This window comes from Hydrogenophilus thermoluteolus (assembly GCF_003574215.1).
GTDB lineage: Bacteria > Pseudomonadota > Gammaproteobacteria > Burkholderiales > Rhodocyclaceae > Hydrogenophilus > Hydrogenophilus thermoluteolus.
Genome location: NZ_AP018558.1, coordinates 169,598 through 215,000 on the forward strand (window position 1 = coordinate 169,598; position 45,403 = coordinate 215,000).

The 45,403-nt window shown below is 62.4% G+C and carries 43 protein-coding genes (2 of these 43 cut by a window edge); 22 read left to right on the forward strand and 21 right to left on the reverse strand.

Translation table 11 applies throughout. The features are described 5' to 3' along the window. The 3 genes from HPTL_RS11415 to HPTL_RS00780 all read right to left on the reverse strand — a co-directional run. Positions 1–674 carry the 5' portion of a putative bifunctional diguanylate cyclase/phosphodiesterase gene (locus tag HPTL_RS11415; RefSeq protein WP_119334266.1) on the reverse strand. 1,888 nt of this gene lie to the left of the window's left edge, so only the first 674 of its 2,562 coding nucleotides appear in the window; it begins with the start codon at positions 672–674; its stop codon lies beyond the left edge, outside the window. After that, on the reverse strand, positions 671–1,630 hold the full coding sequence (locus HPTL_RS00775) for an ABC transporter substrate-binding protein (RefSeq protein WP_170141230.1): 960 nt from the start codon (positions 1,628–1,630) through the stop codon (positions 671–673). Before HPTL_RS00775 ends, HPTL_RS11415 begins: the two co-directional genes overlap by 4 nt. Before the next feature lie 88 nt (positions 1,631–1,718). Then, a complete protein-coding gene (locus tag HPTL_RS00780; protein WP_119334268.1) occupies positions 1,719–2,957 on the reverse strand; it encodes an exo-beta-N-acetylmuramidase NamZ family protein in 1,239 nt (412 codons plus the stop codon). A gap of 225 nt (positions 2,958–3,182) precedes the next feature. Here HPTL_RS00780 and HPTL_RS00785 point away from each other — a divergent pair, with 225 nt between their 5' ends. Continuing rightward, on the forward strand, positions 3,183–4,772 hold the full coding sequence (locus HPTL_RS00785; protein WP_119334269.1) for a peptide chain release factor 3: 1,590 nt from the start codon (positions 3,183–3,185) through the stop codon (positions 4,770–4,772). Between the two features lie 131 nt (positions 4,773–4,903). Here HPTL_RS00785 and HPTL_RS00790 read toward each other — a convergent pair whose 3' ends face one another. The 5 genes from HPTL_RS00790 to HPTL_RS00810 all read right to left on the reverse strand — a co-directional run bounded on the left by HPTL_RS00790 (position 4,904) and on the right by HPTL_RS00810 (position 9,602). Next, positions 4,904–6,100: an ABC transporter substrate-binding protein gene (locus HPTL_RS00790; RefSeq protein ID WP_119334270.1), complete on the reverse strand. Its 1,197-nt coding sequence runs from the start codon at positions 6,098–6,100 to the stop codon at positions 4,904–4,906. Positions 6,101–6,242: 142 nt separating this feature from the next. Beyond that, a complete protein-coding gene (locus HPTL_RS00795) occupies positions 6,243–7,184 on the reverse strand; it encodes a branched-chain amino acid ABC transporter permease (RefSeq protein ID WP_119334271.1) in 942 nt (313 codons plus the stop codon). Position 7,185: 1 nt separating this feature from the next. After that, positions 7,186–8,058: a branched-chain amino acid ABC transporter permease gene (locus tag HPTL_RS00800; protein WP_119334272.1), complete on the reverse strand. Its 873-nt coding sequence runs from the start codon at positions 8,056–8,058 to the stop codon at positions 7,186–7,188. Between the two features lie 18 nt (positions 8,059–8,076). Further along, positions 8,077–8,784, reverse strand: coding sequence for an ABC transporter ATP-binding protein (locus HPTL_RS00805; RefSeq protein ID WP_119334273.1), 708 nt, complete (start codon positions 8,782–8,784; stop codon positions 8,077–8,079). After that, positions 8,781–9,602 (reverse strand): ATP-binding cassette domain-containing protein, encoded by an 822-nt coding sequence (locus HPTL_RS00810; protein WP_119336008.1) that lies wholly within the window; start codon positions 9,600–9,602, stop codon positions 8,781–8,783. The genes HPTL_RS00805 and HPTL_RS00810 overlap by 4 nt, the downstream gene beginning before the upstream one ends. 162 nt (positions 9,603–9,764) lie before the next feature. Between HPTL_RS00810 and HPTL_RS00815 the strand changes: the two genes are divergently transcribed. Next, positions 9,765–10,217: a PACE efflux transporter gene (locus HPTL_RS00815; protein WP_119334274.1), complete on the forward strand. Its 453-nt coding sequence runs from the start codon at positions 9,765–9,767 to the stop codon at positions 10,215–10,217. Between the two features lie 65 nt (positions 10,218–10,282). Next, positions 10,283–11,344 carry a UDP-N-acetylmuramate dehydrogenase gene (gene murB / locus HPTL_RS00820; RefSeq protein ID WP_119334275.1) on the forward strand — a complete coding sequence of 354 codons (1,062 nt, stop codon included), beginning with the start codon at positions 10,283–10,285 and terminating at the stop codon, positions 11,342–11,344. A 56-nt stretch (positions 11,345–11,400) separates the two neighbouring features. Here the strand turns inward: murB and HPTL_RS00825 are convergent, their stop codons facing one another. The 3 genes from HPTL_RS00825 to HPTL_RS00835 all read right to left on the reverse strand — a co-directional run bounded on the left by HPTL_RS00825 (position 11,401) and on the right by HPTL_RS00835 (position 13,398). Further along, positions 11,401–12,411 carry an Rpn family recombination-promoting nuclease/putative transposase gene (locus tag HPTL_RS00825; protein ID WP_119334276.1) on the reverse strand — a complete coding sequence of 337 codons (1,011 nt, stop codon included), beginning with the start codon at positions 12,409–12,411 and terminating at the stop codon, positions 11,401–11,403. 18 nt (positions 12,412–12,429) lie between these two features. Next, positions 12,430–12,765: a DUF1840 domain-containing protein gene (locus HPTL_RS00830; protein WP_197713723.1), complete on the reverse strand. Its 336-nt coding sequence runs from the start codon at positions 12,763–12,765 to the stop codon at positions 12,430–12,432. Positions 12,766–12,834: 69 nt separating this feature from the next. Next, positions 12,835–13,398: a hypoxanthine-guanine phosphoribosyltransferase gene (locus HPTL_RS00835; RefSeq protein ID WP_119334277.1), complete on the reverse strand. Its 564-nt coding sequence runs from the start codon at positions 13,396–13,398 to the stop codon at positions 12,835–12,837. 94 nt (positions 13,399–13,492) lie between these two features. On the opposite strand from HPTL_RS00835, the gene pyrE reads away from it, so the two are divergent. From pyrE to HPTL_RS00865, 6 genes are all read left to right on the forward strand, one after another. Further along, the gene (gene pyrE, locus HPTL_RS00840) at positions 13,493–14,131 is read left to right on the forward strand and encodes an orotate phosphoribosyltransferase (protein WP_119334278.1); all 639 of its coding nucleotides are present in this window, start codon (positions 13,493–13,495) and stop codon (positions 14,129–14,131) included. After that, a complete protein-coding gene (locus tag HPTL_RS00845) occupies positions 14,121–14,732 on the forward strand; it encodes a response regulator (protein ID WP_119334279.1) in 612 nt (203 codons plus the stop codon). Before pyrE ends, HPTL_RS00845 begins: the two co-directional genes overlap by 11 nt. Further along, positions 14,729–15,856, forward strand: a complete 1,128-nt coding sequence (locus tag HPTL_RS00850; RefSeq protein WP_119334280.1) for an ATP-binding protein — start codon at positions 14,729–14,731, stop codon at positions 15,854–15,856. The genes HPTL_RS00845 and HPTL_RS00850 overlap by 4 nt, the downstream gene beginning before the upstream one ends. Before the next feature lie 38 nt (positions 15,857–15,894). Beyond that, entirely contained in the window at positions 15,895–16,551 is a 657-nt protein-coding gene (locus tag HPTL_RS00855; protein ID WP_119334281.1) for a prepilin-type N-terminal cleavage/methylation domain-containing protein, read from the forward strand. A 65-nt stretch (positions 16,552–16,616) separates the two neighbouring features. After that, positions 16,617–18,233 carry a hypothetical protein gene (locus tag HPTL_RS00860; protein WP_119334282.1) on the forward strand — a complete coding sequence of 539 codons (1,617 nt, stop codon included), beginning with the start codon at positions 16,617–16,619 and terminating at the stop codon, positions 18,231–18,233. After that, the gene (locus HPTL_RS00865; RefSeq protein WP_119334283.1) at positions 18,206–18,973 is read left to right on the forward strand and encodes a prepilin-type N-terminal cleavage/methylation domain-containing protein; all 768 of its coding nucleotides are present in this window, start codon (positions 18,206–18,208) and stop codon (positions 18,971–18,973) included. Before HPTL_RS00860 ends, HPTL_RS00865 begins: the two co-directional genes overlap by 28 nt. Positions 18,974–19,048: 75 nt before the next feature. Here HPTL_RS00865 and HPTL_RS00870 read toward each other — a convergent pair whose 3' ends face one another. The 9 genes from HPTL_RS00870 to HPTL_RS00910 all read right to left on the reverse strand — a co-directional run bounded on the left by HPTL_RS00870 (position 19,049) and on the right by HPTL_RS00910 (position 33,252). Further along, on the reverse strand, positions 19,049–19,477 hold the full coding sequence (locus tag HPTL_RS00870; RefSeq protein WP_119334284.1) for a hypothetical protein: 429 nt from the start codon (positions 19,475–19,477) through the stop codon (positions 19,049–19,051). Next, on the reverse strand, positions 19,474–20,112 hold the full coding sequence (locus tag HPTL_RS00875; protein WP_119334285.1) for a hypothetical protein: 639 nt from the start codon (positions 20,110–20,112) through the stop codon (positions 19,474–19,476). Before HPTL_RS00875 ends, HPTL_RS00870 begins: the two co-directional genes overlap by 4 nt. After that, on the reverse strand, positions 20,109–21,584 hold the full coding sequence (locus HPTL_RS00880; protein ID WP_119334286.1) for a hypothetical protein: 1,476 nt from the start codon (positions 21,582–21,584) through the stop codon (positions 20,109–20,111). Before HPTL_RS00880 ends, HPTL_RS00875 begins: the two co-directional genes overlap by 4 nt. Beyond that, positions 21,585–22,781: a type II secretion system F family protein gene (locus HPTL_RS00885; RefSeq protein ID WP_119334287.1), complete on the reverse strand. Its 1,197-nt coding sequence runs from the start codon at positions 22,779–22,781 to the stop codon at positions 21,585–21,587. Next, positions 22,778–24,487 (reverse strand): GspE/PulE family protein, encoded by a 1,710-nt coding sequence (locus HPTL_RS00890; RefSeq protein ID WP_119334288.1) that lies wholly within the window; start codon positions 24,485–24,487, stop codon positions 22,778–22,780. The genes HPTL_RS00885 and HPTL_RS00890 overlap by 4 nt, the downstream gene beginning before the upstream one ends. Continuing rightward, positions 24,484–25,824, reverse strand: a complete 1,341-nt coding sequence (locus HPTL_RS00895; protein ID WP_119334289.1) for a tetratricopeptide repeat protein — start codon at positions 25,822–25,824, stop codon at positions 24,484–24,486. Before HPTL_RS00895 ends, HPTL_RS00890 begins: the two co-directional genes overlap by 4 nt. After that, positions 25,821–27,653, reverse strand: coding sequence for a type II secretion system protein GspD (locus HPTL_RS00900; protein WP_119334290.1), 1,833 nt, complete (start codon positions 27,651–27,653; stop codon positions 25,821–25,823). The genes HPTL_RS00895 and HPTL_RS00900 overlap by 4 nt, the downstream gene beginning before the upstream one ends. Before the next feature lie 3 nt (positions 27,654–27,656). Then, positions 27,657–29,294, reverse strand: coding sequence for an ExeA family protein (locus HPTL_RS00905; protein ID WP_170141231.1), 1,638 nt, complete (start codon positions 29,292–29,294; stop codon positions 27,657–27,659). Between the two features lie 61 nt (positions 29,295–29,355). After that, a complete protein-coding gene (locus tag HPTL_RS00910; RefSeq protein ID WP_119334292.1) occupies positions 29,356–33,252 on the reverse strand; it encodes a DUF3683 domain-containing protein in 3,897 nt (1,298 codons plus the stop codon). Between the two features lie 229 nt (positions 33,253–33,481). On the opposite strand from HPTL_RS00910, the gene ahpC reads away from it, so the two are divergent. The 12 genes from ahpC (at position 33,482) to ccmI (ending at position 44,028) form a co-directional block, all read left to right on the forward strand. Continuing rightward, a complete protein-coding gene (gene ahpC, locus HPTL_RS00915; RefSeq protein ID WP_119334293.1) occupies positions 33,482–34,045 on the forward strand; it encodes an alkyl hydroperoxide reductase subunit C in 564 nt (187 codons plus the stop codon). A gap of 180 nt (positions 34,046–34,225) precedes the next feature. Beyond that, positions 34,226–35,803, forward strand: a complete 1,578-nt coding sequence (gene ahpF, locus HPTL_RS00920; protein ID WP_119334294.1) for an alkyl hydroperoxide reductase subunit F — start codon at positions 34,226–34,228, stop codon at positions 35,801–35,803. Positions 35,804–35,836: 33 nt separating this feature from the next. Further along, the gene (gene cfa, locus HPTL_RS00925; RefSeq protein ID WP_119334295.1) at positions 35,837–36,967 is read left to right on the forward strand and encodes a cyclopropane fatty acyl phospholipid synthase; all 1,131 of its coding nucleotides are present in this window, start codon (positions 35,837–35,839) and stop codon (positions 36,965–36,967) included. Positions 36,968–37,071: 104 nt separating this feature from the next. After that, positions 37,072–37,722: a cytochrome c biogenesis heme-transporting ATPase CcmA gene (gene ccmA / locus HPTL_RS00930; RefSeq protein ID WP_119334296.1), complete on the forward strand. Its 651-nt coding sequence runs from the start codon at positions 37,072–37,074 to the stop codon at positions 37,720–37,722. Further along, positions 37,719–38,387, forward strand: a complete 669-nt coding sequence (gene ccmB / locus HPTL_RS00935; protein ID WP_119334297.1) for a heme exporter protein CcmB — start codon at positions 37,719–37,721, stop codon at positions 38,385–38,387. The genes ccmA and ccmB overlap by 4 nt, the downstream gene beginning before the upstream one ends. A 10-nt stretch (positions 38,388–38,397) precedes the next feature. Further along, complete coding sequence (gene ccmC, locus HPTL_RS00940) at positions 38,398–39,210, forward strand: heme ABC transporter permease CcmC (RefSeq protein ID WP_231999994.1); 813 nt, start codon at positions 38,398–38,400, stop codon at positions 39,208–39,210. Positions 39,211–39,214: 4 nt separating this feature from the next. After that, positions 39,215–39,421: a heme exporter protein CcmD gene (ccmD, locus tag HPTL_RS00945; RefSeq protein ID WP_119334298.1), complete on the forward strand. Its 207-nt coding sequence runs from the start codon at positions 39,215–39,217 to the stop codon at positions 39,419–39,421. Then, positions 39,418–39,864, forward strand: coding sequence for a cytochrome c maturation protein CcmE (ccmE, locus tag HPTL_RS00950; protein WP_119334299.1), 447 nt, complete (start codon positions 39,418–39,420; stop codon positions 39,862–39,864). Before ccmD ends, ccmE begins: the two co-directional genes overlap by 4 nt. Positions 39,865–39,868: 4 nt before the next feature. Continuing rightward, positions 39,869–41,851, forward strand: a complete 1,983-nt coding sequence (locus HPTL_RS00955) for a heme lyase CcmF/NrfE family subunit (protein ID WP_119334300.1) — start codon at positions 39,869–39,871, stop codon at positions 41,849–41,851. An 85-nt stretch (positions 41,852–41,936) separates the two neighbouring features. Next, the gene (locus HPTL_RS00960) at positions 41,937–42,527 is read left to right on the forward strand and encodes a DsbE family thiol:disulfide interchange protein (protein WP_119334301.1); all 591 of its coding nucleotides are present in this window, start codon (positions 41,937–41,939) and stop codon (positions 42,525–42,527) included. After that, positions 42,524–43,111 (forward strand): cytochrome c-type biogenesis protein, encoded by a 588-nt coding sequence (locus tag HPTL_RS00965; protein WP_119334302.1) that lies wholly within the window; start codon positions 42,524–42,526, stop codon positions 43,109–43,111. Before HPTL_RS00960 ends, HPTL_RS00965 begins: the two co-directional genes overlap by 4 nt. Further along, positions 43,108–44,028 (forward strand): c-type cytochrome biogenesis protein CcmI, encoded by a 921-nt coding sequence (ccmI, locus tag HPTL_RS00970; RefSeq protein WP_170141232.1) that lies wholly within the window; start codon positions 43,108–43,110, stop codon positions 44,026–44,028. Before HPTL_RS00965 ends, ccmI begins: the two co-directional genes overlap by 4 nt. Positions 44,029–44,057: 29 nt before the next feature. On the opposite strand, the gene HPTL_RS00975 is transcribed toward ccmI, so the two are convergent. Further along, positions 44,058–45,314, reverse strand: coding sequence for a YihY family inner membrane protein (locus HPTL_RS00975; protein WP_119334304.1), 1,257 nt, complete (start codon positions 45,312–45,314; stop codon positions 44,058–44,060). An 87-nt stretch (positions 45,315–45,401) separates the two neighbouring features. Here HPTL_RS00975 and HPTL_RS00980 point away from each other — a divergent pair, with 87 nt between their 5' ends. Then, positions 45,402–45,403: a 2-nt sliver of a methyl-accepting chemotaxis protein gene (locus tag HPTL_RS00980; RefSeq protein ID WP_119334305.1), read on the forward strand. Its footprint extends 2,026 nt past the window's final position; only 2 of the gene's 2,028 nt are visible here; its start codon straddles the right edge of the window (only 2 of its three bases are visible, at positions 45,402–45,403); its stop codon lies beyond the right edge, outside the window.

Sequence of the window (45,403 nt, forward strand, 5' to 3'; positions counted from 1 at the left end):
GCAAGCGCGTGCGTGAGCTGCTTGAGTGGGATAAGGATCCGGCGCTGCGCCCAAACGCCGGTGGCGGCGAAAAGGAGTAAGAACGCGAACAGGAGCGGCATCCCTTCCGCTAGGGCGGTGTTGCGTGCGGCAACCGTGCGGGGCGTGAGGTCGTACCACAACACGACGGTGCCCTCTCCCGTTGCTGGTTTACTGGTAGGCGGTAATGCCCAACGGGCGAACGCAGCCAACTGGTGATCGCCGTTACGGACGATCCAGAAAGGCGCGGTTTGGGTGCGAAACCGTTGCCACAATGCGGCAAGCTGAGGGGTTTGCCGGGTGAAGGCATGGCCCGCCCAGCGGGGATCATGGGCAACGAGAATCGTTCCCGCACCATCGAGAATCGCTGCCGTTCGGTATCCGACGTGCGTCAAGTGCCGTTGCAGCTCCTGGCGGAGCAGATCGTGTTGTCCTGGCCAGAGGGTTTCCGCCAAACGAACGATTTGCGCCAACTCGTCGAGCAGGTACGCTTCGCCTTCTTCTCGAGCCTTTGCAGCAGCAAACCAGAATACCCAGCCCACCCAGAGGGCGACGCTGACCACCAACACCACGAACTGCACGAGCGCTGCTTCCCATTGGGCGCTCAGGCGTTGCCGCGGTGTCGTGGTGGAAGGGGGGGTCTGTTCGAGCATCATCTGGGGCTTTCGGTACAGGGGGGAAGCACCGCAACAGAGGTGGGCAGTGGCGGTTGTTCCGGCGGGAGTGGGAACCCGGCCGCGGTCAAGATCGACCACAAGGCGGCTTGCTCGGTGCGCAAACCGGTGCGGAGCTTTTCTTGGTTCGCGGCGCAATCGAGCAGACGGATTCCAGAAAAGAGGGCAGGAACGGCGTCGGGGGCAACCCCCAGGTAGGGAGCGAGCGCCTGCGCGGTTTCGTCGGGATGGTGGCGCCAGGCGTTCAGCGCCGAAAACCACTCAGAAATCAATATCTTGAGTGATGCCGCGGCAGAATCGAGTACGTCACTGCGCGCCACGATTACGTCGAGAATCAGCGGCGGCAGGCGGCTCGAATCGATGAGCGGGACGGCGCCCAACGCGCGGAGTTGGCTCGCGAACGGTTCGAAGGTGACCGCGGCGTCGATCTGCCCTGCTTGCCACGCGGCAACCTGATCGGATACCGGAATCGCCACCGTATTCTCCCACGAAAGCGGTAGGCCCAGCGCCTGACGCGCCAATGCGTAGGTGATGGCGCCCAAACCGGTGTGCGCCACTGCAATGCGTGCCGAGGCGAAGCGCTCCGGCGTGGTGAATCCTTCCCGGACGAGCACCATGTCGGCGCCGTGGGAGACGTCGAGCAACCCGATCACCGTGAGCGGGGTGCCGAGTGCCGCTTCGCGCAGCGCCAGGTCGAGCGTAAGCAGCGCCACATCAGCGCGGTGAAAGCGGAGGAGGAACGTGGTTTCCGCGTCGCCTGCGGTCGGGATCCAGCGGATCGCAGCATTGTCTGCGACGCGCCAGCGCAACAGGTCGCAAGCAGGAAAAGACCATGTTGCCACTTTCAACGGTGGCGTGGGCGCGCAACTGGTAATGAGCGGCACGAGCGCCAGGGCGGTGCTGTGACGTAGGAACGCACGGCGTGAAACTCTGAACAACGAAGTGCTCCGCACAACTCTATCCATAATTCTATTCCCGACACACGCTGTGTCAATTGCTGCAGCTGCGCGGTCACCACCGAGTGGCTCAACCGCTGCGATGCTGCCATGCGCTCCTTGCGGTATGCCACTGGGCTACGTCGGCTGCAGCGAGCGCGTCGAGATCGGCAGGGGTGGCGCTTGGGTCCTCGACCCATTCGCGCAGCCGCGGTCCGCCGTTGATGAGGTCGATCGCCAACCGTTCGGTTTCGAATTCGTACGCAAAGGCACGCCATAGCGGCGCGTCGGGCCAGAGGCGACGGATCGCTTTGAACGCGAGCGCAACGAGCCGCCACGGACGGAAGTGCGCTGGGTCGAAAACGGGCGGTTCGGTGTGGATCATCACGCCGCCGCATCGCTCGCCAGCGTGTTTGTGAAAGGTGGGCTCGAACCAGATCGGGCGCAGGACGCAGCCAGCGAGCCATTCGGGCGCGAGCCGCGCCATTTCGGCAAGCAGCCGCTCCGGATCGAGCCACGGCGCGCCAAAACATTCGAGCGGTCGCGTCGTGCCCCGTCCTTCCGAGAGGGTGGTGCCTTCGACCATCACCGTGCCCGGGTAGCAGCGCGCCATCCACGGCGTGGGGGCGTTGGGGCTGGGTGGGATCCAGACGTGGGTCACAAGCGGCCAGCCGTAGCCGGGCGCGGCGTCCGGGTCCCACCCCGCCAGCGCGACGACCGTGAGTGGCAGGTCGAGCGCCCGGGTGGCGACGAACCAATGCGCCGCTTCGCCCAACGTGAGGCCGTGGCGCATCGGGCAACTGCCTGCTGCGACGAAGCTCTCCCACCCCGGTTCGGAGCAGAGGCCTTCGACCCAGCGGCCGATGGGGTTGGGGCGGTCGAGCACCCACACTTCCAGCCCAACCGCCGCGGCAGCTTCGAGCACGTAGCGTAGCGTAGTGAGGTAGGTATAGACGCGACAGCCGACGTCTTGCAGGTCGACGAGCAAGAGGTCGCCGTGCGCGAGCTGTTCCGGGGTGGGTTTGAGCCGTTCGCCGTAGAGGCTGAACGCGGGGATGCCCAGGTGCGGGTCGATTTCGTCGGCGGAGAAGACCATGTTGTCTTGCTTGTCGCCGCGCACCCCGTGCTGCGGGCCGAAGAGGGCAGTCAGGCGCGCCCCGACCGTGGGGAGCCATTGGGCGAGCGCGGTCGCGGCATGGGTGAGCGGCGGAAACGGTGCAGCCGGTCCCGTCACCGCGGCGGGGTGGGTCAGCAGCATCACCCGCCGCCCCGAAAGGCGCTGCGCCCATTCGGGTTCGGTGACGAGACGGTCGAGGCCGGTCCGCACCATCGGGTCAACGCGCCAGCCAGAGCGCCAATGCACCGTGCGCTTCAGAGCGCTGCGTGATGCTGCGTGTGGTGGGGTTAAGGCGGTTTTCGGCGGCAAAGAACATAGGGGTTCCAGCGAGAATCTGTTACCAACGGGTGTGGCGCTGCATCGTAGCAAATCGCCCATGCTTTGGCAACGCGCGCCCAGGCAACAGGTAGAATCGCGCTTTTACCGTGGGAACGCACGATGGAACCGTTTGCGCGCGAAATTGCCCGCCGTCGTACCTTTGCGATCATCGCCCACCCGGACGCCGGGAAGACGACGCTCACCGAAAAGCTGCTGCTCTTTGGGGGTGCGATCCAGATCGCCGGTGCGATCAAGGCGCGAAAAGCAGCCCGGCACGCGACGTCGGACTGGATGGCGGTCGAGCAGCAGCGCGGGATTTCGGTGACCACGTCGGTAATGCAGTTCGAATACGAAGACTGCGTCTTCAACCTGTTGGACACCCCGGGGCACCAGGACTTTTCCGAAGATACCTACCGTGTGCTCACCGCGGTGGATGCTGCGGTGATGGTGATCGACGCCGCCAAGGGGGTCGAGGCGCAGACGATCAAACTGCTTGAAGTGTGCCGGTTGCGCAATACCCCGATCATCACCTTCATCAACAAGCTCGACCGCGAGGTGCGCGACGGCTTCGATTTGATCGCCGAGATCGAAGATATTTTGCAGATCTCTTGTGCGCCGGTCACCTGGCCGATGGGGATGGGCAAGCATTTCCGCGGTGTCTTTCATCTTTTGGAAGACCGTATGTTCTGTTTTGCGCCGGGAACGGAACGGCGGGTCGAATTGGAGACGATCGTCGGCTTACACAATCCGCTCCTGGATGAACGTTTCCCGGACGAAGTGACGAAATTGCGCGAAGACGTGGCGTTGGCGCGCGAGGCGTTGCCGCCGTTTGCGCTCGGGGAGTTCCTCACGGGGCGTCAAACCCCAGTCTTTTTCGGCTCCGCGGTCAATAATTTCGGCGTGCAGGACGTGCTCGACGCGTTGGCGGCGTGGGCTCCGCCGCCGCAGCCGCGCGACGCCGGTGCGCGCACCGTTCACCCGAACGAGCCCAAATTCACCGGTTTCGTCTTCAAGATCCAAGCGAACCTCGACCCGAAACACCGCGACCGCATGGCGTTCTTGCGCGTCTGCTCCGGACGCTACACCAACGGCATGAAGGCGTTCCATACTCGGTTGGGACGGGAGATGCGGCTGGCGAACGCGGTGACGTTCCTGGCGAATCGCCGCAACGTAGAAGAGGAGGCCTATCCGGGGGACATCATCGGTATTCCCAACCATGGGCAGTTGCAGATCGGCGACACGCTCACCGAAGGAGAGCTGCTGCAATTCACCGGGATCCCCTACTTTGCGCCGGAGCTCTTCCGCGCCGCGCGGCTCAAAGACCCGCTGCGCGCGAAGCAGCTCCACAAAGGGCTCAAAGAGTTGGGCGAAGAGGGGGCGATCCAGGTCTTCGAACGCGAAGGGGGGCAGTTGATCCTGGGCGCGGTGGGTGCGTTGCAGTTCGAGATCGTTGCCGAGCGGCTCAAGACCGAATATCAGGTGGAAGCGCTCTTCGAGCCGGTGGAGATTTACACCGTCCGTTGGCTCCTTTTTCCCGACGACGCAACGAAAAACCGGTTCGTGCGCGAACAGGCGCTGCGCTTGGGGCGCGACGTCGATGGCAACCTGGTCTATCTGGCGCCGAGTCGCTACAACCTGGAGCTGACTCAGGAAAAATATCCTGAGGTGGAATTCCGCGCGACGCGCGAGCATCGGCAGGTGTTCGCGTAACGCTGCAGCAAATCGGCCACCAAAGCGGCCGTTAAAAATCGCCGCAAAAAACCGCCCCGAGGGGCGGTCGCGCAGCACGGTTGGGAGGGTCGCACACGGCACGCGTTGCCGTGGCGACGACCAACACGCGCTTATTTCATCTTCTGCACTTCTTTGTAGGTACCCCCTTCGACCTTGAAGAAGGCGTAGCTGCCCGGAACATCCCCTTTGGCGTCGAATTCGTGGTCGCCCGAAGCCCCTTTGTAGTCGATCTCTTTGCCTTCGGCAAGGAGCTGCTTCGCTTTTTCCCATTCGCCCGGATAGATTCGCTCACCCGGAGCGGTGGCGACCGCACGCAGCGCTTGCGGCAGTTTCGCTTTGTCCCCTTTTGCCGCTTCGAGCGCCAGCGCAACGAGCGCCGCGGCGTCGTAGCTCGTGGCGGCAAAGGTGGCGTTCGGATCGAGACCCGCTTTGCGCGCCGCTTCGGCGAATTTTTCGAACGCCGCGCCCGCTTCGCCCACCGGTGCGGAGACGAAGAAGTGCTTCAGGTTGGCTTCGCCGAGCGTCTTGATGAGGTTTTCGTCGCGCATCCCGTCGGCACCGACGAACTGCTTGAAGAAGCCGTTTTCGATCGCTTGCCGCAGGATCGTCATCCCCGACGCGTTGCCATAGTCGAAGAGCACCAAGGTATCGGCGCCCCCTTTGGCGAGTTCGGCGAGGTCGGAACGGTACGACGCTTTCTTGTCTTCGTGGCCGCGGAATTGGGTGATGGTGCCCCCTTTGGCTTCGAATTCGGCTTTGAACGCTTCGGCCAGACCCTTGCCGTAGTCGTTGTTGATGTAGGCGACCGCTACCTTCTTCACCCCGCGCTCGAGGAGCGTACGCGCAAGCGCCCGCCCTTGGAAGTCGTCCGATGGCACCGTGCGGAAGACCAGGTCTTTGTCGTCGAGGTCGGTGATCTTGGGCGAGGTGGCAGAGGACGAAACGACCAGTACGCCCGCGGGGATGGTGACCGAGTTCACCGCGGCAAGGAGCTCGCCGGAGCAGGCGGGGCCAACTGCGGCGTCGGCGCCGAAGACGTTCACCGCTTTGGTCGCGGCGTCGGTGGCCACTTGCGGGTTGCAACCGCTGTCGAACTCCTGGTAGGTGATCTTGCCGATCGCAAGCCCCGCGGCGTTGGCCTGATCGAGGGCCAATTTCATCGACGCGATCATCGCCGGCGCCATCCCGGCGATCGGGCCGGTGATCCCGCCCATGAGCGCGACCTTGGCTTCGGCAAACGCGGCGCTCGAAGTTGCGATGAGCCCCGCGGCAGCGAGTGAAGCAACGAGTTGGGAACGGTATGTCATGGTGTGGTCCTCCTTGTGACGTGGAAAAACGCAAACAGCCGTATGATTGTAACAGCGATCGCGGGTGCTGCATCTTCGCTGCCTTGGCGTGGTCGCCCCCAACGCGCCATCGCCGTTCGCAGGCGCTCCCTACGCGTCGCTCTCAACTCGAACGCCGCACGTGGGTGCCCTCCGGCAAGAGCCCTTCGGGGCGCCAGCGCAACACCAGTTGCAGCATCAAGCCGATCACGAAGACACGGATATATTTCGCCTGGGTAGCGATCTCCGCAGGCAGGCGGTCGGTGAGGAGTTCGGAGCTCGACCAGATCACCCAGATGATCACCGCGCCCAGGATCGCGCCACGGTTGTTGCCCGACCCGCCCAGGATCAGCATGATCCAGACCAGAAAGGTCACCATCATCGGGTCGATCGCCTCGGGCGTGATCGCGCGCATGAAGTGGACATAGACGGCACCTGCGAGCCCCATGATCGCGGCGCCCAGGATGAAGGCTTCGAGCCGCCGCGCCTCGACGTTTTTCCCCATCGCAGCGGCTGCGTGTTCGTTTTCGCGGATCGCGCGCATCATCCGGCCCCACGGCGCGGCGAGTTGCCGTTCCAACGCCCAGTAGATCATCACCACCATCGCCCAGGTGAGCGCCAGATAAGCGAGTTGCGACCATTCGTAGGGCAGGTCGCCGAAGGGGCGGGGAATGCCGGTGATGCCGCGCACGCCGCCAGAAAGCAGATCTTCGGTGCGCAGCACCAAGCGGATGATCTCTGCAACCCCGATGGTGGCGATTGCCAAGTAGTCCGAACGGAACCGCAGGGTCACCTTGCCGATGGGCCACGCGATGAGCGCAGCGGCGACCATCGCAGCGATCCAGCCGACGACCGTGGGCAGTTCCCAGCCCATGATGCGGTCGGGAACCGGCGGGGCGGTAAAGAGTGCCGACAGGTACGCGCCGACCGCGAAAAAGCCCGCCACCCCGGCGTTGAAGAGCCCGGCGTACCCCCACTGGACGTTGAGGCCGAGGGAGAGGAGCGCGTAGATGCCGATCAGCACCCCCATGAAGATCGCGTAATTGAGCAGTCCCAGTGTATCCATCTCAGAGCACCTTCCCTTTGAAGATCCCTTGCGGACGAACCAAGAGGATCAGGATGAGGATCACGAACGCGGTGGCCATTTTGTATTGGCTGGGGAGCACCAGTACCGAAAGTTCTTCGACCAACCCGATCACGAGACCACCTACCACGGCACCTTCGACGCGCCCGACGCCCCCCAGGATCGCGGCGGCGAACATCGCCAAAAGTGCCGACCAACCCATCATCGTGTTGAGTTCGGTGTTGATGCCCAGGAAAAACCCGGCTGCGGCGGCAAGCGCGCCTGCGATCACCCAGGTGAGGCGGGTCACCGCTTCGTTGTTCACGCCACAGAGGCGCGCCAGTTCCGGGTTGTCCGACATCGCGCGCATCGCTTTCCCCCAACGGGTATAACGCAGGAACGCCATCAGGAAGAGCACGAGCCCGGTCGCGGTGGCAAAGGTGATCAGTTCGCGGGAGCGTAGCATCAATCCGCCGTACGATTCGGCGCGCACGATTCCCGTCGAATAGACCTGTGGATCGACGCCCCAGACCACTTGGACGACGGAGCGCAGCATCAGCGCGACCCCCAGCGAGGCCATCACCGTGAGGATCTTGGGCCGGGTTTCGAGGTGACGATAGAAAACGCGGTCGAGTACCACCGCGACGAGCGCGGTGATCGCCATCGCAAAGGGAAGCGCGACCCACGGCGAGAGCGCGAACGACCCCACCAGCCCCAATGCGACGTAAGCGCCCAACGTGGCCATGTCGCCGTGGGCGAAGTGGGCGTAGCGCAAGATACCGAAGATCAGGGTGATCCCGATCGCACCCAACGCGTAGATGCTCCCCGAGATCAACCCGGGGATCACGTAGAAATTGATCAGTTCCAATCCACTCATGCGCGTAATCCCTTTGTTTTATCCGCCCAAGAACATCTGGGCGATCTCCGGGTCGTTGAGGAGTTCTTGACCGGTCCCTTCGTGGCGGTTGCTCCCAGTGGCGAGCACGTAGCCGCGATCGCAGAACGCCAATGCCTGCTTCGCGTGCTGTTCGACCAGTAGGATCGCCACGCCGGTGTCGCGCACGTCGCGGCAGATCTGAAAGATCTGTTCCATGTATTTCGGCGACAATCCTGCAGTGGGTTCGTCAAGCAGCAGCAGCCGCGGGTTGAGCATCAACGCGCGTCCCATCGCCACCATCTGGCGCTGCCCGCCAGAGAGGCTCCCAGCGAGCGCGTTGCGTTTCGCTTTGAGGTCGGGGAAGAGCGTATAGATGCGCTCGAACGCTTCCGCTTTGACCGATTTCGCGAGGAACGCCCCCATCTCCAGGTTTTCGTGTACGGTCATTTCGGCAAAGACGTTCTTGACCTGCGGAACGTAGGAGATACCGCGGCGCACGATCGCGTCCGGTTTCCAACCGGTGATCTCTTCCCCTTCGAAGAGGATCGCGCCGTCGCGGATCTTCACCAGACCGAAGACCGCTTTCATTGCGGTGGATTTCCCCGCGCCGTTCGGCCCGACGATCACCACGATCTCTTTCGGGTTTACGGTAAGAGAGACGCCGTGGAGAATGTCGGCGTCACCATAGCCACCACGCACCTGATGCATCACGAGGACCGGGTTCATGCGTTCCCCTCCTCGATCTCGAGTTCTTCAATCTCGGCGATCGCCGCTTCGACTTCGGGATGAACGGTTTCACCCAGATAGGCTTCGAGCACCCGCGGGTCGTTGCGCACTGTTGCGAAATCCCCTTCGATCAACACCTTGCCTTCGGCCATACAGATGACCGGATCGCACAGTTTTTCGATCATCTCCATGTCGTGTTCGATCAGGATGAAGGTGTAGTTCCATTCGCGGTTGAGGATCTGGATCTTCTCTTCCAGCTTACGCAGGAGCGTGCGGTTCACTCCGGCCGCGGGTTCGTCGAGGAGCACGAGCTTGGCGTTGGTCATCATCGTCCGCCCCAGCTCCAGCAATTTCTTCTGCCCACCGGAGAGGTTGCCTGCGCGTTCGTTCATCACGTGGGTGAGTTCCAAGAACGCCAGCACGTCGATCGCTTTTTGCCGCACTTCGGCTTCGGTACGCGCCACTTCCCCTGGGGTGAACCAGTTCGCCCACAGTTGTTCGCCCGGTTGCTTCGGCGGGACGACCATGAGGTTCTCCAGCACGGTGAGGCGGGGGAATTCATGCGGGATTTGGAACGTGCGCACCAACCCGCGGTGAAAGCGTTCGTCGGTCCGCAGCCGGGTGATCTCTTCACCGTCGAAGCGGATGCGGCCCGCGGTGGGCTGATAGGCACCGGCGATCACGTTGAAGAGGGTCGTTTTGCCTGCCCCGTTGGGGCCGATGAGGCCGGTGATCGTGCCCGGTTCGACTTTGAGCGAGACGCCGTCGACGGCACGAAAGCCGCCAAACGCCATCACGAGGTTTTCCAATTCCAGCAGCGCCATGGTTCGTTCTCGCTTCGCCACTACCGGGGCAATGTTATCGCGCGCGCAGCAACGATGCGAGTGGGGTTTACCCGATAAGCGGCCGCAAACGGCATCGAAACACGTGGTTGGGCGGCGTTCGGCTACAATCGCGAGCTAGACTCAGTTGAGGATGGGATGGTGATGACGGGTGTAGCGCTGCGTTCGTGGCGCGAGCGTTGGTTACAAGTCGGGCTCTTCGAACTGGGTGGTCTCCTTTTGATCACGCCGGTCTATCGCTGGGTCACTGGCGAAGGGTGGGGCGAATCGGTCGGGCTTCTGGTCTTGCTCTCCCTGATCGCCACCATCTGGCAGGCGGTCTTCAACACGGTATTCGACCGGTGTGAAGCGCGCTGGGCGCGACGACCCGCACATCTGCGCCCGTGGCGGTGGCGTGCGGTGCATGCGCTCGGTTTCGAGGTGACGCTCTTTCTGATCACCTGGCCGGTGATCGTGCTCTGGACCGGGTGGACGTGGTGGGCTGCGGCGGTCGCGGACTTGGGGCTTGCGCTTGCCTACACCGCGTACGCGTTCCTCTACCATTGGCTCTTCGACCGCTGGCGGCCCGTTGCCGCAGAGCGCGGCGCGTAACCTGCTGTGTTGGCTCTGCCTATGCGGAAGTACGCGGTCGACTCCATGCCCGAACGCGTTTGGCGATGAGAATCGAACGCGACGTCGACCTGCGCGATTGGCATACCTTTCGCCTCCCCGCGCGTGCCGCGGAACTGGTGGTGATCGAACGCGACGCCGATTGGGCGGCGTGGCGTGCGCGCTGGCAGGCCGTGCCGCTGCCCGAAGTGATCGTTGGGGAGGGCAGTAACGTACTCTTCGTCGCCGATTTCCCGGGACGCGTGGTGCGGATCGCGACGCGCGGCTGGCAGGTGGTTGCAGAAACGGCGACCGAGCGGGTGATCGAGGCTGCGGCAGGGGAGGCATGGGCGCCGTTCGTCGCGGCGCTTGTGGCGCGCGGTTGGGGTGGGCTCGAAAACCTTGCAGCGATTCCGGGCACTGTTGGCGCCGCGCCGGTGCAGAATATCGGTGCTTATGGCTTGGAAGTGGGCGAACGAATCGCCGCGGTGACGATCTGGCACCGTGTGAGCGGCGAGACGCGCACCGTTGCCGCCTCCGAGTTGGCGTTCGGGTACCGCACCAGTTGGTTCAAAACCGACGCGGCGCGTGACTGGGTGATCCGGTCGGTGCGCTTTGCGCTTCCCAAGCATGCGGCGCTGCGCCCCCACTATCCCGATTTGCAACGCTGGCTCACCGCGCAGGGCATCGAGCTCGCGGACTTACCGCCGGATGGAGCGGTGCGTGCGGTGCATGACGCCGTGGTGGCGGTGCGGGCTGCGAAACTGCCAGACCCCAAAGTGACCGGCAATGCCGGGAGTTTCTTCCTCAACCCCATCCTTACGGCGGACGAATGGCAGCGGTTGCGTGCATGCGCGCCCGAAGTGCCCGGGTTCCCCCTTGCCGACGGGCGGTGGAAAGTGCCCGCCGCCTGGTTGATCGAACAAGCCGGTTTGAAAGGGGCACAACTGGGGGGTGTCGCGGTCGATACGCGGCACGCGCTCGTCTTGGTCAATTTGGGGAACGGCACCGGCGCCGACTTGCTGCGGCTGATGCGCCGGGTTCAGGACACAGTCGCGGCGCGGTTTGGCGTCATGCTACAACCCGAGCCGACGCTGATCGGTTGGGACGGCACCAAAGTGTCGATTTGAGCGATTCGATCGTCGCGCGCACCGGATCCGGCAGCTTTCTCTGTGCGTAATGATTCCTAACCGAACACCTCATCAAGTGTTTTTGCATCGAGCACCCGGTCGAGCCAGCGCTCGATCTCTTCCCGGCTCGCGGTGCTCAGGCGCACCTGCACTGATTCCGGAAGCGGCCCGAAGCGTTTGGTGAGCTGCCGCTGCAAGGTTTGCAGCTCGCCGAGGTAAAAACCCTTCTCCTCGCCTTGTTGCAATCCCTGCTGCAACCCTTGTTGCAACCCTTGTTGCAACCCCTGCTGCAACCCCTGTTCCCACCACTCCTTGGTCCAACTCTCGATGCGTTCGGCCAACATCGTATCGACCTCCAGTAAGTCCGAGACGTCAGGTACCTCGACCGTGCCTTTTCCCATTTTACGCCGCAACAGCCGCATCAGCCAGCGGGTGAGACTGAAGCGCAGCGGCTTCTGTTCCGGTTCGGCGAGCCACTCGATCAGTTCCTGAACCACACGGCGCATATCCTCGGGGCTACGCGAATGTTCGAGCCGAAAGAGCGCCGCAGCAAGGTTACGCTTGGTGAGCGCCTCGGGCAGATAACGCCCCTCGTCGATCAAAAGATACCGCGCTTGTGGCTGCCAGCGTCTGAGCGGCTCAGGCCCGTGCGCGATCAATTCGCCGATCTCCTCGGCGGCGTTCCAGCGCGGCGTACCGTTATAGAGCACGATCGGCAACACCGGCGGCAACTTCCCCTCAGGGGTCAATTCGTTGCGGCGCACCAGATCCTGATAGAGGAGCCCAAGATAGACGAGCATGCGCAGCGCCATCCAGCGGTCGGGCTGCGCCTGGAACTCCAACAAGAGATAGACGTAGAGCCAATGGTTCTCGAAGCGCACCTTCCAGACCATATCCTCGTGGCGCGCATCGCCTTTCTCTGAGACGTAACTGGCGTTTACCCGCTCGAGGGTCGAAAAGTCGAGCGTCTGCACCCAAGGCTCGGGAACGAACCCGATGAGCAGATCGCGCACCATCTCGGGATGGGCAAAAAGGAGCTTGTAGCCGGTATCGTGTTCTTGGGTCATGGCGTGACAATGACGGCTTCACACCCCCCACACGACCGGTTTGTGCTCCGCAAGCGCGTGCTTCATCATCTGGAGGAGCGGCCACGCCCGTTGGTGAAACCCCACGGGCATTGGCTTGCCGCTGGCATCGGCGTCCGCTTCGAGTGCCGCCAACTGCTGCCGTTCGCGTTCGCGGTCCGCTGCGCACGCCGCTTCCAATTTGGCAATCGCTTCGGGCAACTGTTCCGGCGTGAGGATGCCGCGATCGGGCTCCTTGCCGAGCAATTTCAGGATCGGTTCGGCATGTTTGCGGTACATGATCACGTCCGCATCGGCGTCCGAACGAAAAGTGATTAACAGCTGTTCGGGTTGCATCGCAAATCTCCTGGTGGGGAACGTGACCGGCGCAAAAACCCGCCCTTCCAACGGGAATTTCAGCGCTTGCTACAGCCCTTTGACCGCGTAAATGCCGGGTGCGTTGCGCCAATACCCTTTGTAGTCCATCCCGAAACCGAAAACGAAGCGATCCGGTATCTCCAGTCCCGTGAAGTCGGCTTTCCACCCCGGACGCGCTTTGCGGTCGTGCTGTTTGTCACAGAGCACCGCCAGCGAAACGCTCGCCGCGCCTTCGGCTTTCAACCGTTCGAGGATCGCCGCGAGCGTGTGGCCTTCGTCGAGAATGTCGTCGAGCACCAGCACGTGGCGGCCCTCTGCCGCTGCGGTGGGCTCGACGCGCCAGTGGAGTTCCGCGCCCTGCGTCGCATTGCCGTAGCGCGTGGCGTGCAGATAGGTGACTTCCAGCGGAAAGCGCAGTCGTGGTAAGAGCTGTCCGGCAAAGATCACTGCGCCGTTCATCACCACATAGACAAGTGGGGATTTGTCGGCAAGCCGGGCGGTGATCTCGGCAGCCAGGCGGTCGATCGCCGCCTGCACCGTTTGTTGATCCGCGAGGCAATCGGCCTCTTCCCACACTTGCCAGAAAGGGGATCGGTTCTGCGTCGTGTTCATCGTGGCACAAACCTCATGCGCAAAAGCGCATTTTACGTTTTTTTTCCGGCGGCTGCCGTACAATAGGGCGCAAAAACCACTCCGGAGCATTTCGATGACAGCGACCGCGCAGGCTTTTCTTCGCTTGGCACTCGAACGGCAAGCGCTGCGTTTTGGCGAATTCGTCACCAAAGCGGGGCGGCGTTCGCCCTACTTTTTCAATTCGGCCCATTTCGATGACGGTGCGGCGTTCGGCGCGCTCTGTGGCTTTTACGCCGAGGCGATTGAGGCGAGTGGTCTCACGTTCGACGCCCTCTTCGGCCCTGCGTACAAAGGGATTCCGCTCGTTGCTGGCGTGGCGATCCGCCTTGCCGAACGCGGCATCAACCGGCCGTTTGCGTTCAACCGTAAAGAGGCGAAAGACCACGGCGAAGGGGGAACGCTCGTAGGGGCGGCGCTCTCCGGGCGGGTATTGATTGTCGACGACGTGATCTCGGCGGGCACCTCGGTGCGCGAATCGGTGGCGCGCATTACCGCAGCAGGGGCGACGCCTGCCGGGGTGGTGATCGCGCTCGACCGTGAAGAGCGGGGTCAAGGCGAGCGTTCCGCGGTGCAGGAGGTCGAAGATGAATTCGGCATTCCGGTGATCGCGGTAGCGCGGTTGCGCGACCTCCTGCAGCTCCTCAAAGACGATCCCGCGCTCAGTGCCCATTGGCCTGCAGTGGAAGCGTATCGGGCGCGGTATGGGGTGTGAAGCGAACGATGCCGTACTGATCGTCGAGGACGATGCAGCGCTCCGCATACTCTTGGGCGGGCTGCTTGCACGGAAGGGGTGGCGCGTGCTCGAAGCGGGGACGCGTGAAGGTGCGCTCGCGTTGCTGGCGGAAAACCCGTCGATTTCCGTGATCGTCCTGGATTTGGGGTTGCCGCCGCGACCCCACGCGATCGACGAAGGAATCCTTTTTCTTTTTTCCGTTCGCCAATCGGGATTTCGCGGCAAAGTGGTCGTGTTGACCGGACAAGATCAGCACGCCGCGGCGGTGGCGGCGATCGGCGAAGGGGCGTTCGATTTTCTGGCCAAACCCGCACAGCCGCAACAGATCCTTGCTGCGGTCGAGCGCGCGCGCCTTTTCTATGAGGCCGAACGGCGGCTCGCTTCCGCGGGTCAAGAACGGGTGGCGCTCAGCGTTCCGCTCGAACGCGGCTGGCGTGAGATTCACGACCAGGTCCAAGAGGTGGTATTGCGTCGGCTGTGGCGCGAATCCAAGGGGAACGCTTCCGAAGTGGCGCGTCGTCTGGGGGTGAAGCGGGAGAATCTCTATCCCTTGCTGAAAAAGTTCGGAATCGAGCGGTGAATGCGACGTGGCTGCCCTGGATCGCTGGCGCGAGCCTGATTGCCGGATTGGTCGTCCTGAGCGTTCTGGCTTGGTTGTTGCGCGACGTCCAGCGGATCGAGGATGCCGCTGAGCGGCTTTTGCAGGCGAACGCGGCAAACGATTGCGACGCCCACCGTTTTCCTGCTGCCGCGTGGCCGATTCTGCACGCGGTGGGCGTCAAAGGGATGCACGTGGCGTGGCAGTGGTACGGGGTGAGGTACGAAATGGGTTGGGGGGATACGAACCGACCGCGCACGGTGGCGATCCCCTTTTCGGCGCAAGTACCCAATCTCAGCGTTCACGGAACGCTTTGGGTGCCGTGGGCAAAGGGGGAGCGCCGCTATTTCGCCAAACGGCTTGCCGATACCCTGCAACTGTGTCTGCTCCTCGACCTTTGGCGCACTGCCGCGGCGACGGAAACCGGCTTTGCGCTGTGGAGCCGCACTGCGACGCTGCTTCTGCACGACGTCAAAAACCTGGCGCAGTTCGTGTTGTACCTCCCGGTGACGCTCGAATCGCCCGATGATGCGTCAAGCGATCGGCGCAGCGCCCACCGCATGCTTGCGGCGGCGTTACCGGCAGCGACCGAACGTGCGACCCGGATCCTCAGTCGTTTGACCCACTGGTCCGAGACAACCCAAGCAACAGACGTTCTGCACCCGATTGCTTTGACGCCGTTCCTGGAAGCGGAATGCGCGCGGTTGGGTGGTTGCGTGCCCATCGAGGGGGAGGCGATCGTGGCGGCAGTTCCGGAACGGTTGCGCGAGATCGTGCAGGAGTTGTGGGAGAACAGCGAGCGCCATCAAGGTACGCTCACCCGCATTGCGGTGCGGCGTGACGACGCAGCCCACCGCGCCGAAGTGGCCTTTGCGGTGGCGGTGTCGGAACCGGTGACGCCACAACACGTGGCACGCTGGTTTCAGCCCTTCTTCTCTGGGGATGGGCAGGGCAGCGGCCTTGGACTCTTCCAGGCTCAATGGGCGGCCCGCGCCTGCCACGGGGACTTGACGGCGCGCGTCGAAGAGGGTGGCGTGGTTTTTCTCTTGACTCTCCCCCTGTATGAAAAAGGGGACAGACCAGGAAGCTCCGATCGCATAGAATAATGAGGCGCTTCGGTTCTATTGAGTAAGGAAAGGAGACCATGATGGCTTTCAAACGTGCGCAAACGGGTTTTACCCTGGTCGAGATCGCGATCGTTCTGGTGATCATCGGGTTACTGCTCGGTGGTGTGCTCAAGGGGCAGGAATTGATCGAAAATGCCAAGGTGAAGAACGCGATCAACGACATCAATGCGGTCAAAACCGCGTACTACTCCTATCAAGACCGCTATAAGCGCTTACCCGGTGACGATGGCAACTTGGCAGCGCTTCAGGCGCGCGGCGGAACGTGGGCAAACGTTACGCAAGGTGGTGACAACAACGGTGTAATTGCTGTTACCGCTGCGCAAACGTTCAACGGAGGGGGGGAAAACGATAACTTTTTCCAACATCTCCGGGCCGCGGGTTTTTTGACCGGTGATGCGACAGTTGCTGGTGCAGCGGCACTGCCCAGAAACTCTTTCGGTGGTTTGATCGGGATCACCAACGCCGCAGTTCTCGGCTATAATCAAGCGACTTTGATGGTCTGCTTAGGTAACGTACCTGGAAAAGCAGCAGCGGCAATCGATTCTCAAATCGATGATGGGGTGGCGAACACCGGTTCCGTTCGTGCGACACAAGGTGCCAACAATACCGCTCCGGGTGTCGCAGCAACAGCCTATAGCGAGGATCAGAGTTACACGGTGTGTTCCACGCTGTAAAGCAGAGTGTGCCTATTGCGCCGCCAAAACACACGAGGACGCCCGCTCCTCCACGCGCCCAACACATGCGCGGGGTGGGAGCGGTCCTCATTCTGTCGTTGCTGGCGGCAATTGCACTGTTGGCTACGTTTTTCACGTCTTATCTAAAGCAGTCACAGTCGGTTGTCGAAAAGACGGTACTCGCGCAACTCGAACGCGCAAGGGCGGCGTTGTTGGGTTACGCGAAAGCCAATGGCTGCCGGTTACCGTTGCCAGCGGGCTTGCGCTCCGACGGGTCGCCAGACATCCGGCAAAAAACGAGCGGTGCTGGCGGGCTCTGGGTTGGCCTCTTGCCGACGCGCGATCTGGGGTTGGAAGCGGGAAGTAGCACCCTCACCGATACCGCTCCGTTTTGGTATGTGGTCTATTGTCCCGATGCCAGTTGCACCCAAAGCGGCGATGCGCTCACGGTGCGCTCGAGTTCGGACGGCGTCACCGCAGCAAATGCGCAAAACGCCGTTTTTGCCGTGCTTGCGCCGGGGCCGGCGCGCGATACGACGCAGAGGCAAAGTCGCGCCAGCAGCGTGGGAACCGCCGCGGTGCCCATTGCCGCGTTTCTGGAGGACGCGGTGGGGGCAGGAACAGGCATGCTCAGGGAAACCGGGCTTCTGAATCCGGTCGCTGCCACTGCGGGAGCCTTCGTTCCCGTCATGACGCCGCCATCGCTTTGGCGCACCCCGCAGGACGGAGGAATGAGTGTGCGCCCGTACAACGACGTGGGCGTCTTCGCGTCGTACTCGGACTTGGGGTGCAGTTCAGGTGGACTCGGCACCAGTACCATCGACCTCAACAGCGTGGGGCTCGACGGGACGCCCATTCATCAAGGGTTCGTCCCCGAAGGGGCGGGGGCGAGCGTAATCGCCAGCGACCCCGCGCACAACGACCAACCCACGCTAGCGATGAACAGTGCCAACGGCAGCAGCGGCTCCTGTCTGTGGTTCGATCCGCTCGCAGTCGGCTTCACTGCGCCCGTCCCGTTTCGGGGCAAACGGTGGGAGGGAACTTTTCGCTATCGGTTCGCATATCCCGATCCTCCTGGTGGCGTCGACCGCCGTTACGGATTTACGTTTGCCCTTTCCGATAGCGCAGCGGGGCGGCCTACGACCTGCGGCGCGCAGCAGAACATGGGGGTAATCACCTCGGGCAGTGCCCGCACCCGCTATTTTCTCGAAGTGGATGTGCATGCCGATGCAGCAGACCGTGACCCGAACGGCAACCACTTGGCGTGGAAATACGATGCCAGTCTCACCCACGCAGGGGGGAACGGTGCGCCGCTTACCAATGGCTGCACCGGGAGCAGCCAGCCCGGATGTGCTCCTTCGCCGGCGAACGCGTTCGAGGAGCAGCCGCAACCGCTGGCGCACCGCATCCATTTCGTCTTGGACGCGCGCTGTAATGCCGATTGCAGCGACTGTAGCGGCACCGACACGGCAGCCGTACTGGCCCAAGCGTGGCTCGATTGCGCTGACACGAGCGGCAGTGATCCTTATCTTTGTTCCGGGCAAGCGCCTTCCCTTTCGGCCTGTTACGCGCTCGCCCCTACGGACATGGACGGCGCCTATTTCGGTTTCACAGGCGGCTGGGGAAGCGGTGCGAACGCACAAGGAGTGACGTTATGGGATTTCCGCATGCGCTGGCAATGAGCCAGCCAGCCCGAAGCCGTGGGTTTTCGCTGGTCGAAGCGGCGTTGGTGCTGGTGCTGGTGGCACTGGTGCTCGGCGCTTTGCTCGTTCCGTTCGGGACCCAGCAGGAACAAAAACGGATCCAGGAGACGCGCGACAAGATGGCGCGGATTCGTGAAGCGCTCATCGGTTACGCGGTGGCCCGCTGCGGGGTCACTGCGACGGTTCCCTGTCTGCCTTGTCCCAGCGCGCCTGGTGCCACGTGGGAGAATACGACGGGAGAGCCGCGGGCAAGCTGTGCGACGGTAAACGACGCGGAAGGCATCGTGCCGTGGCAAGCGCTTGGGCTCAGAAAAGACGACGCGGTGGATGCGTGGACGCGACCGTTTCGTTACCGGGTTTTGGAAAAAGCGGTGACCGGAAGCGGCACGGTGTCACACGCATCCGGTACCAATTGTCCCACGACGCCTTCGGCGATCACCGTGTGTCGTCGTGACCCGTCAGGTACGAAGACGTTTGAAACCGATACAGTCGTTGCATTGCTGCTTTCGCACGGCCCGAATGGACTGGGGGCGCTGTTGCGCGCACCGGGCGCGGCAACGGGGGACGAAGCGGAAAATGCAGACGGTAACGACCGTCTGTTCGTGACCGGAACACCAACGGCTGCAGACGCTACGAACCCGTTCGACGATATCGTCGATTGGCTTTCGAGCAACGAACTGTGCGCGAAAGCGCCCGCCGGTTGTGCCAATTACCAGTGACCGGTGCGTATGGGCGTATGGAACCGCGTTCCGGTATGGTGCGACAAGGTGCAGCACCCCTGCCCATTGCGCCAGTTACGGCGCGATCGGCAACTGCGCACCCACCGGTACCGGATACGATTCCCCTTGCGCGTTGGTGAGCACGATTCCGTTGCGATAGACGTTGAGACGCCAGCCTCCCAATTCGCTGCCATCGGCAACGAAACGTCCGCCAATCCAAGCACCGCGTCGCTCGCGCGGTGCCAGGACGATGCCGTCCAGACGCGGAAGCGGTGCAGGGTTGGCGGGTTTAGTGGTTCGGTCGGCGTGGCTACGCGCCTGTTCGATCGCGAACCGCTCTTCTGGGGTAAAGAAGAGACGTCCGAGCCATTCGGCAGGAGGCAAAGCGGGTGCCGCCGTTTGGGCAGAGAGCGTACCGGAGAGGCTTCCCAGGACGCAAAGCGCCAGCCGCGCGCGCCATACTCGCGTCCGGATTCGGATTTGCGAACGTGGGTAAGTGCTCATTGCCCCGCTTCTCCATGCGTTGGCGGGGTGAACCACCACCGCAGCGTACAGTCGATGTCGAGCCCCAATGCGCCGCTTCGCCGCAACGCACACCGCTCGATCCGACTCCAGCCCGGCGCGTGCTGTTGCACGTCCGCCAGAAAAGCGAGCCATTCGCCTTCATGGACTTCGACCAGTTTGAGTTCGAGCGGCTGGTAGGCGATTTGGGCGGGTGGGGCGTCCCCCGGATCGCGCCACCGGCTGGCCTCCGGCGGGAGCGGGAACGGGGTTTCGACCACCGGGCCCAGCGTATAACGGACGGTGGGAAGCGCTAAGCGTGCCTGCGCGGCCAAGAGCGCTTCGATGAGCGCGACCCGATCGGGCGGAGCGGTGAATCCGCTCATTTCCAGTGTTCGGTAGCGGTGGAGGTGGCGTTCCACGTTGTCACGCGCCCGTTGGGTCTGGCGTAATTGTTCCTGCGTTTGGGTGAGTTGCGCTTGGACGATCGTCTGCTGCTGCGTTTCGTACGTTTGCCAGTGCAGCGCGCCGGTGAGTATTGCCCCGGTCAGAAGAAGAACAATGCTCACACGAATCGCGCTGCGTTTCAACCGGTTGCGCGTGTGCTGTGTGGATGGGGCTGCGGCTGCGGCGTTCATGGGCTTGGACTCCACGCCAGGCAGAGGCGAAATGGCTGCAGTTTCAGGGACGCATTTTCCCCGCTCAACGTCGTGTTTCGATCGGTGGCCACCGGGGGTTGAAACGAAACGATGCGCCACCCGGGTGCCGCGAGTTGCGTTCGGAAACGGGTCTCTGCGTCCAAAAGCTGCTTCAGGGGGAGCGTTTCGTTGGCTTGTCCTTCGGCGTATAACCAGAGCGCCACATCCGAAGCGGTGGAAGCGGCGCTATCAGTTGCGGGAGGCGGGCAGTCTGCTGGTGCGTCCGTGGTGGAGGTGGCGTGTTGTGGTGTTGGGGTCGCCTCCGTGGTGGCACCCGATGCTGGGGGGGGCGCTGGGTCGGGGCGAGAGAGGGTGAGGCGCTCCAAGCGGTATTCCGGCGTCGCGGTGAGCGCATGGCTCAGTGGGATGAGGAGTGCGGGAAAGGTGCCTGCCGAGGCAAAAAGCTGCTCGTGGATATGGGTTGCCGCCAAGAGCTGGTCGGCGGCAACACCGAACGCGTTGATTTCTGCTGAAATGCGTGCCAATCGTTGCTGCAGTTGCGCGTGGAGCTGTTCGGAATGGAGGCGGTTCATGCGCACGCTCCAGCTTTCCAAAGCAATCGCGCCGGCGTAAAGGAGTACTCCGGCGCTAAGGAGCGATCCGGCGGCAACAAGTGCCAGACGCGCCTGTTGCCAACGATAAGCAGCGGTGAGCGATCGCGGCGCAAGGGAAGGTGGTCGGTGCCATTGCCGACACCACCAGGGAATGAGCGCAGCGAGCCCGGTCTCGGTAACGGTAGGAAAGCGGCGCTGCACTTTGGCGGGAAGCGAGTAGGGTTGCCACGCGGTCGTGCTGGCAGGCTCGGGCGGGGTCGTTCCGAGAAAGAGCGTTACGGGGCGCTGTTCGCGAGGCAGTATTTTTTGGTTGTGCAGGTAGCGGACGGTACGGTCGAGTTCGGTCGCAATACTTGCGGAATCGGTCTCACCGGGTAAGAGACGGGAGAGTTGCGTGCGTTGATTCGCCTGAAAGAGGATACGGATCCCCGCAGGTGTGCGCACCACGGCCAAAAGCGGTTCGCGCAATTTGATGTAGCGGGAAAGCCACGAACTGATCAATTGGCTGGCCGTCCAAACGCCCACGATGGGCGACTCTCGCTCTAGACAAGGCGTTAGCAAGGGATCGAGCCATTCGGTTTCGGTTACCGCCAGCAGCAACCATTCCCGTGCAGGGCGAAAGGAGGTGCCCGAGGAGATGGGGAGTGCGACGCGGTATGGGGTTTCCGGATAGTTTTGCGCCAATCGGCGCTCGAGGTAGAGCCGCAGGTCGCGCCCCCAGAGCGGCGGCACGGTAATGCGCGTCATGCTCTCCGACGGGTGGTCGATCACGCACAAAATGGGCGCATCGCTCTGCGGTTGCGCCGGAATGGAAAGCAGTCCGGTGGTTTCGCTCAGATAGAAGAGTGCCGGGCGCATTTACATTCGAATCTTGGTGATGGTGTCATAGACGGGGCCAAGGACCGCAAACATGATCCAGCCCAGAATCAACCCCAGAACGACCGTCAGGATCGGTTCGATCAAGGTTTGCAAGCGGGCGACCGATTCGTTGACGTCACGCGCATAATAGTAACTGACATTGGCGAGCGCGTCGTCCAGCGCACCGGTTTGTTCGCCAACGCGCAGCATCCGGATCACGAGCGGCGGAAAGAGTCCAGAACCGGCAAACGCTTGGGAGATGGGGACGCCTTGGGTGACGAGACGACGCGCGTGTTCGATTGCGGTACGGATTTCCAGATTTTGGGTGACCTCCTCACCCAACTGCAGCGCGTCGAGGATGGGAACGCCGGATCGGTACATCAATGCGAAGACGTCGGCAAAGCGCGCCAGGATGATCTTGTGGATGATCGCTCCGACGAGCGGGATTTGGAGCACTTGGCGGTGGAGCCACTGACGAAACCGCACATTGTGTTTGGCTACGAAAGCGACGAGGAGTGTGGCTCCTGTGGGAACGATCAAGAGGAGGTACCACGATTCGGTGATGAAACGGGAGACGGCGATCAGCGCGCGGGTGGCAAACGGCAACGTTTGCCCCATGTTTTCCAGGAAGGTGATCAGTTGGGGAACGAGGTAGGTCATCAGAAAGATCACGACTGCGGTGATCACGACGAAGACGAATGCGGGATAGGTGAGTGCTTTCTTGGTCTGTGCTTTGAGCTCGTCACGCCATTTGAGGCTCGCGACGATTTGCGCAAGCACATCAGGAAGCTGCCCGGTGGCTTCGGCCGTCTTGATGAGGCTGCAAATCATCGGTTCTGCCACTTTGGGGTGTGCGGCGAGCGCCTCGGAGAGCGACGCGCCCGCTTCGATGCGGCGATGTAGGTCTTCGGCCAAGTTCTGAATGGCTGGCGAGGCCGAGGTATCACGAAGATCGGCCAGAAAATCGAGCAGCGGGACACCGGCGCGAAGCATCGATTCCATTTGAAAGTAAAAATCGATGATGTCACGCGGTTGCAACGGCGCACGGGCTCGACGCCGCGAGCGGATTGCACGCGCTTCAAGGAGCGTCAACCGGTTCGCGGCCAGTTCGCGCTCCAGTTCACTTTCGTTTTCCGCTTCGATTTGACCGCGAACGGTTCGACCATCTTCGGTGAGCGCGCGATAGGCAAATCTCATGCTGCCGCAAACCACCCGGTGATATCGACGACGCGCGCCACCTCTTCCAGAGTCGTGACCCCTTCGCGGATCCGACGAAGCCCGTCTTGTGCGAGTGTGATAAAGCCGTGCGCGGCGGTGTATTCGGTGAGTTCACGCAGGGTGGCGCGACGTGCGATCAGTTCGTCGAGTCCCACGTCGAATGCCAAAATCTCCATGAGTGCCAACCGCCCTTTGTAGCCGCGCATGCCGCATTCGGCGCAGCCGACCGCTCGGTAGACCACCTCATGCGCTTCCAGGCGCAGCGCCTCCCACAGCCGTTGCCCGTTGGGGTCGGGTTCTTTGCAGTGGGGGCAGAGTTTGCGCACCAACCGCTGGGCGATGATGCCGATGACGTTCCCGGCCATGATTTCCGGCGAGATCCCCAAATCGAGGAGGCGCGGAATCGAGCGCAGTGCGGAGTTGGTGTGCAAGGTCGAGAAGACTTGGTGCCCGGTCATCGCGGCGCGAAACGCCATGATCGCAGTGTCGTGGTCGCGGATCTCGCCGACGAGGATGATGTCCGGGTCTTGACGCAGCAGGGAACGGATGCCTTCGGCAAAGTCGATGCGACTGGTTTCGCCGATCGATGTCTGGCGAACCAGCGGCAGAACGTATTCCACTGGATCTTCCAGGGTCATGATGTTGACCCGCTCGGAATTCAAATGGTTGAGGATGGAGTAGAGCGTGGTGGTTTTTCCGCTCCCCGTCGGACCGGTGACCAGCAAAATCCCTTCTGGGCGGGCCAGCAGGCGTTTGAGGAGCGCTAGTTGTGTGTTGTGTAGCCCCAACGCATCCAGTGGCACGACGCTGCGCTTGGAGTCGAGGATGCGCAAGACGAAATTTTCGCCTGCCAGGGTGGGTTGCGAAGAGGCCCGAAAGTCGATTTCACGGCCAGCCAGCGTGAGCTGGATGCGGCCGTCTTGTGGCGCGCGGTTTTCCGCGATGTTCATTCCGGCCAGGATCTTCAAACGCACCAGAATCGCGTTCCAATAGCGGCGGTGCAATGCGCGACGTTGCTGTAAGACGCCGTCGATTCGGTAGCGGATGCGCACGAAAGCGGGTTCGGGTTCGAAATGGATGTCCGAAGCGCCTTGGAGCACCGCGTCGGTGAGCAGGGCATCGACGAGTCGGACGATCGGGTGGGCAAACGACTGCGCGTCCTCCTGAGTGAACTGCGAGAGGTCGCTCTCCCCGGCCAGTTCGCGCAGAATGCCGTCGAGCGAGAGTTCCCGTCCGTAGAATTGGTCGATCGCTTGCTCGATCGCGGCGCGGGGTGCGAAACGCCACACCGGCGTGGCTTTGCTGCCCAATTGGGTGCGGATGCGGTCGGTTGCGATGATGTCGTTTGGGTCGGCGATCGCTACGATGAGCTGCTTCGTGGTGGTGTCGAAACTCACTGGAAACGCGGCGTAGCGGCGGGCGGTCTCTTTGGGGATCAGACTGAGTGCTTGTGGGTCCGGGACGATCTTTTCGAGGTCGATCGCCTCTTGCCCCAAGTTTTCCGAAAGGGCTTCACTCAGGAGGTCTTCGGTGACGAAGCCGAGGGCAAGTAGCGTTTCGCCGATGGGTTTTCCGAGTCGTTGCTGCTCGAAGAGCGCGATTTGAAGCTGATCCGGTGTCAAGACACCGCGTTCGATCAGAATTTCGCCAAGTCGTTTGCGCGGCGCGACGGTAGGCTCAGTCATTGGGATTCCACCAGATTGAGACGCAGTGCCTGAATGCGGCGGGAGAGAGCCGCACGGTCGATCGGTAGCATACTGCTGGAATGGCTTGCCAGCGCCTGTTCGTAATATTGGAGCGCGGTCTTCCGTTCACCGAGTTGGTCGAGGCTCACGGCAAGGTTGTAGAGCGTGACGGAATCATCGGGCGCCAGGCGGTACGCTTCGAAAAATTGGACTTGGGCTTCCGCCCAGCGCTGTTGTTGGGCTAGGATCAACCCGAGCGCGCGGTGGAGCGCGGCGTCGTCGGGATGGTTGGCCAACGCCGTGCGGAGTCGGCTCTCCAGGCCAAGCAGGTTGCTCGCCGGTTCGAGTTCGACAAGGGCGGCCAGTGCAGCCGGGTGATCGGGCTGGATGCGCAACAGCGCGTGGTACCATGCGCGCGCTTCGTCCAGGCGGTTTTGTCCGGCTGCTGCAACAGCCAAACCCAACAGGATTGCCGGGTTGTCGGGATCGGTTCGGGAGAGTTCGCGCAACGTGCGTTCGGCATCTGCCCAGCGGTGTGCGTCGAGCGCAGCATAAGCTGCGGTCAGACGGCTTTCTCCGGCAGTGGGTCGAGACCGGACGATTTCGATCCGTGCGTCAGCGGGCAAAAGCGGCGTGGCGGTCGTTTCGTCCGGGTTCGGCGCAGTGGGATGCGGCGATTGCACGCGCCTCAGTGCGGTTTCTGGATGCGATGCTGCCGTTGGGGTTGAGGCGCTGGGAAGGGGACGTTTCGGTTGCCCAGATGCCGGTTGTTCCGATAAAGGTGGCAGGGCTTGCGTCTGGACGACCGGGTCCGTTTGAGCATTCGTCGGTGTCGTAGGAGCCACCCCGGGGGGGACGACGTCGCCGCGGGGCGGCAAGGTCGGTGCCGCAGCAACGACAGAGGGCGATCCCGCATCGGTCGCAGCCTCAGTGTTACGTGCGATTCCAGCTGCCGCTTCGGTGGTTTCGGTGCTCAGGGTTTGCTGCGCTGGAACGTTGGTTGAAGGTGGGGCGAGGGGTGTCGGCTGGCCGAGTGTGAGCAACGGCAGCAGTTCGAGCGCAAAATAGCCGCCGATTCCGATGGATACCGCCAGGCTCGATACAACGAACGCACCCAAACCGATCCGGCGTTTTTGAGTGGGTGGGTTTGTGTCATGAACGGCATGCAGTGTTTCCGCTGCCGCGCGGTCATGCAGCGCCGTAGCGGTTTGCCCGTGTGCCGTCGTATGAGAGAAATCGCCTGTGGGTGCAACCGTTTCTGGTGGGAGCGCACCGTCGTTCGGCTGCGCACGCGGGGGGGTGGGGTCGCGTTCCAACGCTTCGAGCAGCAGACTCATCGCTCAGGCACCGAGGGAATCAGCGGACGTTGAGGCAGGTCGCTGGCAAAGAAGTCACTGCCTGGCAGATGCCGAGCCAGGTCGCGATAGTCGGTGTCGATACTCGGGTCGGTGACGATGCGCGGGCGAAGGAAGATCACGAGTTCACTCTTGCGCGATTGGTTGTTGCGGTATCGGAACAGTTCGCCAACGAGCGGTAGCCGCGAAGCGCCAGGGACTTCATCGGTGCCATCCGCGATTTCGTCACGCATCAAACCGCCCAAGACTGCGACTTCACCATCCCGGACGCGAATCACCGATTCGATCTCCCGCGTCTGAATTTCGGGAACGAGGCTGCGCACTTCGGGCAGCGAGCTGAATTCGCCGCGAGCGATCGCAAGGTTGACCGCGACGGCCGGGTCTTCGACGTACCCGATCAGGCGTGAAACGGTGGGGCGGAGGTTGAGGATGATCTCGCCGCTGTCACTGATCTGGGGGGTGATCGCCATCAGAAACCCGATCGGCACCGTATTGGGCTCCGACGTGATCGTCCAGGTTCCCGGGGACCCCGAACTGCCCGGTTGGTACTGCGCCGTCAGCGTGAAATAGACGCGGCTCTCGACCACTTTGAGCACGGCGGTCTGGTTGTTGAGCACACTCAGTTTCGGGCTCGAGAGCACTTTGGTCTTGCCAAAGGACTGCAACAGTTGCACCGAAAAATCGAGCAAATTGGAGCCAAACGGCCGGAGAAACTCGATCGTTCCCATACTGGGGACGATGCCCGACGCGGGGGCACCACCTGGAAGCGATTGGCTCGTGCCATTGGGGATCGTGCGAAAGCGGAACGTGCTGTTTTTCTGGTGCAAAAGGTCCCAGGTGACGCCCTGTTGGTAATCGTCGGAGAGTTCGACTTCGACGACGCTCGCTTCGATCAGCACTTGACGCCGCGCCGAGACAAGGATACGGTCGAGGTACGCTTGCACCTGTTTGTGCTGTTTCGCGGTGGCCAACACGAGCAGCGTACCGGTCTCCGGGTTGGCGACCACCGGGTTGGTTGGTGCGGGCGATCCGGTAGCGGCTGTGGTAGGCGCTGCACCCGCGGAGGATTCTGATGGCGGCGTTGCCGCGTCGGCAGAGGGGGATGTTTGGCCACTTTGACCGGTTGGTGAGGCAGCGGGCGCAGCGTTCGGTGCTGTAGCCGTGGTCGTTGCCCCACCGTTTGGCTGTTGCGCCCCTACGATCGCCGAAACGCCCCGGAGCAATGCTTGCCAGAACTGGTTGTTCGCCGCGGTGGTGATTTGGGTCTGGGAGTTGTTCCCGGTACCGGTGTCGCCCCCCCTTCCGGTACTGGCGATTTGGGTCGCGATCGCGACCGAACTGCTCACGGTGCGCGCCAGGTTGGGATAGTCGATGGTGTAGGTGCGCACGAAAGGGGTATCCGGTTCGACTTTGAGGACGCCATTTTCGAGCCGCCAGCGAACATTGGCTTGCTCCGTGATGCGGTCGAGAATGGCTGGCAGGGGTTGCGCGATCGCGTTCAGCGTGACGGCACCAGACAAGTCGGGATGAAGGTCGACATCGATCTTGGCGTCTCGCGCCAGGGCAAAGAGCAGCGCTTTTACGGGTACGTCGCGCACTACCAGCGTGTAGCGCTCTTGTGGTTGCGGCGAAGGGGGGGGGGTAAGACGCGGCGGGATACCGGGGCGTGCCAATGGCGGGATCGCGGCGTCATCTATCGCCGGGCGACGTACGCTTTGTTGCAGATGGGTGTCCTCGACCCGCGGTGCGGGGGCCGCGCAACCCGCAAGGAGCGCGACCGAACAGAGCACGTGTAGTAAGGCACGGCGCACAGGTTATTCCTTCAAGGTGGTCAGCGCCACGACGCGCGGTTCTTTCAACAGGAGCGCGGAAGGCAACTCGAGCAACATCATACCCGCCTCCTCGGCACGGCGAAATGGCCCTAATAATATCAAAATCTCATTTTGGTTTTGGGGTTGATGGGCGACGAGCGAATAGCCTGCGAACGAACGGGGTAACTGTTTGCGCAGTTCGTCGATACGGCGCTCACGTGCCCGATTGGCAAGCGTGGGCCAATGGTCCAGCACGATCGCGTAGGTGTAGCCGTGCCTTTGCCATTGGGTAATCGTGGCTTGCTGCGGCGCTGGTTTTGGTGTGCGTGCGGTGCTGAGGTTTGACGTGGTGCTGAGTTCGCGGTTTTTCTCCTTAGCAGCTGGGGTTTGGCCGGTTCGCTGTGGTTTTTGCTGCAGGTTTGCCGCCATCTGAGAAGGTTTCAGGATTTCGGGTTTCTTGGGTGGGGTCACGGGTACGGGTGGCGTTTCGGTTGGCGGCGCGGCGTGTTCACGCGCTGCCGTTGGTTTCGGCGGTGTCGATTGTGGCGACGGTGCAACAGGCGTTTGGAGGGTCAGCTGCGGAACGGGGCTCGGTTCCGATTCGTGTTCGGAAGGAGGCGGCGTCTTTGGCAAGGGCATCGAAGCGGGGGAAGCAGCTCCGTCAGCGAAGTGTGTCCAGGTAGGATCGCGATGCGCGATGGCGACGATGGCCACCGCGAGCACCGCTACCACGGCCAGGACCAATGCGATACGCCAGAAGCGGGGAGGCACGAAACGGCCTTTGGGGAGTTCCCACGCCAACTCCCGCTCCGCACGTCGCACATCCGCCGGGGTCACGCGCTTTGCGCCGCGCGCAAACGCAGACAACATCGCTTTGTCGGCCAGCAAATTGATGCGCCGCGCAATCCCCCCGCTGGCGCGCGCGATCCGGTTGAGCGCCGCTTGGGTGAAGGGGTTTTCGCCGGCGAGCCCTGCGGTGCGCAGCCGAAACGCGATGTATTCGGCAACGGTCATTTTGGGAAGCGGAGAGAGGGTGAAGCGGTGCACGATCCGTTCCCGCAGCGGCAGGAGCAGCGGATCGGCAAGGAGCGTGGTGAGTTCGGGTTGCGCAAAGAGCACGATCTGCAGCAGTTTATGCTGCGCGGTCTCCAGGTTGGCGAGCCGCCGTACTTCGTCGAGCGCCGCAGGCGTCATCGCGTGCGCTTCGTCGATCACGACCGCGGTGCGTTGCCCTGCTTGGTAGCGGGCAATGAGCGCCGCGTTGAGGCGGTCAAGGAGCGTTGCGCCCGGTAGCGGATCCGCAGCGACCGAGGTAGCGCCGTTTGCGTCTGGGTTTGCCAAGACGCCCAGGTCGTGCGCAATCGCGGCGACAATTTCGTTGGGCGCAAAAGCGGGGTTGGCCAAATAGGCAACGTGCCAACCCATTTCGCTCAAGCGCGCAACTAGAAGGCGCGCAAGGAGCGTCTTGCCGCTGCCCACCGCACCGGTGACCGCGGTGATCCCTTCGTCGGTGGTGACCGCAATAGTGAGCGCTTCGAGGAGCCGCCCCCGTTCCCCGCCCGCGAAGAAATAGCGCGGGTTCGGTGTGATCGAAAAGGGCGGCTCGTGTAAGCCGAAGTGCGCAAGGTAGAGGGTCGACACCGGCACGTTCTCCAGGAGGAGCGACCGCCCAGTTTACCGCAACATGCGCGCAACGTTCCCCTTACAACAATACCCGCTCGACGCCGCCTGCGCGTACTTTTTCGACGTATTCCACCAGCCAATTTTCGCCCAGCACGTGCTTGGCGATTTCGACGACGATGTAGTCGGCGTCCAGCCCCCCCGCGTCGTCGGCGTAGCGCGCAAGCCCTTGCAGGCAACTGGGGCAGCTGGTGAGCACCTTGATCGGGACGTTGGGCTGGTCTTTGCGGATCAGCGCCGCGTCTTTTTCGAGCTCTTCCTGCTTACGGAACCGTACTTGGGTTGAGACGTCGGGGCGCGATACCGCCAGCGTGCCCGATTCCCCACAACAACGGTCGGAGAGTTTCACCTCAGTGCCCATCAGCGTCTGTGCCACTTTGAGGGGCTGGTGGGTCTTCATCGGCGTGTGGCACGGGTCGTGGTACATGTAACGCACACCCGAGACCCCTTCGAGCTGGACCCCTTTTTCCATCAGGTATTCGTGGATGTCGAGCAAACGGCAACCCGGGAAGATCTGCTCGAACTGGTATTTGAGGAGCTGATCCATGCAGGTGCCGCAACTGACGATCACCGTTTTGATGTCGAGGTAGTTGAGGGTGTTTGCGACGCGGTGAAAGAGCACGCGGTTGTCGGTGATGATCTTCTGTCCTTGCGCTTCGAACCCGGCGGCGGTCTGCGGATAGCCGCAGCAGAGGTACCCGGGCGGTAGCACGCAGGTGGCACCCACGTGGTAGAGCATCGCTTGCGTGGCGAGCCCCACTTGCGAAAAGAGCCGTTCCGAGCCGCAACCGGGGAAATAGAAGACCGCTTCCGACTCGTCGGCGGGCACCCTGGGGTTGCGGATCACCGGGATGATCTTGTCGTCTTCGATGTCGAGCAATTGCCGGGCGGTGCGTTTGGGCAAGTTTCCCGGCATCGGTTTGTTGATGAAATGGATCACCTGCGCGCGCACCGGCGCTTTGCCGCGGGTAGCGGGCGGTTGTTGGGTCTGCGCCTGGATGAGACCGAGCCGTTTCGCGGTGCGGTAGGCAAAGCGTTGGGCGCGATAACCGAGGTCGATCATCACGCTGCGGATCAGTTTCACCGTCGTCGGGTCTTTCACGGTGAGGAACGCCATCGCCGCGGCGGTGCCCGGGTTGAACGATTTTTTGCCCAATTTGCGCAGGAGGTTGCGCATGCGGATCGAGACGTCGCCAAAGTCGATGTCCACTGGGCACGGCTTCAGGCACTTGTGGCAGACGGTGCAGTGGTCGCCCACGTCTTCGAACGCCTGCCAATGGGCAACAGAAACGCCGCGCCGCGTCTGTTCTTCGTAGAGGATCGCTTCGATCAAGAGCGACGTGGAGAGAATTTTGTTGCGCGGGCTGTAGAGCAGGTTCGCTCGCGGCACATGGGTGGAACAAACCGGTTTGCATTTGCCGCAGCGCAGGCAATCTTTGATCGCGTCGGAGATCCCTTTGAGGTCGGTCTGCTCCATGATGAGCGATTCGTGCCCCATCAGGTTGAACGACGGGGTGTAGGCGCGGACAAGGTTCCCGCCGGGCATCAATTTGCCGCGATTGAAGCGCCCCTCCGGGTCGACGCGTGCTTTGTAGTCCCAGAACGCCTGCAGTTTTTCGGGTTCGAGATAGTCGAATTTGGTGATCCCGATGCCGTGCTCACCCGAAATCACGCCACCCAGCTCCTTGGCGATCGCCATGATGCGGTCGACCACCTGGTTGGCGCGTTGCAGCATCTGGTAGTGGTCGGAATTGACTGGGATGTTGGTGTGCACGTTGCCGTCGCCGGCGTGCATGTGCAGCGCGACGAAAAGGCGCCCTCTCAGGACCGCTTTTTGGATCGCCTGCAGTTTGGCATGCGTCGGGGCAAAGAACTGTCCGGCGAAGATCGCTTCGAGCGGCGCTTTGAGTTCGCGCTTCCACGAGACGCGTACTGAGTAGTCCTGAAGTCGGTGGAAGAGCGTTGGATTGGGGGCGGTGTTTTGGTATTCGCCGGCGCGAATCCCATATTCGGCAAAGTGCGCTTCGGCTTCGGCCAACGGGAGGTCGAGCGACTGGTAGAGCCACTGCCAACGCCGCTTCACTTCGCGCACCAGTTCGAGCGCCTGGGCGCGCTTTTCTTCGATCCATTCGGCAGGGGGTGTGGTTTCACCGTCGGCTTCCGCGACCGGGAGCGGTTCGTTGGCCAAGAACTGCTCGATCGCGTCGCAGATCTCGAGCTTGTTTTCGAGCGAAAGTTCGATGTTGATCCGCTCGATCGCGTCGCAATAGTCGCCCATGCGCGGTAGCGGGATCACCACGTCTTCGTTGATTTTGAACGCGTTGGTGTGGCGGGAGATCGCCGCAGTGCGCGAACGGTCGGCCCAGAACGCTTTACGCTGCTCGAGTGTCACCGCGATGAACCCTTCGCCACCGCGCAGGTTCCCCATGCGCACCACCTCGGACGCCGCGCGCATCACCGCCGCTTCGTCGTAGCCGACGATGTCGCCAATGAGCACCATCTTCGGCCGGCCATGCCGTTTGGCTTTGGTGGTGTAGCCCACCGCCTTGACGTAGCGCTCGTCGAGGTGTTCGAGCCCGGCCAATTTGACGCCTGCGGCATGGCCCGCACCGCCCGGTTTGAAGTAGTCGGTGATCTCGACGATCGCAGGCACCGCTTCCCGCACTTGGCCGAAGAATTCGAGACAGACGGTACGCTGCACCGGCGGCATTTCGTGGAGCACCCAGCGCGCCGCGACGATGATCCCGTCGGTTCCCTCTTTCTGCACCCCCGGGATGCCGCCCAGGTATTTGTCGGTGACGTCTTTGCCCAATCCCGGTTTGCGCAGGCTTGCGCCAGGAAGTTCGAGGAGCTCTTCGCCCAACGGGGCATAGGTTTTGCCGTCGAAGCGCTTGAGCCGGAATCGGACGGTCTCTTGTTCGTGAATCTTGCCGAAGTTGTGATCAAGGCGCTCCACCTCCAGCCAGTTGCCGTCGGGGGTGACCATTTTCCACCACGCGAGGTTGTCGAGCGCGGTGCCCCACAGGACCGCTTTCTTGCCGCCTGCGTTCATCGCGATGTTGCCACCGATGCACGACGCTTCGGCACTCGTGGGGTCGACGGCAAAGACCCGGCCGGCTGCCGCTGCCGCTTCGGCGACCCGCGCGGTGACTACGCCCGCGCCGGTACGGATCGTCGCATACGGGGTCTTCATCGGGTTGCCGTCGCGATCTGGGAGATGGACCATCTCCACTGGGCTCATCATCAGAAGCTTTTCGGTGTTGATCACGACGCTCTTCGCGTCCAGCGGGACCGCGCCGCCGGTGTAGCCGGTGCCGCCGCCGCGCGGAATGATCGTGAGCCCCAGTTCGATGCACGCGCGCACGAGCGGCGCGATCTCTTCCTCACTATCCGGGCAGAGCACCACGAAAGGGTATTCGACCCGCCAGTCGGTGGCGTCGGTGACGTGGCTCACTCGGCTGTGCCCGTCGAACAGGATGTTGTCGCGCCGCGTGTAGCGGGAGAGTTTTTTGACCACCTGCTCGCGCAAGCGCGCGATCTCGTCGAATTGTCGCGCGAACCGTTCGATCGCCTCGCGAACGTAGGTGACCAGTTGACCGACCCGTTCGGCGCGCGTGGGATCTTCGTGTGCACTGGCTTGCCGCCGTTTTTCGACTTCGTTCAGACGGTGGTAGAGCGCGTCGATGAGCGCCTGCCGCCTTTTGGGGTGGTCAAGGAGGTCGTCTTGCAGGTAGGGGTTGCGCTCGATGACCCACATGTCCCCGAGGATTTCGTAGAGCATCCGCGCGCTGCGTCCGGTGACGCGTTCGCCACGCAGCGATTCGATGATCGACCAGGCTTCTGTTCCCAACAGGCGAATGACGATTTCGCGGTCGGAGAGTGAAGTGTAGTTATAGGGGATTTCGCGCAAACGAGTCATCGTGACAGTCGCTCCTTGTCGTCGTCAGGTTCGATTGTACGCAAAGCCGTTCGTTCCAAACAGTGCTTGATGTTATGGCTTTACGATTGCCTGGGGCAATCGAGATGATTGTTGGGTGCAATTGGAATTTATCGTCTCTGGCCCTACAATGATTCCCGTGCTGTTCGATGCCCCAGGGTCGAGCAGCGGGTTGTGTCCTGGGTTTTTTGTCAGAAAAGGAGGTTACACGATGAGCTTGATCAATACCCAAGTGCCCGCATTCAAAGCCCAAGCGTATGTCAATGGTCAATTCAAAGAGATCACCGACGCCGATCTCAAGGGCCACTGGTCGGTCTTCGTTTTCTACCCGGCCGACTTCACCTTCGTCTGCCCGACCGAGCTCGAAGACTTGGCGGATCTTTACGACGAGTTCAAGAAGGTCAATTGCGAAATCTACGCAGTCTCGACCGATACCCATTTCACCCACAAGGCGTGGGCCGAAACCTCGCCTGCGATCAAGAAGGTGAAGTACCCGATGCTGGGCGATCCGGCGCAAAAACTCGCCCGCGCGTTCGACGTGCTCATCGAGGACGAGGGCCTGGCGTTGCGTGGGACCTTCATCATCGACCCGAACGGCGTGATCAAGGGCATGGAGGTCAATGACAACAGCATCGGCCGGAATGCGGCAGAACTCTTGCGCAAAGTGAAAGCGGCGAAGTACGTGGCCGAACACCCGGGTGAAGTCTGCCCGGCGAAGTGGAACGAAGGCGCCGAGACGCTGAAGCCCTCGATCGATCTCGTCGGTAAGATCTAAGCACACCCGGGTCGATCTTTTTTGACCGATTCGGCGCGGCAGCCGGCGCGCTGCCGTGCCACTACCAACCCAATCCCAACAGAGCGACAAGACGCCAAAGCGCGTGGCAAGGGGCCCCGAGGGGGGAAACCAGGGGGCTTTTTGCCTCGCGGTTTGGTCCGGTTACGAAGGAGAATCACGATGGCACTTTTAGATGAACAAACCCAAGCGGCACTTCGGCAATATTTGGAACGGTTGGTCGAACCGATCGAGCTCGTGACCGCGCTCGACGCCAGCGACGCGGCGAAGCAATTGGGCGAGTTGATCGAAGCGATTCGCGCAGCCAGTCCCAAGGTGACGGTGCGCGAAGCGATGGGAGACGAAGTCGCGGGCGGGCGGCGCCCTGCGTTTGCAGTGACCCGTCCCGGCGAGGCACCGCGGGTCCATTTTGCCGGGTTGCCGTTGGGGCACGAGTTCGCTTCGCTCATTTTGGCGCTGCTGCAGGTGAGCGGCTACCCCCCCAAGGTGGATCAGGCGGTGATCGACCAGGTCAAAAGCCTTACTGCGCCATTGGCGTTCGAGGTCTATGTCTCGCTTTCCTGCCACAACTGCCCGGATGTGGTGCAGGCGGTGAACGCGATTGCGGCGCTCAACCCCAACGTCACCGCGGTGATGATCGACGGTGCGCGTTTTCCGCAGGAGGTCGAGTCCCGGCAAATCATGGCGGTGCCCACCGTCTACCTCAACGGTGCGCTCTTCGGCCAAGGGCGGATGGAGCTGCCGGAGATCCTGGCCAAGGTCGACACCAAAAACGACGAACGGGTGCGTGCGCAATTGGCGCAAAAGCCGCTTTTCGACGTCTTGATCGTCGGCGGCGGGCCAGCCGGTGCGGCGGCGGCGATCTATGCCGCGCGCAAAGGGATCACGACGGGCATCGTCGCCGAACGCTTTGGCGGTCAGGTGATGGATACCCTTGCGATCGAGAACTTCATTTCGGTCAAGGAGACCGAAGGGCCGAAATTGGTCGCTGGACTCGAAGAACACGTCAAGGCGTATGAGGTCGATGTGATGAACCATCAGCGCGCCGTGGGGTTGCGTCCCGGCGCGGCGGGGCAGCCGGCGGTGGTCCAGCTCGCCAACGGCGCCGAGCTCAAGGCGAAAACGGTGATCTTGGCAACGGGGGCGCGCTGGCGGGAGCTCAACGTGCCGGGGGAACGGGAATACCGCGGTAAAGGGGTTGCGTACTGCCCCCACTGCGATGGGCCACTCTTCAAAGGTAAGCCGGTGATCGTCGTGGGCGGCGGCAATTCCGGCGTCGAGGCGGCGATCGACCTTGCGGGAATCGTCCACCATGTGACGCTCCTCGAGTATGCCGATGCGCTCAAGGCCGACGCGGTTTTGCAGAAAAAACTCGCTTCGCTGCCGAACGTCACCGTGATCACCCAAGCGGAAACGCTCGAGATCTTGGGAGACGGGCAGAAGATGACCGGGTTGCGCTATCGCGACCGCGCTTCGGGGGAAGAGCGGCAGATCGACGCGGCAGCGGTCTTCGTCCAAATCGGGTTGGTGCCCAACACCGATTGGCTCGACGGGGTAGTGGCGCGCAACCGTTTCGGCGAGATCGAGATCGATCCGCGGTGCGCGACCAGTGTTCCGGGAATTTTTGCCGCGGGCGATTGCACCACGGTGCCCTACAAACAGATTATCATTGCGATGGGCGAAGGAGCAAAAGCGGCGCTTTCGGCGTTCGACTTTCTGATCCGCCAAAGCGCCGCGTAGGGTCGTGTCATCCTAGACAATGGAGGGGGAGCCATGCCCAAGCGCGCGGAAGCGACGATCCGGGAGTGGTTGCAAGAGATCGACGTCGAAATCGGCGGGGTGCGTCCCTGGGACATCACCGTCCATCACCCCGATTTTTTCGACCGGGTACTCGCAAAAGGAAGTCTGGGGTTGGGCGAGTCCTACATGGACGGGTGGTGGGACTGTGACGCGCTCGACGAACTGATCGCCCGCGCGCTTACCGCGAAGCTCGACGAACGGTTGCGCGACTGGCGGCGTGCGCTCTTGGCGATGCAGTCGGTGCTCATCAACCTGCAGTCGCGCAGCCGGGCGTGGGAGGTGGGACGCGCCCATTACGACCTGGGAAGCGACTTCTTTGCCGCGATGCTTGGCCAAACAATGGCCTATTCATGTGGTTACTGGGCAAACGCGGCAACGCTTGACGAAGCGCAGGAAGCGAAACTCGACCTCATCTGCCGCAAATTGGGGCTGAAGCCCGGTATGCGACTCCTTGACGTCGGGTGCGGATGGGGGAGCCTTATGCGCTTTGCGGCGGAGCGCTACGGGGTGACGTGCGTCGGAATCACCATTTCGCAGGATCAAGCGCGCTTTGGGCAAGAGCAGTGCCGCGATCTGCCGGTGACCTTCGTTCTTGCCGATTATCGCGAGTTCGACCCGGCCGCCTATGGTGGACCGTTCGATCGCGTCGCGTCGGTCGGGATGTTCGAACACGTTGGGGTGCGCAACTATCCTGCCTTTTTCCGCGCGGTCCGGCGGGCACTCAAAGCCGACGGGCTTTTCCTCCTGCACACGATCGGCAAACGCAAACCGGGGCGGGGTGTCGATCCATGGATCGAGAAATATATCTTTCCAAACGGCGAACTGCCTGCGCTTTCGGACATCGCTCGCGCAGCAGAGCCGCTTTTCGTCATCGAGGATGTCCACAATTTCGGTGCCGACTACGACAAAACGCTGATGGCGTGGTATGAGCGGTTCGAAGCCGCGTGGCCACGCTTCGCGGCGCGGTACGGCAAACGCTTTTACCGCATGTGGCGCTACTATCTCCTGGTGTGCGCCGGAACGTTCCGCGCCCGGGACAGTCAGCTTTGGCAAATCGTGTTGGCGCCGGAAGGGGTCTCTGGGGGGTATTGCCGCGTCGCCTGATCGCCGCTTCCTGCCCGGTACGTAAACGTGTGCCACCGCAAAGACCACGACCGGCGTGCGCCCTTCGGGTACAATCGCGCAAGCGTGGTTCGAGATGGGGCGGCATGGCACTCTTGAGGTGGCACGATCTGGCGGGGCGCAGAGGGGAGCGGTTGCTGTTCCATCGCCTTTCCGCGACGTTCGAGCCCGGCGAAGTGGTGCGCATCACGGGCGAAAACGGCGCCGGGAAGAGCACCCTGTTGCGCATGGTGGCGGGGCTACTGCCCGTTGCGCGCGGGACGATCTATTTTCGCGACCAACCGCTCAGTGTGGCACGCGACGCGTGGCTTGCCGAACAGTGCTATCTTGGCCACGCGTTGGCCGCGAACGAGCTTCTCTCGCCGCGGGAAAATGTGCGCTTTCTCTGTGCGTTGATGGGTGCGTACCCGTCGTCCCGCGCGGTCGACGAGGCGCTTGCGCAAGTTGGGTTGGCCGCGCAGCGTGATCTGCCGCTCAAAGTCCTGTCTGCAGGTCAGCGCCGTCGGGTGGGGCTTGCGCGTCTCTTTTTTGCACGTACGCGAACCGTTTGGCTTTTGGACGAACCGCTCACGGCGCTCGATCAGGCGTTCGTGACGACGCTCACCCGCTTGATCGAGGTGCATGCCCAAGCAGGCGGGCTGATTCTATTGACCACCCACCAGGAAGCGCCGTTTTGTGTGCCGGTGCGTACCCTTGATCTCGGCGCGTTTCGACCCGCGCGGAGGCGCGCCGCATGATCGCGCTCTTTCTGGCGGTATTGCGGCGTGAGGCGCTGCTGGCTTGGCGAAGCCGCGCCGACACGCTGGTTGCGCTCACCTTTTTCGTGATCGTCGCCACCTTGTTCCCTTTCGGCGTGGGGACTGATGAGCGGCTGTTGCGCACGATCGCGCCAGGAATCCTGTGGGTGACCGCGCTCCTTGCGGTGCTCCTGACGCTGCCACGTCTTTTCGAACACGACTGGCGGGATGGAACTTTGGAGCAATTGTTGTTGTCTGCCGAACCAGCGCCGGTTTGGCTGGGTGCGAAACTGTTGGCCCATTGGGTGACTACGGCCGTGCCGCTTGCTGTTTTGGCGCCGCTTCTGGCGCTCCTTTACGACGTCGAACCAGTAGTTTATGGGTGGTTGCCCGTGACGCTGCTTTTGGGTACACCGATGCTGACCTTGATCGGCGCGGTGGGAGCGGCGCTGACGCTCGGGTTGCGCGCAAGCGGTCTGTTGCTGGCGCTTTTGGTCTTGCCGCTCTTCGTGCCGGTGCTGATCTTCGGCGTCGATGCGGTGGCGAGCGCACGCGATGGCACCCCGTTCGCGGCGCAGTTGGCGCTTCTGGCCGGAGGCTCGTTGGCGGCGGCGGCGCTTGCACCGTGGGGGTGTGCCGCGGCGCTGCGTTTGGCTGTGGAGTAGGAAGGAAGGGATGAGTCGAATCGACGCATGGCGGGCCGCTGCCGAAACGAAGATGCGCTCGCCGAAGAGTTGGTGGCGCTTTGCTGCGCCCAAGGAGTTCTTCTGGCTCACGGGAAAACTGGTCCCTTGGTTTGGCTGGGCGGCGGTGCTGTTGGCTGTCGTGGGGCTCTACGCAGCTTTTTTCGTGGCGCCGTCCGATTTTCGTCAGGGAGAGGTCTATCGCGTGATTTACATCCACGTTCCGGCCGCGTGGATGAGTATGATCATCTATTTGGCGATGGCGTTCTGGGGGATCGTGGGGTTGACCCTCAACACGCGCGTCTCGTTCATTCTCGCGCACGCGCTCGCTCCGACGGGCGCGCTTTGGTGTTTCGTCGCGCTTTGGACCGGTGCCCTTTGGGGCAAGCCCACGTGGGGAACTTACTGGGCGTGGGATGCTCGAATGACCTCGCAGTTGCTGCTGATGTTCCTTTATTTGGGATACATCGCGCTCGTGCGCAGCATCGAGGATCCTCGGCGTGCCGATCGGGCCGGAGCGATCCTGGCGATCGTCGGTTCGATCAACGTGCCGATCATCTATTTTTCGGTGCAGTGGTGGAATACGTTGCACCAAGGCGCTTCGGTCAGTCTCACCAAAGCGCCGTCGATGGCAACCGTGATGCTGGTGACGATGCTCATCATGACCTTTGCCGCGTGGAGCTATTCGATCGCGGTGGCGTTGGCACGGGCGCGCAGCATGGTGTTGTTGCGGGAGGCGCATACCGACTGGGCGCAGAAAGCAGCGGCAGCCATGGTCGCGAAACGCGAAGCAGAAAAGGAGTAGCAGGATGGAATGGGGCTCTTGGTCGGCGTTCTGGGCGATGGGTGGAAAAGCGCCGTTCGTGTGGGGGAGCTATTTCGTGACCTTTGCGCTGATTGCGTTCGAGGTGTTTCAGCTTCGCCGTTTGGCGCGGCACGCGGCCGCGCGCGTGGCCCATGCGGCAGAATGGGAAACGCTCGATGAGCCAGTGCAACCCACGGAGACGACGCGATGAGTCCGCGCAAGAAACGTTTGGCTTTGATCCTGGCCGGGGTGGCGCTACTGGCAAGCGCGGTGGCGCTGGTGCTCTCGGCATTCCAAGAAAACCTCGTCTTTTTCGTCACACCGAGCGACATCGCGCAGGGTAAGGCGCAAGAGGGGCGCTACTTTCGTGTGGGGGGGTTGGTCGAGGCCGGTTCGATTCAACGCGGTCCGGACGGAGTCACGGTGACCTTTCGGATCACCGATACCGCACATGCGCTTCCTGTCGTCTACCGCGGCGCACTGCCTGACCTCTTCGGTGAGAACCAAGGCGCAGTAGCCGAAGGGGTGCTTCGCCCCGACGGCGTATTTGAGGCGAAGAAGGTGCTGGCGAAGCACGACGAAACCTACATGCCCCCGGAAGCGTCCCACGCTGTCGACCAGGCGCAGCGGGCGGCGCAAAGCCTGAAGGAGTGACGGGATGTTGGCGGAGTGGGGGCAGGTGCTTCTGGCGCTGGCGATTGCGGTTGCCGCGCTGCAGGCGTTTTTTGGTTTGGCTGGCGCGCAGCGCGGGCGGGTTGCGTGGATGGTCACGGCGCGGCGTGCGGCATTGGCGCAAGGTGCTGTGCTCGCCGCCGCGTTTGCGGTGCTCATCGCGCTCTTTCTGCGCAGCGATTTTTCGGTAGCGTTGGTCGCCCAAAACTCTTCGACATTGACGCCCTGGTTTTACCAGGTGACCGCGGCATGGGGTAACCACGAAGGGTCGATGCTGATGTGGGCGGTGGCGCTCGCTGGCTGGAGTGCCGCAGTGGCGTGGCGGTCGCAAGCGCTCACTGAAGCGATGCGCGCGCGTGTCGTTGGGGTGTTGGGGCTGGTCAGTTTCGGGTTTCTGCTTTTTCTGACGCTTACCTCCAACCCCTTCTCGCGCTTGGTGCCAGCGCCAGAACAAGGGCGAGACCTCAATCCGCTGCTGCAAGACCCGGGCATGATCATCCACCCGCCGCTGCTGTACATGGGCTACGTCGGTACTGCGGTCACCTTCGCGTTTGCGATCGCCGCGCTGCTTTCCGGGCGTATGGACGCGGCGTGGTCGCGCTGGGCACGGCCATGGGCGCTCACCGCGTGGCTCTTTCTCACTTTGGGCATCATGGTCGGTTCGTGGTGGGCCTATTACGAACTCGGTTGGGGGGGCTGGTGGTTCTGGGACCCCGTGGAAAACGCCTCGTTCATTCCGTGGCTGGTGATGACCGCGTTCATCCATTCGATCATCGTCACCGAAAAGCGTGGCGCGTTTCGCGCTTGGACCGTCCTTTTGGCGATCGCCGCGTTTTCTCTGTCGCTGTTGGGGACGTTTCTGGTCCGTTCCGGCGTGATTACTTCGGTCCATGCGTTTGCCTCCGACCCGTCGCGCGGCCTTTTCATTCTGGGGTTGCTGGCGGTAACGGTCGGGGTGTCGCTCGCGCTCTTCGCTTGGCGTGCGCCAATGCTCGCAGGCGGTGGCGCGTTCGGTTGGTTTTCGCGGGAAGCGACGCTTCTGGTCAATAACGTCTTGATGAGTGCGGCGGCGCTTGCCGTCCTGTTGGGCACCGTCTATCCGCTGTTGATGGATGCGTTGGGGCTTGGCAAGCTCTCAGTGGGCGAACCCTACTTCGTTGCGGTCTTCGTCCCGCTGATGACACCAGCGGTGTTCTTCATGGCGATATCCCCGTTCTTGCGCTGGAAACAGGACGATTGGCGACGGCTGAGCAAGCGCCTGGTGCTCGATTTCGTGGTGACGGCATCGGCGGCGCTGGCGTTGCTGGCGGCGGCCGACCACGTGACCTTGCGCGCGTGGCTGGGGCTCTGGCTCACGCTCTGGGTCACTTGGGGCAGTGCCCGGTTACTCTGGGAGCGGCTGCAGAACCGCGCGGAAGGTCAGAGCATTTCTGAGCGGCTCTCCCGCATCCCCGGTTCGTGGTGGGGGATGTGGTTGGCCCATTTGGGCGTTGGCGTCTTCATCATGGGTGCGACCCTCCTGGGTGCGTTCGAAGCGCGGCTCGACGTCAAAATGGCGCCGGGGCAGGTCGCGGAGCTGGCCAGCTATCGGTTCCGCTTCCAAGGCGTCGAAGAAAAACCAGGGCCGAACTACACCGCGATGCGTGGGACGATCGTGGTCACGACAGCGGACGGAAAACCCGTCGCGGTGCTGCACCCCGAAAAACGCAACTACCATTTCTCCGCGATGCCGATGACCGAAGCGGCAATCGACACCACATGGCGGCGGGACATCTACGTATCGCTGGGCGACCCGGTGAACGAAAGTGAGTGGGTGGTGATGCTCTTCTATAAGCCGATGGTGCTCTTTCTCTGGCTTGGCCCGTTGCTGATGGCGGTGGGTGGGGCCGTTGCCGCGCTCGACCGCCGCTACCGGCGGCAACGGGCCCATCTGGCGGTACCTGCTGGCGCAGTGGGGGTGCGGGTGTGACCGCCGTTGTCGATCGCGGTGGCGATTGGTTTGAGTGGGATCGTTCGCTCGTAGCGGGGTTGCGACTTCGAAGAGGAGCCTATTGATGCGCTGGAAATATGTGGTACCGCTGGTGGTGTTCCTGGGGCTCGTCGTGCTCTTTGCGGTTGGCTTTCGCCTGAACCCCCGTGAGATCCCGTCTCCACTCATTGGCAAACCCGCGCCCCATTTCACCTTGCCGCGCTTTGCGGAACCCGCTGTCACCGTGACGCCTGCGGCATGGGCAGGAAAGCCCTATTTGCTCAACGTCTGGGCGACGTGGTGCGTTTCGTGCCGCCAAGAGCACCCGATGCTGATGCGCCTCAAACAAGAGGGGGTGCGCATCATCGGCTTCAACTATAAAGAGATTCGCGGCGATGCCGGACTCGACGCGCGCAAATTGTCTCCGGAAGCCGAAGCGCAATTGGCGTGGCAGCGTATTGGCGCGTGGCTGAAAACGGGCGGCGACCCCTACGCCGATCTGGTAGTTGATCTCACCGGCCGTGCTGCGATCGATTACGGCGTCTATGGCACGCCCGAAACCTTCTTCATCGACGCCAAAGGGGTGATCCGCTACAAGCACATCGGGCCGATCACACCAGAAGTTTGGCAGGATCAGTTGCGCGCCAAATGGTTGGCGCTCCAGGAGGGGTCATGAGGCGGTGCGTGCAGTCTCTGTTGGCAGTCCTGAGGCGGTACGCGGCGGGCCGCTTTCGCGTCGACGCGACGCTGGGTTGGCTGTTGATTGCAATTGCTTTCAGCGCGGTGGCGCAGAGTTGGGCTGCCGCGCCAGCCGCGGAGCAACGCGCGCAACCGTTACACGATCCTGAACTCGAACGGCGCGCACTGGCTTTGGGGCACCGGCTACGCTGTGTGGTTTGCCAAAACCAGTCGATTGCCGAATCGAACGCCGAATTGGCGCACGATTTGATGAACCAAGTACGCACCATGCTGCAAGCAGGGAAAAGCGAACAGGAGATCGTCGATTTTCTCGTTGCGCGCTATGGTGAGTTCGTGCTCTTCGAACCCCCTTTCGATGCGCGCACGCTCTTGCTTTGGGTCGGCCCTTTCGCATTGGCGGCGCTGGGGCTCTTCGGGTTATGGTCTGGCTTACGGCGGCGCCAGCAGCAAAGTGGCGTGGGAGCCACCCTCGACGAGGCGGCCAAGGCGCAGGCCGACGCGTTGCTGGCTGGTGATTCCCCCAGTAAAACGGAAACGCGCGTAGCAAAGGAATCCTCGTGACCGCATGGATACTCTTGAGTGTCGCAACCGCGCTTGGCGTGTTGCTCTTCGTGCTGTGGCCGCTCATGCGCGGTGTGCGAACCCGTACGCCGGTAAGCCACCGCGACGCCGTGATTGCTGCGCTCCAGGCGGAAAAAGCGCAGCTCGAAGCCGATCACCGCGCCGGGCGGATCGACGACGACGCGTTTCGTCTCGCGCTCGATGAGCTTCGCGCCCGGATCTTGGCCGAGACGGCTGCGGCGGAAACGACTGCGCAGGCAACGCCCGGCGACGAAGTTCCGGATAGCGGGCAGAAGCTCGTGCATGATGCAGCGCAACCGGGGTGGGCAGTCGGTGCGCTGGGAATGGCACTCTTTTCCGCAGCCGCGTTTTACCTTGTGGTGGGATCGCCCCAATGGGCCGATGATGCCCGGGTGGTTGCTGCCACGCAGGCCGCGCGCACTGTCAATCAGAACGGCGGCATCACGCCCGAGCGCATCCGCCAACTGGTGGCGCGCTTGGCTGAACGCTTGGCGCAGCAACCGGACGATGTACCGGGGTGGCGGATGCTGGCGCGCTCCTACATGGTGCTGGAAGATGCCGAGGCAGTGCAGGCGACGTGGCGCGCCATTGGCGACAAAATTCCCGCGGATCCCAACGTCTTGCTCGATTGGGGCGAACTGCTCGCAGCGGCGAATGGTGGCTTCAACGGCGATGCGGTCAAGCTGATCAAGCAGGCCGTCGAACTTGCGCCGCAATCACCCCGCGCGCTTGCGCTCGCAGGGGCAGCCGCGTCTGCGAACGACGACCCGGCAACCGCGATTCGTTACTGGGAGCAGCTCTTGCCACTCACCGAAGGAAACGAAGAGGCCCACCAAGCCGTTGCTGCGGCGATTGCCGAAGAGCGTCAGAAATTATCCGCAAAAGGGAATAAATAGCGCGCACGCAACGCCCCCGTTCGGCCAGCTCAACCCGCGGAATCAGAAGGCAAATTGCGGTTCTCTTCCCTTTGTGTCGGGGCAGTTTCCTCGCGTAACGACGCAAAGGGCTGCGCCAACGCGTGCGCAGCGGGCCGAAGCTGCTCGGGGAGCCATCGTGCGCCTGGGGTCTGCGCATGTTGGCGCCACGCATCGAGGTCGAGCGCAAACGCAGCCAGAACGTGCGCCGGTGACAACACCTGCGGTGCGATCGCAGCCAGCCATGCGCCCTTTTCGCTGCGCTCGATCCATCCACGCGCCGTCAGCGCATCCAGCAGCCGTTCGCACTCGTGCGGGGGCAACTGCGCAGCGTGCCACAGCTCCTCTTGATCGACTGTCTTGCCCACCTTCTGCGCAGCCCACAACGTTTCCAGGATCGTGAATGCAGCCAACGCCTCATACCCCGGAAAGTGCGGCATGCTTTTGATCTCCGCGTTGGTCTCTTCGAACGCCGCGGCGGCAACCGCACCGCTCAAAATCAGCAGCCAGAGCGAATAGAGCCAGAGCAAGAAGATCGGCAACGTGGCAAACGCGCCGTAGATCAACGTATAGGTGGGGATGGTGGCGACGAACCAACCAAACCCCTTCTGCAGCAACAGAAAGAGCACCGCCACGATCAGACCGGCGGTTGCCGCGATTCGACCCCGCACGGGGTGGTGCGGGACGGCATAATAAAGAAAACTGAAGAAGAGCCACAAGAGCGAGAGCGGCACGAAGACGGCGAGCACCTGGTCCGACCAAGACGCGTGGCCAGCGAATTCGGACGCCTCTTGCGCCAATGCACGTGCCGCGGCGATGCTGCCGCCGACAAGAAGTGGTCCCGCGGTCAAGACGAACCAGTAGAGCGTCAGCCGCCTGGCCCAACCCCGGGCGCGCCGCGCATTCCAGATGCGGTTGAAGACATCTTCGACGGTCGCGAGCAGCAACACCGACGTGAAAACCAGCATCGTGGAGCCCAACGCGGTGAGTTGCCCGGCATTGGTGGTAAACGCTTCGGCGTATTGGGTGATGATCGTCGCCGCCGCTTCCGGAAGCAGATTCGCAGTGAGAAATTCGCGCAGCGCCTCACCCAGCTTCGCGAACGCCGGCACCGTTCGGAAAAAGAGGATCGTCAAGGTGGCAACGGGCACCAGCGCCAACAGCGTGGTAAATGCGAGCCCTCCGGCAACCTCCCAGCAGTTGGTGGCCAAGAAGCGATCCGCGAAGCGGCGCGCGAACGCACGGCAGAATAGCGAAACTGGGATCATAGGATGATCTTACCGCGAAAACCGCTCAAGTTTTTTTCCCGATCGCCGATAATAGTGGAATCGTTACCCCAGTAGGAGACAGAAAAAAT

What these genes read in the sequence shown, in the direction of transcription:
- HPTL_RS00780 (WP_119334268.1), bottom strand. Translation starts at nt 2,957, where the DNA reads ATGGTGCGGACCGGCCTCGACCGTCTCGTCACCGAACCCGAATGGGCG.
- HPTL_RS00785 (WP_119334269.1), top strand. Translation starts at nt 3,183, where the DNA reads ATGGAACCGTTTGCGCGCGAAATTGCCCGCCGTCGTACCTTTGCGATC.
- HPTL_RS00790 (WP_119334270.1), bottom strand. Translation starts at nt 6,100, where the DNA reads ATGACATACCGTTCCCAACTCGTTGCTTCACTCGCTGCCGCGGGGCTC.
- HPTL_RS00795 (WP_119334271.1), bottom strand. Translation starts at nt 7,184, where the DNA reads ATGGATACACTGGGACTGCTCAATTACGCGATCTTCATGGGGGTGCTG.
- HPTL_RS00800 (WP_119334272.1), bottom strand. Translation starts at nt 8,058, where the DNA reads ATGAGTGGATTGGAACTGATCAATTTCTACGTGATCCCCGGGTTGATC.
- HPTL_RS00805 (WP_119334273.1), bottom strand. Translation starts at nt 8,784, where the DNA reads ATGAACCCGGTCCTCGTGATGCATCAGGTGCGTGGTGGCTATGGTGAC.
- HPTL_RS00815 (WP_119334274.1), top strand. Translation starts at nt 9,765, where the DNA reads ATGGTGATGACGGGTGTAGCGCTGCGTTCGTGGCGCGAGCGTTGGTTA.
- murB (WP_119334275.1), top strand. Translation starts at nt 10,283, where the DNA reads ATGAGAATCGAACGCGACGTCGACCTGCGCGATTGGCATACCTTTCGC.
- HPTL_RS00825 (WP_119334276.1), bottom strand. Translation starts at nt 12,411, where the DNA reads ATGACCCAAGAACACGATACCGGCTACAAGCTCCTTTTTGCCCATCCC.
- HPTL_RS00830 (WP_197713723.1), bottom strand. Translation starts at nt 12,765, where the DNA reads ATGCAACCCGAACAGCTGTTAATCACTTTTCGTTCGGACGCCGATGCG.
- HPTL_RS00835 (WP_119334277.1), bottom strand. Translation starts at nt 13,398, where the DNA reads ATGAACACGACGCAGAACCGATCCCCTTTCTGGCAAGTGTGGGAAGAG.
- pyrE (WP_119334278.1), top strand. Translation starts at nt 13,493, where the DNA reads ATGACAGCGACCGCGCAGGCTTTTCTTCGCTTGGCACTCGAACGGCAA.
- HPTL_RS00845 (WP_119334279.1), top strand. Translation starts at nt 14,121, where the DNA reads ATGGGGTGTGAAGCGAACGATGCCGTACTGATCGTCGAGGACGATGCA.
- HPTL_RS00855 (WP_119334281.1), top strand. Translation starts at nt 15,895, where the DNA reads ATGATGGCTTTCAAACGTGCGCAAACGGGTTTTACCCTGGTCGAGATC.
- HPTL_RS00860 (WP_119334282.1), top strand. Translation starts at nt 16,617, where the DNA reads ATGCGCGGGGTGGGAGCGGTCCTCATTCTGTCGTTGCTGGCGGCAATT.
- HPTL_RS00865 (WP_119334283.1), top strand. Translation starts at nt 18,206, where the DNA reads ATGGGATTTCCGCATGCGCTGGCAATGAGCCAGCCAGCCCGAAGCCGT.
- HPTL_RS00870 (WP_119334284.1), bottom strand. Translation starts at nt 19,477, where the DNA reads ATGAGCACTTACCCACGTTCGCAAATCCGAATCCGGACGCGAGTATGG.
- HPTL_RS00875 (WP_119334285.1), bottom strand. Translation starts at nt 20,112, where the DNA reads ATGAACGCCGCAGCCGCAGCCCCATCCACACAGCACACGCGCAACCGG.
- HPTL_RS00880 (WP_119334286.1), bottom strand. Translation starts at nt 21,584, where the DNA reads ATGCGCCCGGCACTCTTCTATCTGAGCGAAACCACCGGACTGCTTTCC.
- HPTL_RS00885 (WP_119334287.1), bottom strand. Translation starts at nt 22,781, where the DNA reads ATGAGATTTGCCTATCGCGCGCTCACCGAAGATGGTCGAACCGTTCGC.
- HPTL_RS00890 (WP_119334288.1), bottom strand. Translation starts at nt 24,487, where the DNA reads ATGACTGAGCCTACCGTCGCGCCGCGCAAACGACTTGGCGAAATTCTG.
- HPTL_RS00895 (WP_119334289.1), bottom strand. Translation starts at nt 25,824, where the DNA reads ATGAGTCTGCTGCTCGAAGCGTTGGAACGCGACCCCACCCCCCCGCGT.
- HPTL_RS00910 (WP_119334292.1), bottom strand. Translation starts at nt 33,252, where the DNA reads ATGACTCGTTTGCGCGAAATCCCCTATAACTACACTTCACTCTCCGAC.
- ahpC (WP_119334293.1), top strand. Translation starts at nt 33,482, where the DNA reads ATGAGCTTGATCAATACCCAAGTGCCCGCATTCAAAGCCCAAGCGTAT.
- ahpF (WP_119334294.1), top strand. Translation starts at nt 34,226, where the DNA reads ATGGCACTTTTAGATGAACAAACCCAAGCGGCACTTCGGCAATATTTG.
- cfa (WP_119334295.1), top strand. Translation starts at nt 35,837, where the DNA reads ATGCCCAAGCGCGCGGAAGCGACGATCCGGGAGTGGTTGCAAGAGATC.
- ccmA (WP_119334296.1), top strand. Translation starts at nt 37,072, where the DNA reads ATGGCACTCTTGAGGTGGCACGATCTGGCGGGGCGCAGAGGGGAGCGG.
- ccmB (WP_119334297.1), top strand. Translation starts at nt 37,719, where the DNA reads ATGATCGCGCTCTTTCTGGCGGTATTGCGGCGTGAGGCGCTGCTGGCT.
- ccmC (WP_231999994.1), top strand. Translation starts at nt 38,398, where the DNA reads ATGAGTCGAATCGACGCATGGCGGGCCGCTGCCGAAACGAAGATGCGC.
- ccmD (WP_119334298.1), top strand. Translation starts at nt 39,215, where the DNA reads ATGGAATGGGGCTCTTGGTCGGCGTTCTGGGCGATGGGTGGAAAAGCG.
- ccmE (WP_119334299.1), top strand. Translation starts at nt 39,418, where the DNA reads ATGAGTCCGCGCAAGAAACGTTTGGCTTTGATCCTGGCCGGGGTGGCG.
- HPTL_RS00955 (WP_119334300.1), top strand. Translation starts at nt 39,869, where the DNA reads ATGTTGGCGGAGTGGGGGCAGGTGCTTCTGGCGCTGGCGATTGCGGTT.
- HPTL_RS00960 (WP_119334301.1), top strand. Translation starts at nt 41,937, where the DNA reads ATGCGCTGGAAATATGTGGTACCGCTGGTGGTGTTCCTGGGGCTCGTC.
- HPTL_RS00965 (WP_119334302.1), top strand. Translation starts at nt 42,524, where the DNA reads ATGAGGCGGTGCGTGCAGTCTCTGTTGGCAGTCCTGAGGCGGTACGCG.
- HPTL_RS00975 (WP_119334304.1), bottom strand. Translation starts at nt 45,314, where the DNA reads ATGATCCCAGTTTCGCTATTCTGCCGTGCGTTCGCGCGCCGCTTCGCG.